The sequence below is a fragment of the Vibrio bathopelagicus genome (assembly GCF_014879975.1).
Classification (GTDB): Bacteria; Pseudomonadota; Gammaproteobacteria; order Enterobacterales; family Vibrionaceae; genus Vibrio; species Vibrio bathopelagicus.
Window position 1 is genome coordinate 807402 of sequence record NZ_CP062500.1, and the last position, 57671, is coordinate 865072.

A 57671-nucleotide genomic window follows, 5' to 3' on the forward strand; every position below is an offset into this window, starting at 1 on the left:
CGAGTTAAATCTTACTGCTTCAGCCGGTGTCGCACCGATAAAGTTCTTGGCTAAAGTGGCTTCGGATATGAATAAGCCCAATGGCCAGTTTGTGATTCCCCCTCAAGACGTGCAGGCAGTCATTGATGACCTTCCACTCGAAAAGATTCCAGGTGTGGGTAAGGTGAGTATTGAAAAACTGCATCAGGCAGGTTTTTTTACGTGTAAGGATATTAAAGCGTCTGACTATCGTGATTTACTGCTTAGGTTTGGCCGCCAAGGTGCATCGCTGTGGAAGCGAAGCCATGGTATCGATGAAAGAGAAGTGATCATAGAACGTGAGCGTAAATCCGTAGGCGTTGAGCGCACATTTACTCAAAACATTTCGACTTATACTGAATGCTGGCAGGTGATAGAAGACAAGCTGTTTCCTGAGCTTGAAACTCGCCTAGAAAAAGCCAGCCCAAGTAAAGCGATCATCAAGCAGGGCATTAAGCTCAAGTTTGCCGATTTCCAACAAACCACCATCGAGCATATACATGCTTCATTGGATCGTGAACACTTCAAAGAACTATTAAGTGAGATCTTAAAAAGGCAACAAGGGCGAGAGATACGCTTACTTGGTTTGAGTGTGATGTTACAACCCAAAGAACAAGTGAAGCAGTTAAATTTAGCGTTATAAGACTACTTAAGCTGTGATCTTCAACCAATTGACACTAGGGTTGAAATTGACAGCGCTCTTTACTAGAGCGCCATCAGAAAGCTTTATTGGTTGTAGGTATGGAGAGATTCGGATGATAAGTTAAATCGTCTAGATATCTATCGTTTGTTAGTTTGGCCTATGTTGAAAAAAGCCAAGACTTCTTTTAAATCAGAAGTTCTTTGTGATATGACGATATTGGCTTCTTGGGTGTGCTGTGCACTAGTCACGCTATTTTTTACGGTGGTATTGATTCCTTCAATACGTTCGGTGATATCTTGAGTTACAATTCTTTGCTCCTCTGATGCTGAAGATACCATTGTGTTCATTTCCGAAATCTCCATTACTTGCTGCCTAATATCAGTAAATGCTTGTGATAGCTCAAGCATCATCTCTTGTGAGCGCTGAACTAGAACTGTGTTGGACGACATGTATTCATCAGCTTTTCTTGATTGGGATTGCAGTTGAGTAATGATATTTTTGATATCAACAGTAGAAACTTGAGTTCTTTTTGCTAAAGATCTGACTTCATCAGCAACCACAGAAAAGCCTCTTCCATGCTCTCCTGCTCGAGCTGCTTCAATAGCCGCATTGAGGGCGAGTAAGTTAGTTTGTTCCGATATTGAATTTATAACTTCCACTACGGAGTTTATATGCTCAGAGTGTTCTCTTAACTCATTGACGATTATGGCTGATTCAGCCATAGCCGAACTCACATCATTATTTATATTGTCGGCTTCGTTGATGACCTGCGCGCTGTTTTCTATAACTTGCATTGTTGCTTTTGCCATCCTATCTGCATGTGCAGCATTATCAGATACGCTAGAAGCTGCGGCAGAAAGTTCTGTCGCGGCGGTTGCGACTTGCTCTACATTATTGAAACCAGAACTAGCGTTGTTGTTGGTGTCATCGATTAACTGCTCAATTCTAGTTTGTTGTACAGCCAAGTCGGACATCTTTACGCTAGATTGATTAACAATATGAGAGATACTTTCTTGTAAACTTTGTAACGATGCCTGTACTTGGTCTAGCTCGTTGTTACTGTTGTTAGCTTTTAGTGGGGTAAACTGACCAATAGACATTTGTTCAAGTGTAGATACCATGATTGGCAGATTACGAAGTTGCCTTCTAATAGCCACATAAACGGTGATCATTAACAAAATGCCAATACAAATAAATAACCCTATGATTCCTGTCATTAGGCTCTTGTTCATAGAGTCTTCATGGCTTTGATTTGTCCATGCAAAAAGGTCGTAACTTTCGGTAAGAGGTTGTTTTGATACTGTGTAAGGTTCGTTAGATCCATCCGCAGTGTATAGATATGGATCTTCAGTTAATGTTTTGAAGTTCGGTCTTAATTCATAGATGTTTTTGTTTACCCAGCCAGTTTCTCTGGTTGAAGCGTCAGCCATCACGATCTCACCATCCTTTGTGGTAATAGCAAATTCGACACCAAACTCCGGCATTAACTCAGATAACGTTATATCCACACCAAATACTCCCACTAACTGCCCATTTCGTTTAATCGGAGCCGATACTGAAATAACTCGCTCTCCTGTGTTACTAACATATGGAGCGGATATATAGCTTGGGTTGCCTTTAGCTGATATGGCGAGGAACCACTCTCTCTGCATTTCGATAACATTGAAATCTTTAACCCAGCCTTTAGATAGTGCACTAAATGGAGTGCCATTGATGTCTGCAAAATAGACATCAATAAATGCAGGATTTGCGGAATGAACTCTATCTAATACACGGAGCATTCGAGATTCATCGAACGGGGCATCAGCTCCATAATATGGAAGTAAAAAGGCAAATTGCTGAATCATAGATTTCGCATCATCTAGGTTTGACTCAAATGTTTGAGAAACGACACTGACCACTTCGTCGTTATTCTCCTGAATGTTTTCCCACTTCCAGTTATTGAGGTAGTAATTTGCAGATGTTAACGCGATCAAAAACAAACCGAGCATAACTAACAGAAAAGATAGGGATATCTTCTTGACCATTCTAAGGATCCTTTAATACGAAGTAGGGGGATGAATCAAATTTGGTAAGTCGGGCGATTGTTAACGAATTTGACGTTTCGTATAGTTTTTAAAGGTTATTGATTGTTATTGAGGTTCTAAGTGGCAGTAATGATTGAATTGACAGCTTAAGTAGATAAAGGAACCGTTGATGGGAATAGAGAATATATGTCAGCTAAAGACTACCGACTAAGCGTTGTCGCCTAGTCGGTTTTTTCTATGTAGGGGCTTACCTCGGGAGTTGCTTTACTCGTGCTAAGGTGTCACTGAACGGTTGTTGATCTAGCTTGCCGTAACCAACCATTTTACTGGCTTTAAGCTTGGTTGAAAGCGGGGTGGCGATTCCGCATAAGAAGCGAGTAATCGCTTCGTCTGTAATCAGCTGTTGGCTGGCGGAAATAAACTCGTGAACCCATGTCATCACTGTCTCATCATCAACAGGTTCAACATCTACGGTTGGTAAGATTGCCACTTCCCCTCGACATACTGAGCAGTGACCACAGTTTTTGGGTGCTTTATCATCGGCGAAGTAACTCGCAAGGCGTGAGCTTAGGCAGGTATCAGCCTCAAAGAAGCTCAGCATTTGGTTAAGACGGTTTATCTCACTGCTCTCTTTTGCCTTAAACAACTCAGTTAAACGTTCTGATAATTGCATCATATTTTCAGACGTATTGTGGATCGCGTAAACATCCGTGATCTGCTTACTTTCCAGTTCAATCCAGCCTTGTTCATTGAAGTAGTCGATAGCGGTAACAACACGTTGACGATCAGCCTGGAAGTGTGTCCAAAGCGCATCGAAATCAACTTGGCACCAAACTCTTGCTTGTGGTGAGCATTGGAAAATAGCCTCTACGAAGTGTCGGCGCTCTCCTTGGAATTGTTCCGTGATCTGTTGCTTAGGACGAATGAACTTAAATTTGTAGTCAGCGAAGTAGCTGTATTTAGGCTCAATCACGCCTTCAATTTCGAGATAGACCAACAGTGTTTTTAGCGGAAGTTGACGAATGTTAGATTCACGCGATAGTTGGTTGAGCATGATCTCCCATTGGTTTGCACCAGAAGCCCCAATGTTTTGGTTTTCGTAGATCTCTTTCAAGACAGTTTGGATCGAGATGTTGTCTGGCGTATCACCAAATACGAAGTTCTCTAGCGTACTGAGGCCATACTTGTTGGCGAGAAGAATACATGTTGAAGGTTGACCATCTCGGCCTGCTCTGCCGATTTCTTGCGAGTAGTTCTCTATCGATTTGGGTAAGTCGAAGTGAATCACACGGCGAATGTTTGACTTGTCGACGCCCATCCCGAAAGCAATCGTCGCCACAATACAATGCACGTCATCATTCATGAATTGATGTTGAATAGCATCTCTATTTTCTGGTTTAAGCCCCGCATGGTAAGCGACTGCGTTGATTCCTGCATTGCGTAGTTGTTGAGCCACCATCTCTGCCGTTTGCTGAAGGGTGACATAAACGATGGTTGGAGCTTGAGGCGCTTGATTTGCGACAGAGCACAGAGTCTCTAGCTTACTAGCTTGTTCACAAGGCTGAATCGACAGATCGAGATTTTGACGATAGAAACCCGTAACAACAACGCGTTCCTCATCGATATCAAACTTAGACTTCATGTCTTGGATAACTGAGGTTGTTGCGGTTGCAGTCAGTAGTAATACCTGCGGGATATTCAGTTGTTTTTGGTATTGAGGTAACTTGAGATAATCGGGTCTAAAGTTGTGTCCCCACTCTGAAATACAGTGCGCCTCGTCGACCACAAGTAGAGAGATTGGAACCTGAGAAATGAACTGGCGAAAGCGTTCATTCTTCAAACGCTCGACGGAGATCATCAGGATCTTAGTTTCTCCGTTACGCACAGATTGCATCACTTGCTGAGTGGTTTGTCTGTCTTGACTTGATTCTATCGCAGCGGCGCTGATCCCTTTACTGTGTAAGAAGCTTAACTGGTCTTTCATTAAGGCTAACAGTGGAGAGATAACCAGGGTTAAATGAGGGAGTTCTAACGCGGGTAATTGGTAGCACAGCGATTTACCTGAGCCCGTCGGGAATATAGCCGCGGTAGAGTGACCGGATAGAACATTATCAATGACTTGCTTTTGCCCATGACGCAGTGAATCGAATCCGAATACTTGTTTTAGCTTCTGCTCAATCATTTGTGTTCTACCTGAGTTATTAAGTGTCGTATTGATGCTAAAGCGTTCGCCTTTCTATGATCGCGTCGCTTGATGAATCAAATGTCTTGCACCTGATTGTACCTAATTCTATTCTGTAGCTCCTATAGAAAAGCACTCCAAAAGTATGAATAAGTCTGAGCTTCGACAAATAATTTTAGAGCAACTCGAATCACGGTTACGCATCGCACAATCTGCGACTCAGCGAGCTATTGATGCTGCCACCGATGAAGAGACCGTGCCAGAGCACAAATACGATACATTGGCGTTAGAAGCCTCGTATCTTGCGCATGGACAAGCGATGCGAGTTCAAGAGTGTGAAGAGGATATCCAGTGTTACCGAAATCTCGTATTACGAGACAGTGAAAGAATCACCGTCAGCAGCTATGTTGTGGTCATTGACGAACATGATGAACATAAGCACTTTTTCCTGGGGCCAAGAGTAGGGGGGCTTTCTATTACGTGGCACGAAAATGAGATTGCGATAGTGACAGCAAATGCACCATTTGGTCAGGCTCTAATGGGTAAAGAAGTCGGTGATGAGGTTGAGTTTAGGGTCGCTGATAAACAGTTCTGCTATGAAGTGGTATCGATTGACTGAATGACAAGCTTAGAAATATAAACGTTTTTCTGACAAAGAAGCATAAACTAGCGGTATAGTCATTGGGCAGATTGATGAGAGGGTGTTATGAAAAAAAGCGTATTAATTGCATCATTAACAGTGGCTACCGCTGTTGTGAGCCTGCCAACTTTTGCAGCTCAGTGTCGAGTTGATTTGAAAAATGAACTACGAATTGATGAGCAGAAAGTAGAAATCCATCAAGTAAACGGTGATACAGCGATTCTTGATGGCAACAATGATCTTTATATTCATGGTGAAAAGGTCGCACTTGATGCCGACCAACAAGCGGCAATTGAAAAATACCGCGACAGCATGAATGAGTATTTACCACGCGCAAAACAAATGGCGAATGACAGCTTGGCTTTGGCGAATGATGTTATTGATGACATCGCGGCCAGCCTAGATTCTCCAGAGTCGTTTGATAATGTAAAAGAATCAATGAAAACGTACTTTGCTGAATTAGAGGCTCGATATTATAAAGATGGCGAGTTAATCTTACCGGCTGATAGTTTCGATTCGATGGCGAGTGGTTGGTCTGAAGATTTCGAAAAGGCTAAGGAGATCTTTAACCAAGAGTTTATCTCGAGTGCCTTTAATGCGATGTCGGAAAAGATGAAGCAAGACGGCGGACTAAATCTGACCGAAATGGCTGATAGCATGGCTGAATTAAAGCTTAAAGTTGAAGAGCGAATGAAAGAGCACTCTCAACAAGTACAAGAGGAAGCGAATGAGTTCTGTGATTCTCTAGATGAGATGGCAGAGCAAGAGCAAGAGCTGCATAAAATCATTCCGAACCTAAAAGACTACCAAGTATTTACTATCTAGTCTGAGTTTCAAATTCGTCAGAAGAGCACCGATTGGTGCTCTTTTTTTATGGGTTAAATAAGCTAACGATTAATTTAGGAATGCCTCTCAATAGGCTAATCAATCGTTGTTTTGATTTTGTGTGGTCAGTTAGTCTGAATGATTGTTAATAACTTGGTCTTAAATACTAAATGGATTGTAAAAATAAGATAATTGTACATTTATTGGTTGTGCCTATCATTGCTTTTGATTACTGTACTTCTCAACTAGTTCACTGATTTTTTATGCGGGCAATATGAACCAACAATCTTCCTCTTCAAGAGAGCACTTTAGTTCTCGTTTGGGTTTTATTTTAGCAGCAGCAGGTGCGGCTGTTGGCTTAGGTAATATTTGGGGTTTCCCAACCCAAGTTGCTAGTAACGGCGGTGGCGCTTTTCTGCTTGTTTACCTAATTATGATCTTCGTGGTTGCTTTCCCAATGCTGGTGGTTGAGATGGCGATTGGCCGTCATGGTCAAGCGAATCCTGTCGATAGTATGCGCTCGTTGACGACAAATCCGTTAGGCAAGAAGGTCGGTGAATTTGTCGGTTGGATTGGATTAAGTGTTCCAAGCGCTGTGTTGGCCTTTTATAGCATTGTCGGCGGTTGGTTGATTTGCTTCCTTTTTGGCGCGGTTGCTGACCTGATTGGCTTAGAGTCTATCGCTGATTGGTTCAAAGGCTTCAGTGTTGAACGAAACGTGTTTGGTACCGTGATCTTCTATGTACTGACTATTCTGATTGTTCAAGGTGGTGTGAAGCAGGGCATCGAGAAGTGGTCGACTCGCTTAATGCCAGCGTTGTTCATTTTGTTTGGCTTACTGTTTGTTTACATCATGACGCAATCAGGCGCGATAGAAGGCCTGAAACATTACTTGGTTCCAGACTTTGAGAAAGTGTGGGATAGAAAACTCATTCTAGCGGCAATGGGACAAGGCTTCTTCTCGCTAACCATTGGTGGTTGCTCTATGTTGGTTTACGGTTCTTACTTAAGCAAGAAAGAGAACCTACCAAAAATGGCGATGAACGTGACCTTGGTTGATACCGCTGTCGCTTTTATTGCTGGCTTAGTGGTTATGCCCGCAATGTTTGTTGCGATGCAGAAGGGCGTACAAATCTACGCTGAAGATGGCTCACTATTGAGCTCTGACACGCTCGTATTTACGGTTCTGCCTTTGATGTTTGATAGCTTAGGCGTACTTGGTCAGATCTTCGCAATTGTCTTCTTCTTGTTGCTAACGATTGCTGCTCTTACTTCTTCGATTTCGATGTTGGAAGGGCCTGTAGCGCTAGTGAGTGAGCGTTTCAATACTAGACGAACACCAACAAGCTGGGTGATTGGTGGCGCTATCGCATTGTTCAGTGTAGTGATTGTTTACAACTTTGCCGCGATGTTTGGTATGGTTGCGATGATAGCGACTCAGTACCTTCAACCGGTCGCTGCACTGATGTTCTGCCTGTTTGGTGGTTGGGTATGGAGCCGAGCTTCAAAAGTGAAAGAGCTTGAACATGGTTGTCCTGATTTTCAACTTGGCTGGTTTGGTAAAGTGTGGCCAATGTATGTGAAGTTCGTGTGCCCAATATTGGTGGCGACGGTTATCTGGGCTTCATTTGGATAGTCGACCATTTAGCATCTAGATTATTAGACTTGCAGTTCAAGGCCACTCTCAATGAGTGGTTTTGTTGTTTTAGTATCGAACAAGCTTGTTTTACTCGATAGAAAAAAGGCGCTGAACATACAGTTCAGCGCCTTTTCAATTTTGGTTTAAGCAATGTGATTACTTAATTTCCATACCTTGAGCTTGCAAGTCGGCATGGTAAGAAGAACGTACAAACGGGCCACAAGCTGCGTGAGTGAAGCCTAGTTCAAGAGCAATCTCTTTCAGCTCATCAAACTCTGAAGGCGGCACGTAGCGTTCTACTGGTAAGTGGTGACGGCTTGGTGCTAGGTATTGGCCTAGTGTCAGCATAGTCACGCCATGTTCACGAAGATCTTTCAGTACTTGAACGATCTCTTCTTTCGTTTCACCAAGACCCATCATCACACCAGACTTAGTTGGGATGTCTGGGTGTTGCTCTTTGAATTTTCTTAATAGATCAAGAGACCATTTGTAGTTCGCGCCTGGACGCGCTTTGCGGTATAGGCGTGGCGCTGTCTCTAGGTTGTGGTTGAAAACATCTGGCGGGTTGTCTTTCATTAGATCAAGTGCAACGTCCATACGACCACGGAAGTCTGGAACCAGTGTTTCAATGCGAATGTTTGGATTTTGTTCGCGAATTTCACGGTTACAGTCAGCAAAGTGCTGAGCACCACCATCACGCAGGTCATCGCGGTCAACTGAAGTGATTACAACGTACTTCAGTTTCATGTCTTTAATCGTCTTAGCCAGTTTCTTCGGCTCTTCTGCTTCAGGAGCAACAGGACGACCATGGGCAACATCACAGAACGGGCAGCGACGAGTACAGATAGCGCCAAGAATCATAAACGTTGCCGTGCCGTGGTTAAAACACTCGGCTAGGTTAGGGCAAGACGCTTCTTCACAAACTGAGTGCAGGTTGTTTTTACGCATTGCTGATTTGATTTCTTGAATACGATGGCTGTCTGAAGGAAGTTTAATCTTCATCCATGCAGGCTTACGTAGAACTTCTTTCTGTTCAGCAGGCATATTCTTTACGGGAATTAATGCCATTTTGTCAGCGTCACGATATTTAACGCCTTTTTCCATTTGGATTGGTTTGCTCATGATTTTATGCTTCTGCTGTAATGTTACTGGTGGCTTGAATGTCTACTTGGTCATAGCCGAGTAGTTCTACTAGCTCTTGTATTAACTGTTGCTCAACGTTTTCTAATTCACTTGGTCCGCCTAACTGGCTTACCTGAACCATTTCCATACCTTGGTAACCACATGGGTTAATGCGTAGAAACGGAGAGAGGTCCATATCGACGTTGAGTGCAAGCCCATGAAATGAGCAGCCGCGTCGAATACGTAATCCGAGTGAACAGATTTTCTTGCCATCGACATAGACACCGGGGGCGTCAGGTCGGGCAGTTGAATTTATATTGTAAGCTTTCAGAGTGTTGATTACGAGGTTCTCTATATGAGTCACCAAATCACGTACACCGAATTTTTTGCGGCGGATGTTAATCAAAAAGTAAGCAACTAACTGACCTGGGCCGTGATAAGTCACTTGGCCACCGCGATCGCTTTGTATTACAGGGATATCGCCAGCATTTAATACATGCTCGGCTTTGCCTGCTTGTCCTTGAGTGAAGACAGGGTTGTGTTCAACCAACCAAACTTGGTCTACGTCTTCTTCTGTGCGTTCGTCTGTGAACTTATGCATGGCTTTCCACACAGGTTCGTAATCCTGACGGCCTAATTTTTTTACGATTAGCTTATTTTGCAAAGCAGCACTCCCCCAAGGATTAATAAAGTGAACGCATTATAAACGCGAAACATGATTCTAACTACAGACGGACTGCAAGGTTTTTCAACTTTCTTTGTATTTATTGAAAATTAAGTTGAATGATTTTGAGTCCGGTAGGGTGCCTCAAACAAAAACAGCGGCAATAAGCCGCTGTTTTTCATGTGTAATCGTCTATTACAGAACCATACGAACGATTTCAATGTCGCCCAGTTCTTTGTATAGCGTTTCTACTTGTTCAATTGAAGTCGCTGTAATATTGATTGAAACAGAGTGGTAGTTGCCTTTCGCACTCGGTTTTAGTGTTGGGCTGTAGTCACCAGGAGCATGACGCTGGATCACTTCTAGCACTAGCTCTGTAAGCTCTGGCTTAGCGTAGCCCATTACTTTGTAAGTGAATGAACAAGGGAACTCTAAGAGATCTTTTAGTTTTGCATCAGAATTGATGTTCATGATTAGCTCCAAAAGGCTAGACTCTCGCAAATTGGCGAAATGTCGATAAAAAGCGTGTTCGGTCAACAGACACGAGTAATAAGGCGGAATATTACGTGTAAATATCACCGAACTCAAGATCAACAAAAGCCGCACATGGCGGCTTTTGTTTCGTTAATGAGTAAATAAGTAATTTACTCATTAGGTTAGCTAGACAAGAAGTTTGTGTATTGCTTAGAACAAACCTTTAACTCGTTTAGAATAAACCTTTGAACAGCAGTACTAGGTAGTCCCATAGACGGCTAAATAGGCTGCCTTGGTCTACATCTTCAAGTGCAAGTAGCGGGTATTCAGCAACGTCTTCACCATCAACTTGGTAGAATAGTTTACCTACAACATCGCCTTTACTAATTGGTGCTTCCAGTTCTTTTTCAAGAACGAAGCTAGCCTTTAGGTTCTTCGCTTGGCCACGAGGTAGAGTAACGAAAGTATCTTCGTCGACACCTAGAGCAACCGTGTCCTTGCTACCCATCCAGATTTTTTCTTCAACGAATGTCTCACCAGCAGTATGTGGTGCCACTGTTTCGAAGAAACGGAAACCGTAGCTCAGTAGCTTTTTGCTTTCTGTTTTACGAGCGTTCGCATTTTTCGTGCCCATCACAACCGCAACTAGACGCATTTTGCCTTCTGTTGCTGAGCTTACTAGACTGTAACCTGCGTTGCTTGTATGGCCAGTTTTAATGCCATCAACGTTCATACTCTTATCCCATAACAGACCGTTACGGTTGTACTGGGTGATGCCGTTGTAAGTGAATTTTTTCTCTGAGTAGATACGGTACTCATCAGGAACGTCACGAATCAGAGCCTGACCAAGTAGAGCCATATCATAAGGCGTTGAGTATAGGTTTGGATTGTCTAGACCGTGCACGTTAGCGAAGTGCGTGTCTTTCATACCAATAGAGCTTGCCCAAGCGTTCATTAGGTCAACGAATGCGTCTTCAGAGCCAGCAATATGCTCAGCCATTGCGACACAAGCATCGTTACCTGATTGAATGATGATGCCACGGTTCAGTTCTTCAACTTTAACCGTTGTACCCACTTCAACGAACATCTTAGATGAGTCTGGGAAGTTTTTAGCCCAAGCGTTTTCGCTAATGACAACGTCGTCGTTTAAGTTGATGTTACCACGATCAAGCTCTTGGCCAATCACGTAGCTCGTCATCATCTTGGTTAAACTTGCTGGAGAAAGCTGAGTGTTCATTTCTTTCTCTGCTAGTACTTTGCCTGAATGGTAATCCATCAGAACAAAACCTTTAGCGGCGATTTGAGGTGCATCAGGTACAACAATAGGAGCGGCGAATGACGATGTAGCTATCGTTGCAGAAAGAGCAACAGAAGTAGCAAAAATCGATTTAACAAGTTTATTAGATTTAATCATTTTGAATGCAATTATTTGGTGAACTATTCATATATTAACAGAATCACTCTGTCACACCAGAGCGCTGATTACCAGAAGTAACTGTTAGATTAATTAGCGAGTTAGCGTGTGCTTTTTTATATAAGCTGACGGGTAACCCAGTAGCTTAACTTGTTCTAATTTCTCTTGAGTCAGAGCATAGTCATGAAATGGTCCAAGCATCAGACGGTAGTTGTCGTTATTTGGCTGCAAGAACGTTGCTACAGCTAGCTTTTCGCCTAGATCTTTGGCTAACTTCTCTGTTCTATCTTCATGCGGAGATGTAGCTACCTGAATAATAAATTGAGGCAAAGCAGCCTTTTTATTCGCGTCGGTTGGCATAGCCACAGTGATGACTTCTATCTCAACATTTGCTGTGCCAGTTCTCAAGACATCGAGCTTGTAAGCTGCCGCATAACTAAGGTCAATGATTCGGCCTTCGTGGAATGGACCTCGGTCATTGATACGAACAATCGTCGTTTTGTTGTTATCGGTATTTGTCACTTTTACATAGCTTGGAATAGGCAATGTTTTGTGCGCTGCTGACATGGAATACATGTCGTAGATCTCGCCATTTGAGGTTAAATGGCCATGAAATTTCTTACCGTACCAAGAGGCTTTTCCTTTCTCGGTAAACCCTTCGGTTTTTTTTACGATTTTGTAGTCTTCGCCACGCAGAGTGTAGTTAGTGTTGCCGCCTAAGCTGTAAGGTTCATACTGCGGGTGAGCGTCTTCTAAGTGCTCGACTGATATTGGCGCACCTGGCGCAATATCAGAATCAATGTCGTAACGACCTTTTTGCTCTTGGGAAGAACAACCGTTAATCAAAACCGCCAAGCCGACGATAGACAGCATTTTTTTGATTGGCAGTTCATTGACCAAAGATGTTGTTAGGGGGAATGCTTTAATAGACATCAATTAGGTCGCCTTTGAGAATGCTTTTCTGTGTGTATGGATCGACATTAAAATACCAAATCCAGCCATGAGGGTAACCATTGAGGTGCCGCCGTAACTGACTAGCGGAAGAGGGACTCCAACAACGGGTAGAATGCCACTTACCATGCCGATGTTTACAAAAATATAAACGAAGAAGCTCAGTACAATACTGCCAGCCATCATTCGACCAAATGCTGTTTGTGCTTGGCTCGCCAGAAATAAACCACGACCAATAATGAAGAGGTAGATAGCGAGTAAAAACAAAATACCGATCATGCCCCATTCTTCGGCTATTACGGCAAAAATGAAGTCGGTGTGTCTCTCTGGAATAAACTCCAGTTGAGATTGCGTGCCTTGTAGCCAACCTTTTCCGGATACCCCACCAGAACCTATCGCAATTTTACTCTGAATGATGTGGTAGCCCGCACCTAATGGATCTGATTCAGGATCAAAAAGGGTTCTTACACGAACTTTCTGATATTCACGCATCAAGAAGAACCATAGGATCGGGATGAATCCACCCAGTGCAATCGCAGCGCTCATAATTATTTTCCAGCTGATACCAGCAAGGAAGATAACGAAGATACCAGAGGCCGCAATCAGGATAGAGGTACCTAGGTCGGGCTGTTTAGCGATGAGAATAGTCGGTACAAACACCATCACCAACGAGATCGCTAAGGTTTGGAAAGTCGGTGGTAGTGAGCGTTTACCGATAAACCTAGCCAACATTAAAGGAACTGCAAGCTTTAGTAGCTCAGAGGGTTGGAATCGAACAAATCCGAAGTTCAGCCAACGCTGCGCACCTTTTGATGCTTCACCAAAGAACAACACGCCGAGTAGCAGAATAACGCCGCCTGCAAATAGTAAGGGAGCTAAGCCCTCGTAAGTGCGTGGTGAGATTTGAGCCAAGAAGATCATTACACCTAAAGATAGAGCCATACGCATTGCTTGGCGATCCATCATCGCAAGGCTCTGGCCGCTTGCGCTGTACATGATCAACAAGGCAAAGCCCATTAAAACTAGAATGCCGAGCAGTAGCGGCAGGTCGATATGTAGCCGTTCGAATAAGGCTCTATTTCGTCCAGTTGAAGGATCAAGTTTCATTATTTTATTGCCTTACTTTCATAATCTTCTGCAAGGATAATATGGTCTAAAATCCTTCTTACTACTGGGCCACCATTGGATGAACCGCCACCTGCATTTTCTAAAACAATGGTGACCACTGCTTCAGGGTTTTCAAAAGGAGCGTAACCAGTAAAGAGGGCGTGATCGCGTAAATGCTCGGCAATCTCGTCCGCGTTATACTCTTCATCTTCCTTCAGACCGAATACCTGTGCAGTACCGGACTTACCCGCAGAGACGTAAGACATCTTCTGGAATGAGCGTCTGGCCGTACCTTTTTTACCGTGGTTTACCAGTTTCATGCCTTCTTGGGCAATATCCCAGTATTTCTGTTTTACACCCGTTACAGGTGGATAGGTTTCGATTTCCGAAAGAACTTGTTCATCGAATGGACGACCGTTCTCGATAGTTGAGCGTAATAGATGAGGTGCTGTTACTTCGCCCTCATTAACCAATACCGATGTCGCTTTTGCTATCTGCATGGGTGTCGCAGTCCAATAACCTTGTCCAATACCAACGGGAATGGTGTCGCCTTGGTACCAAGGCACACGGTGTCGCGCCATTTTCCATTCGCGGGTTGGCATGTTGGCTTTACTTTCTTCGTAGATATCAATACCGGTGTAATCACCGAAACCGAACATCATCATCCATTTAGATAAGCGGTCGATGCCTAGATCAAAGGAGATTTGATAAAAGAAGGTATCAACAGATTCTTCAATCGCTTTGACGATATCAACTTTGCCGTGTCCCCAGCGAAGCCAGTCACGAAACGGTTTTGTTTTTGAATTGGGTATTTTCCAATAACCAGGGTCATTTCGTGTCGTGTTAGGCGTAATCACACCTTCTTGCAATGCTGCAACGGCAATGAAAGGTTTGATGGTTGAAGCTGGTGGGTAAATACCTAATGTGGCTCGGTTAACCAAAGGTCGATCTTTATCCTGCAATAGAGCGTTGTAACCCTTAGATGAAATACCGTGAACGAAGGCATTTGGGTCATAGCTTGGGCTTGATACCATCGCTAATACACCATTGTCTTTTGGATCGAGAACGATTGCTGAGCCTCTGCGTCCGTCGAGTAGTTTGTGTACGTATGTCTGCAGCTTGATATCGAGATTGAGCACGATATCTTTACCCGGTACCGAAGGGACAAATTTTAGAGTTCGAATTACGCGCCCGCGGCTGTTGACTTCAACTTCTTGATAGCCGGCCGTTCCGTGTAGCATATCTTCGTAATAGCGCTCAATACCGAGTTTCCCGATATCACGAGTGGCTTGGTAATTGGCGTCTTTTTCTTCTCGAACTAAGCGCTGCATATCGCGATCGTTAATTCGTGAGACATAGCCAATCACGTGGGTGAGAACATCACCATAAGGGTAGAAACGTTTTAAAGTTCCTGTGACTTCAACGCCTGGAAACTTATGTTGGTTAACTGAGAAAACAGCCACTTGCTCTTCAGTGAGCTGATTTAGAATCGGTACCGACTTAAAGCGTCGTGAATTACGACGATCACGATTAAAGCGTTCGATACGTTCAGGTGGGATCTCAATTAAGGTTTGCAAACGGATGAGCGTGTCATCCATATCTTTAATTTTTTCAGGGATGATCTCGAGGTTGAAAACCGGGCGGTTTTCAGCAAGGAGTACTCCGTTTCGATCGTAAATTAGACCGCGATTGGGCGCGATAGGCACAACCTTAATTCGGTTGTCGTTCGATCGAGTTTTATAGTCCTGATACTGGTTGACCTGAATGTTATACAGATTAACAACCAACATAGTCATCATGACTATGATCCCTATAAACGCAACAAAAGCACGGCTAGTGAATAGTCGTGCTTCTGCTTTGTAGTCACGGATTTGGCTACGTTTACGTAACATTAACGCTTATTCTCGGTGGTACGGATGGTTAGCAGTGATGCTCCAAGCTCGATACAAGCTTTCAGCCATGATAACGCGTACTAATGGGTGAGGTAAGGTCAGTGCTGACAAAGACCAGCTTTGATCCGCTGCTGCTTTACATGCAGGGGCTAATCCTTCAGGCCCTCCAATAAGGATGGAAACATCGCGCCCATCCAATTTCCAACTTTCTAATTGCTCAGCAAGCTGTGGTGTATCCCATTTTTTACCTGGGATATCAAGCGTGACAATTCGGTTGCCTTTTGGAACCGCTGCCAACATCGCTTCACCTTCTTTTTGAAGGATACGTGCAATATCAGCATTTTTGCCACGTTTACCTGCAGTGATCTCAATGAGCTCTAATGGCATGTCGTGAGGGAAGCGACGGCGATACTCTTGAAAGCCTTCTTCTACCCACTTTGGCATTTTAGTGCCAACAGCAATCAGTTGGATTTTCAACGCTTAGCTCCAAAGTTTTTCTAGTTGGTACAACTCACGATGCTCTTCTTGCATAACGTGAAGCATGCTAGTACCCATATCTAGGACAACCCATTCACCTTCTTTTTGACCGTCCATACCTAGCGGTTGTAGACCTACTTTTCTTACTTCATCTGCGACATGTTGTGCAATAGAGGCAACGTGGCGCTTAGAAGTGCCAGTACAAACAATCATGAAATCAGTCACACTTGATTTGCCTTCTACATCGATAGTTACAATCGATTCTGCTTTCATGTCGTCGGCTTTGTCTGCAAGAAAGTCTTTTAGTTCTTCACGTAACACTGGGTGTTCCTTTAATCTGAATTTAGCTTTGTTTAGGGTCTGTTGACCCTAGAATATAACACGCTTTTATGCGTGAAACGGTATTGAAGCGGAAGGGATACAAAACTCTACGCTTAACTGATGAATTAGTGGCCAAGGCGACTGCTCATATTGGGTTTTTGTCATCAATTCAGCTTGAGTGAGCAACGCAAACAGGGAGTGTAATTGAGAAATCGGAACTCTTGTTAGCGCTGCGTTATAAAGAGGTTTCTTAGATTGCCATATACGGTGCTTGTCAAAAACCTGCCCGATTGGCATCTGTTTCATTTGTTGTTGCATTTGTAATAACAGAACAAGCTCACGTTGTATGCTACGCAGTAAGATGACGGGTTCGACACCTTCGGCTTCTAACTGACGCAGAATTCTTTGTGCACGGTTGCCTTTGCCTGCCAATAACGCATCACTCCAATGGAATGGCGTAAAGTGGTTGTGTCGGCTCAATGACTCTTCGAGTCGGACTAATGTGAGCTTTCCATCAGGGTACTGAAGAGCGAGCTTTTCAAGGCTTTGAGTTAGGGCGAAGAGGTTGCCCTCGTGCCATTGAGCTAGCATTTGAATCGCTTCAGGGTCGGGCAGTAGGCCAACCTGACGACAACGTGCTTGGACAAACTGAGGTAAGCGGCTGACATCTGGAGTTAAACAGCTTACCCAATGCCCTTGGTTCGCGAGTGCTTTGAACCATTTTGCATTTTCTTGGGCTTTCGTCAGCTTAGTTCCAACCAATATCAATAAGATGTCGTTGTGAATATGCTCAGAAATTGCGAGTAACTCTTTCGCTATCGCAGCATTAACCCCAGACTCAGGCAGTTCAAGTTCGATGATCTGGCGACTTGAAAATAGGCTTAATGCTTGAGTGCAGTCATAGACTTGATTCCAATCGAGGCTATTATCAATCGCAAAACGGTGACGTTCTTTGAAGCCTTGCTCTTTGGCTGTCTTTTGAATCGCTTCTCGGCTTTCCTGTAGTAGCAAAGGTTCGTTACCAAAAATTAGGTAAACGTTACTTAACTGCTTGGCAAGTTGCTCATATAAACGATCAGCAAAAATACGCATTAAATAAACCTATTGCTCAACAGTTACGCTAGGTTCAGCATCAGCGTCGATCTCAACGTCGTCAATTTCGATGTTCTTGATATTGTACTGTTTTTCTAGCTCTTTTACTTGAACGTTCTCTAGAGCTTGTAGATCCATACTGCCGGCAGCAATGTTTGCTTTCAATCGAGCCATCTGACGAAGGATCTGGCTTGTCGCCAGCTTACGCATTTCATCTTCAATCATATCACGTTCAACCGATTTTGCGAGAGCCGTTAGCGGGTTATCTAGGTAGCTGCGAGTTACGCTTGTTGAGAATGTTTTTGAACCAATCTCAGGGATGGTTACTCGGTAAGATGCATAGAACGTCAGCTCTTTTTCTGCTGCTCGAGTGTTTTGGTAAAGAGATAGAGTACGCTCACCAACACTCTCACTAATAATGTGCAAGTTAGGTATGTTCTCAGCCGGTGGCACAATTTCTACATCATTCATACGCAGCTGGCTTTTCATCATACGTGTGAACGTACTGTATTGGTCGTAACTGGTCACAGAGATCTTGTTGAGTTCTTCCGGCACGGAGTAATCACCACGTAGGTGAAAACCACAGGCACTTAAAAGGCTAACGGTTAAAACAACAATAGTAACTTTCAATGAAGATAGGGAAATCAGGCGCATTATTTGATGGCTCTCATGAAGGTAGAATACTTATTTAAAGGCTTTAGTTCGTTCGAATTGCAGGGCTATGAATCTAAAGCGCTTAAATAAGTAGACAGGGCGGTGTCGCACCCTGTCTAAAGACTGCTGAAAACAAAATAAGTTCGCTTCAGTAGTTATATGTGCAGACTAAAGCTGGTTCGCTTTAATCTGCAACTGTTAGTTAGCCGATGTTAGTTAGCTACGATGTTTAGAAGCTTACCAGGTACGAAGATAACTTTACGGATAGTTAAGCCATCTAGGAACTTCTTAGCGTTCTCATCGTTTAGACCAAGCTCACGAACTTGCTCTTCTGTTGCGTCAGCTGCAACTGTTAGCTTCGCACGTAGCTTACCGTTGATCATTACAACGATAGTCTTCTCGTCTTCAACTAGCGCTTTCTCATCGAAAGTTGGCCATGTTGCTGAGTCTACGTTTGATTCACCAAGTGCAATCCACATTTCGTAAGAGATGTGTGGAGTCATTGGGTAAAGCATGCGAACAACTGCTTTTAGCGCTTCATCAAGAATTGCGCGATCTTGTACAGATTCTTGTGGCGCTTTCGCTAGCTTGTTCATCAGTTCCATGATCGCAGCGATGGCAGTGTTGAATGTTTGGCGACGGCCGATATCGTCCGTTACTTTCGCAATCGTCTTGTGGATATCACGACGAAGTGCTTTCTGGTCACCAGATAGCGCAGAAGCGTCAATAGATTCAGCTGCACCTTTAGCAGAGTGAGCGTGAACCAATTTCCAAACACGCTTAAGGAAGCGGTTTGCGCCTTCAACACCAGACTCTTGCCACTCAAGCGTCATGTCTGCAGGCGATGCAAACATCATGAATAGACGTACTGTATCAGCACCGTATTTGTCTACCATCTCTTGTGGGTCGATACCGTTGTTCTTAGACTTAGACATTTTGATCATGCCTGAATGCTCAACGTCGCGGCCTTGGTTGTCGACTGCCTTTTCAATGCGACCTTTTGCGTCACGGTCGATAGTCACGTCAGTTGGAGCAATCCATTCCTTCGTGCCTTTCTCGTTCGTGTGGTAGAACGCGTCAGCGAGAACCATACCTTGACATAGAAGTTGCTTGAATGGTTCATCAGACGTTACGTAACCCGCATCACGAAGAAGTTTGTGGAAGAAACGAGAGTAAAGCAGGTGCATACATGCGTGCTCGATACCACCAACGTATTGGTCAACTGGCAACCAGTAGTTTGCTTTCTCTGGATCTAGAATGTCGTCAGCTTGTGGTGAACAGTAACGTGCGTAGTACCATGAAGATTCCATGAACGTATCGAACGTATCAGTTTCACGTAGCGCAGGTTCGCCGTTGAATGTTGTTTCAGCCCAAGATTTGTCAGCTTTGATTGGGCTAGTAACGCCATCCATTACTACGTCTTCTGGAAGAATAACTGGCAGTTGGTCTGCTGGTACTGGGTGAACTTCACCGTCTTCAGTGGTTACCATTGGGATTGGAGCACCCCAGTAACGCTGACGAGAAACACCCCAGTCACGTAGGCGGAAGTTTACTGTTTTCTTGCCTTTGCCTTCAGCTTCTAGCTTGGCAGCAATTGCATCGAATGCTTCTTGGAACGCAAGACCATCGAATTCACCAGAATCGAACAGTACACCTTTCTCAGTGTAAGCCGCTTCAGAAACGTCTAGCTCAGAACCATCTTCAGGTTTGATTACTGGGATGATATCGATGCCATACTTAGTTGCGAATTCGTAGTCACGTTGATCGTGAGCAGGAACCGCCATTACAGCACCTGTGCCGTAATCCATAAGAACGAAATTCGCTACGTAAACAGGAACAACACGACCGTTAAGAGGGTGGATAGCCGTTAGGCCAGTATCCATACCCTTCTTTTCCATCGTTGCTAGTTCAGCTTCAGCCACTTTGGTGTTACGACATTCTTCAACGAATGCTGCAAGCTCAGGATTGTTCTGTGATGCTTTCTCTGCCAGAGGGTGACCCGCAGCGATACCCACGTAAGAAACACCCATTAGTGTGTCTGGACGAGTTGTGTACACTTCTAGTGGCGCTTCTTCACCGTTAACAGCGAAAGATAGCTCAACACCTTCAGAGCGACCGATCCAGTTGCGCTGCATGGTTTTAACCATTTCAGGCCAACCTTCAAGGTTGTCTAGATCGTCGAGTAGCTCTTGAGCGTACTCAGTGATCTTAATGAACCACTGTGGAATCTTCTTTTGTTCTACTGGAGTATCACAACGCCAGCAGCAACCGTCTTCTACTTGCTCGTTTGCAAGTACAGTTTGGTCGTTTGGACACCAGTTAACAGAAGAGGTCTTCTTGTAAACTAGGCCTTGTTCGTAAAGTTTAGTGAAGAACTCTTGTTCCCAACGGTAGTACTCAGGTGTACACGTTGCGAATTCACGTTTCCAGTCGTAACCAAAGCCTAAAAGTTTAAGCTGGTTTTTCATGTATTCGATGTTTTCGTAAGTCCACGGAGCAGGCGCTGTGTTATTTTTTACAGCTGCGTTTTCTGCAGGTAGGCCGAATGCATCCCAACCGATTGGCTGCATTACGTTTTTGCCTTGTAGACGTTGGAAACGAGATACCACATCACCGATGGTGTAGTTACGCACGTGACCCATATGCAGTCGGCCACTTGGGTACGGGAACATAGAAAGACAGTAGAATTTTTCTTTATTTGGGTCTTCACTTACAACGAAAGTCTCGCTGTCATCCCAGTGTTGTTGAACCTTTTGTTCAATCTCTTGCGGGTTATATTGTTCTTGCATCGATGGTATCCGGTTATCTTGGAATTTGTGAGTTCGGTTAGAACAGAATCTTACAGATCGTCATAGAATACCTAAAGGAGCTTAGTACAACAATAGTTATACCCTTCATACTTGCAGTTGCAGCGTGGTTGATTGCGTAAATTTAACCGAATTACTTAGGACAGCTATACTTAAGGGTATGAATTGCATTTGTTTGTTAGGAACTGGTCGCTTAACCGCAGCCCCGTTCACTAAGATAAAGCTTGGTCATCTTAAGGAGGTCGTTATGCCGAAGAAAAAAGCACTCTATGAAGAAGTCGTCGAAGAGGTGATAGAAACGCTGAAGCATAGTCCTGAAGAGCTTAACAACAAAATAGAAACGTCAGGTAAATATGCGAAAGCAGCCAATGACATGACCAAAGACGAACTGTCACTGATTTCGGCCTACGTGAAGTCGGACTTAAAAGAGTTCTCCGAAAGCTATGAAGAGAGTAAAGGTGGTCCATTTTATTTGATGATCACAGATTCTATTTGGCAAGGACTTTTGGATATCACTGATCGTACTAAGGTGGAATGGGTTGAACTGTTTCAAGACTTAGAACATCAAGGCTTGTATCAAGCGGAAGAGGTTATCGGGCTCGGGACACTCGTCTGTGATGAATGTGGACATCAAACCGAATATAACCACCCAACGACGATTATCCCTTGTATTAAATGTGGCTCTACAGGATTTAGCCGTAAAGCGCTTAAGCCGTAGACACTGGAATCATTGTGTCTTCAACTTTAAAGCGTAGTAATAAAAAAGGGTTGACTGAATCAGCCAACCCTAAACAACTTTTCGTCGAATCTCGAATCTCGAATCTCGAATCTCGAATCTCGAATCTCGAATCTCGAATCTAGTCTTTTCTTCTCATAAACCAGCCAGCCACCAAACTCAGCAACGCCCAGATATACAGTGGCCAAGTACCGACCACGTGATAAGGGGTTTGACCATCCGTTGAAACGAGCTCAGCTTTCAACACAGCGGTTTCAAACTGCGGTATTTGCTTGATGATTTTACCTTTGTGATCCGTTACCGCCGTTACGCCATTGTTGGTTGAACGAATCAGTGGTTTACCCAGCTCTAGAGCACGCATTTGTGCGATTTCCATATGTTGCAATGGTCCAATCGAACGGCCGAACCAAGCATCGTTAGAGAGCGTTAGAATAAAGTCAGTTTCATCCGTTACGTTTTGTCTAACTTGATCATTAAAGATGATCTCATAACACAATGCAGGTGCGAGGTGACGACCATTTGCCACGATGTTTGGCTGAACGAAATCGCCACGGCTGAATGATGACATTGGCAAATTAAAGAACGGTGCTAACGGGCGTAGGATATCCTCAAACGGCACAAATTCACCAAATGGTAGAAGATGATGCTTGTGATAGCGTTCGTTTGGATCGTAGCTGTATTCGCCATATGGATTCACACCAAGCGAGAGAACACTGTTGTAGTACTTCTTATCTTCAGATTGATTCAGCACGCCAGTAATGATTGAGCTGTTGTTCATCTTCGCTGCGCTATCTAAGTTACGTAGGAAGGATGGGATTTCAACCTCGAATGCTGGAATAGCCGCTTCAGGCCAGATGATGATATCGGCGTCCCAGTTTTCTCTGCTTAGGTCTGTGTACTTCATCATGGTTGGCCAGCGATGACTAGGCAGCCATTTGCTGTCTTGGTCGATGTTGCCTTGAATCAATACCACTGACGTTGTTTTGTCAGGGTTTGGAGTTACCCAATCGACATTGCGAAGACCAAAACCCATGCTAAATACAACAGCAGGAATGACGGCGACACTCCATGCTTTGTTGATGATCGTATAAGCGAGTGCAGAAGCCGACACAATAATCGCTAGAGTCACAAGCTCGACACCACCAATCGGTGCGAATGAACCTAGTGGAGAGTCGATTTGGCTGTAACCTAGCCATAACCACGGGAAGCCAGTCATTACCCAGCCGCGTAGCCAATCACAGATTAACCATAGTGCAGGTGCAGCAAGAAAAAATCGGCTTAGGTTATTACTCGGAAAGAATTTGTTTAAACTCCAAGTAAATAGACCGGAGTAGACTGCAAGGTAACCAACAAGCAATGCCATTAAGAATAAATTGGCAGCCAGAGGCATTCCGCCAAAGCCATCAATACTGACGTATACCCAACTAATACCAGTTGTGAATTGGCCTAAGCCCCATGCGTAACCAATCCAAAGCGCACTTTTAGGAGAGCGATTGTTGATCAGTAGCAGTAATAACGCTGGGCTGAGAATAGCAAGAGGCCATATTGAATACGGAGCGAATGAAAGGGTTGTTATAGCGCCAACAAAAACGGCCGCAAGCGGCCGTAATAGGCGATGATTAAATAGTTTAGTCATCTAATTTCTGTCATCTCTTTAGAGAGAAGTTGTTATTCTTCGATAGTTGGAAGAGGTTGCTCGTCAGGTATTGTTACCTGCAACTGAATCACACGACGGTTATCAGCTGATGTCACTTTGAAATGGTAGTTTTCGATTTCTACAATTTCGCCACGAACCGGTAAGTGACCTAATGCTGTCATTACCATACCACCAACTGTATCCACTTCGTCATCACTGAAAGAGGTCTCAAACGTATCGTTGAAATCTTCAATAGTGGTTAAAGCTTTAACAGCGAAGGTATGCTTACTCAGCTTACGAATATCTACTTCTTCTTCATCGTCGAATTCGTCTTCAATTTCACCAACGATTTCTTCGAGGATATCTTCAATGGTTACTAGGCCAGAAACACCGCCAAACTCATCGACAACGATAGACATGTGGTAACGCTCTTCTTGGAATTCCTTGAGCAGGCGATCAACTCGCTTACTTTCAGGAACAACCACCACAGGGCGAATCACTTGTTCGATATCAAATGGAGCACTGTCTGAACCTAGGTACTTAAGTAGGTCCTTCGCTAATAGAATGCCTTCAACATGGTCTTTATCTTCACTGATCACTGGGTAGCGAGAGTGTTGAGCATCAGTAATAAGCGCAATCAACGTATCTAAATCATCGGTGCGTTCAACTGTAACCATTTGAGAGCGAGGCAGCATAATATCGCGGACTCGCATCTCTGAAATTTCCATAACACCTTCGAGCATGTCGCGAGTGTCGTGGTCAATTAGGTCATTAATTTCAGAACCGCGGATTACATCCACAAGTTCTTGGCGATCTTTAACTTCGCCTTGAAATATTTGGCCTAGACGTTCAAAGAAGGACTTTCTACTCGGACCTTCAGATTTTTTACTTCCCTCAGAAGTGGGGGGGTTACCTTCGTTCATGATTTCTCAAAAAATAACGCTATCAGAAGTGTGATAGCACACATTAAAACTCAGATTCCTGTGAAAATAACAGGTTCGATGAGTTCTTGTTTCTCTGCAATCTACGTTACTAGAGTCAATTTACTTTTCTAGAATGTAAGGGTCTTCAAAGCCCATAGTTTGCATGATTTCTGTCTCGAGTGACTCCATCTCTTCAGCTTCATCATCTTCGATATGATCATAACCTAGCAGATGCAGACTGCCATGTACAACCATATGAGCCCAGTGTGCTAGCAGAGGCTTATTTTGCTCTTCTGCTTCTTTTTCGACAACTTGGCGGCAGATAATAAGGTCACCCAGTAGATCTAATTCCATTCCTGGTGGTGCTTCAAATGGGAAAGACAGCACGTTAGTTGGCTTATCTTTTCCACGATAGTCATGGTTGAGCTGGTGGCTCTCTTCTGTATCAACAATACGAACTGTGAGCTCGGCATTCTCTTGAAACTGAGGAATTGTCTTATCCAACCAAAGCTGAATATCTTGCTCGGTTGGAAGGCCTTGCTCATTTTCGACCGCTATTTGCAGGTCTAGTTCAATAGACATCTATTTATCACCTTGTTCTGCAATTACAGAGCTATTTTGTGTTGCTAATTGTGTCGTAACGGCTTGTTGAGCCTCAAGAAGCTTGGCTTCGCGTTCTTCACGTTTACGTTGTTCAAACTCTTTGCGCTCTTTCTGGTCTTTTGCTTCCCACTTCTCGTACGCATTGACGATACGAGCAACTACAGGGTGACGAACTACGTCTTCAGACATGAAGAAGTTAAAGCTAATGTCATCAACCTCACTGAGCACTTCAGTCGCGTGGCGTAGGCCTGACTTCGCACCGCGAGGTAAATCGATTTGAGTTATATCACCTGTGATCACAGCGCGAGAGTTAAAACCGATACGGGTTAAGAACATTTTCATCTGCTCTACCGTGGTGTTTTGGCTCTCATCTAGAATGATAAATGCATCATTCAGTGTTCGACCACGCATGTAAGCCAGAGGTGCAACTTCAATTACGTTACGCTCAATCAGTTTCTCTACGCGCTCAAAGCCAAGCATCTCAAAGAGTGCATCGTAAAGTGGACGCAAATATGGATCGACTTTCTGGCTTAGATCACCAGGAAGGAAACCAAGCTTCTCACCTGCTTCAACGGCAGGGCGAGTTAGTAGGATTCGGCGAACTTCTTGGCGTTCGAGAGCATCGACCGCCGCCGCGACTGCTAAATACGTTTTACCTGTACCAGCAGGGCCAATACCAAAGGTGATGTCATGAGTGACCATGTTCATCAAGTATTGAGCTTGGTTTGGCGTACGTGGCTTGATGACGCCTTTTTTAGTCTTTATGGTTACTTCTTTGCCGTAGTCAATGTCAGACTCGACATGCTGCTCCAAAATACCTGACTCGGTGACCGCGAGGTGAACTTGTTCAGGTTCAATATCGGACACGTTGCCTTTGACAGGAGCCGTTTCTACATAGAGGTGCTTGATGATATCTAAAGCGGCCGCTGTGGTGTGAGGCTTGCCTACTATGGTGAAAAAGTTACTACGGTAATTAATTTCAACGCCAAGACGGCGTTCAAGGTGTTTGATATTGTCGTCGAATGGACCACATAAGCTTGCCAAACGTAGGTTGTCGGCCGGTTCTAGATTGATCTCTAAAGTAACGATTTTATTGCTCAAATTAGCCTCTCATTTTGTGCCACTCACTCTTAAATAAAAAAAGAGCAAGAAGCCCGATTTAGACCGGGCTTCTGATGGTGATATCCCTATTTCTAAGATGGTCACTTAGTTAGGTAATTTCAAGCTTTTCGTTTGAGCTTTGTTCTCAAACGTTATCTGACTATGGCGTAAATGTCGCTACACCTAGCTCATCTTCGCGTTTTGTTTTTTCCATCATTTCTGCTGGAGTCATTGCCACGCGTAGACCCATGTCTTTTTCTGTACGAACCAGTTCACCACGTAGTGAGTTGGTGTACACCTCAGTGATCTTCACGTCTACGAATTGACCGATAAGATCAGCAGAACCTTCAAAGTTCACAACACGACTGTTTTCAGTACGGCCACGAAGCTCCATTAGGTTCTTTCTTGAAGGACCTTCTACAAGAATACGCTGCTCTGTGCCTAGCATTAGGCGAGAGAAACGCATAGCTTGAGTATTCACCGTTTGTTGCAGCTCGTATAGACGATCTTTCTTCTCTTGTGCTGGTACATCACACGGGTAATCTGCAGCTGGCGTACCTGGACGAGGAGAGAAAACAAAGCTGAAGCTCATATCGAAATCAACTTCTTTGATCAGTTTCATCGTATCTTGGAAGTCTTGCTTAGACTCACCAGGGAAACCAACGATAAAGTCTGAGCTGATTTGAATATCAGGGCGAGCTTTACGCAGTTTACGGATGATAGATTTGTATTCGATTGCAGTATGTGGACGCTTCATCATCGTTAGAATACGGTCACTACCACTTTGTACTGGTAAGTGAAGGAAGCTCACAAGCTCAGGTGTGTCTTTGTAAACTTCAATGATGTCGTCGCCGAACTCAAGCGGGTGGCTTGTTGTGAAACGAATACGGTCGATACCATCAATAGACGCAACTAGGCGAAGTAGTTCTGCAAATGTGCAGATGTCGCCTTCGTGAGTTGGGCCTCTGAATGCGTTTACGTTTTGGCCAAGTAGGTTTACTTCACGTACACCTTGTTCTGCAAGTTGTGCAACTTCGTAAAGTACATCATCCATTGGACGGCTAACTTCTTCGCCACGGGTATATGGCACAACACAGTAAGTACAGTACTTAGAACAACCTTCCATGATAGAGACGTACGCCGTTGCGCCGTCTGCTTTTGGCTCTGGAAGATTATCGAATTTTTCGATTTCAGGGAATGAGATGTCCATTACAGGTTTTTCGTTAGACAGAGATGACTTAATCATTTCTGGCAGACGGTGTAATGTTTGAGGGCCAAAGATAACGTCAACATAAGGTGCGCGTTGACGGATATGGTCGCCTTCTTGAGTCGCTACACAGCCACCCACACCGATCACCACACCTTCTTTTTTATCTTTAAGCGTTTTCCAACGACCAAGCTGGTGGAATACCTTTTCTTGCGCTTTTTCACGAATAGAACAAGTATTCAGGAGTAGTACGTCTGCTTCCTCAGGTACTTCAGTTAGCTCATAGCCATTTGCAGCGTTAAGCAGGTCAGCCATTTTTGATGAATCATATTCATTCATCTGACAGCCCCAAGTTTTAATTAGCAGTTTCTTACTCATTTTTTGTTCGCTCGATCGTTAGTTTAATTTAAGGGAGCAAATCGCCCAGTATTCATCTGCAAGTGCCGTTTGTCATATTAACTCATTCAGCTTTTATGACTGGCTCTGGCAGCAAGCCGCGTATTGTACTGGTTTCAAAACCGACTGACTAGTAGTCTGATAAAATCTCTTCGGTAGTGGTTTTTATTATCGTTAACGCTAGGTACAGCAAGGGGTAACCCTTTTTTCGAATAAGGTTTTTGGTTACAAATTAGTTGTGAAAACGTACAATTGAAAACAGTCAAAGAATCAAAATGATAAGTACAAAATATGAACAGTTACGACATTGTAGTAGTGGGTGGTGGCATGGTTGGTGCTGCGACTGCAATCGGCTTTGCTAAACAAGGGCTGAGTGTTGCCGTGATCGAAGGCTTTGCTCCAAAAGCTTATGATGACTCACAAGCGATGGATATCCGTGTATCAGCAATTTCTCAGGCTTCAGTTGATTTGCTTGAAGAGCTGGGTGCATGGCAAAGCATCGCTGCAATGCGCGTCTGTTCTTACAAACGTTTGGAAACTTGGGAGCACCCAGAATGTCGTACTCGGTTTGATGCCGTATCTCTTGATTTACCTCGTTTAGGTTACATCGTTGAGAATCGATTAATCCAATTGGGTTTATGGGCCCAGTTTGAATCATACGATAATTTAACGATCTTATGCCCAGAGAAATTGGACACTATTGAATTTGGCGAAAACAATATCGTTAAGCTTCAGTCGGGTACTCAGTTATCAGCGAAGTGGGTGATTGGCGCTGATGGCGCAAATTCAGCCGTTCGTCAGCAAGCTGGAATTGGTATTACGGCTTGGGATTACCGACAGCACTGCATGCTTATCAATGTAGAAACAGAACTTCCTCAGCAAGATATTACTTGGCAACACTTTTTACCGAGTGGACCCCGTTCATTCCTTCCATTGTGTTCGCTAATGTCTGAAGGTAAAGAGGTGGGGCAGGGGTCTTTAGTATGGTATGACTCGCCTTCTCGTATTAAGCAACTTTCTGCGATGAGCCCAGAAAAATTACGTAATGAAGTTATTTCTAGCTTCCCTGCAGAATTGGGTGATGTAAAAGTGTTGAACTCGGGCTCATTTCCTCTGACTCGACGTCATGCTCAATCATACTCGAAGAATAATTGTATTCTTGTCGGGGACTCTGCACATACGATTAACCCTCTAGCTGGTCAAGGTGTTAACTTGGGCTTTAAAGATGTGGCTGCACTATTGGATATCACGAAAGAGAAAGGTGAATTGAATCAATCTGTGGCGAGGCGCTATGAAGTCATAAGAAGAGGTGACAATCTAATGATGCAAAGTGGCATGGACTTTTTCTACAAAACGTTCAGTAATGATATTGGCCCGTTAAAGTTTGTCCGCAATGCTGCACTAAAGTTAGCAGAAAACTCAGGTCCGATTAAATCACAGGTGCTTAAATACGCTTTAGGGTTATGATTCGTTAGTCCAAATTATCTAGTTATAAAAAGAAGGAGAGCTGATGCTCTCCTTTTTTGAGCTCGTGATAATACTTATTGCTGCTGAGTAACACAAACAGGCGCATTAATAGCTAAAGAGCATCCAGTATAGATGAGAGAGCCATCTTCAACATTTCGTTTGAATGACGTGATGTTGTTGGAGTGCTGGTTTGCGGCGATAAGCCATTGTCCGTCATTAGTGATATGAAAGTCGCGAGGGAACTTACCTTCCACATCGTAACTATCCACAAAAACGAGTTTCTGAGTGGTTGAATCGATTCTAAAACAACTGATTCTTGATTGATGTCGGCAAGACACATAAAGGAATTGCTCATCGGGCGATAGCTTAATTGCAGCCGCTGCTTCTCCTTTCTCCATGTTAGGAAGTACATCAACCTCTTCCACTACATTCCACACCCCTAAAGACTTTTCCAAAATCAATATCGTTTCAGAGAGTTCACACACTACATAGGCTCGATCTTCAGCTTGGTTAAATATTAGGTGACGAGGTCCATTCCCTGCTGGCACTTTGATAGATTGCATTGGCTCATCAAGGAACTCTTCTTGCTCTTCGTCAAAGCAATAAAAGTTGATTCGATCGGCTCCGAGATCGACGGTGACAAACTGAGGAGAATTCTTCAGAAAAAGACTTTGATGAGCATGTGGGCCAGTTTGTCTTTCTGCATTAGGTCCAGAACCAACCATTTTTAGTGTTTTGAGCCGTTTATCGATATTGCCATTGATACTTAAACTAAAAATATCAAATGTCCCTGATGAGTATTGCGATGTAATTGCAAACTTATTGTGGGGATCTATCGAGATATGACAAGGATGATTTCCTGAAATTAGCCCGGTATTTGACGCTATTTTTGAATCAACATTCGGTATATGAATTAGCTGTGGTTTTATCTTTTGGTCAACTTCAGACGCAGTGTAGACCCCCAGCTTTGTCGTGGTGACGAACGAGGGGTTAGTGCAGGCCGCTATAAGCTCCAAAGACAACAGCGTTCCCGTTTCTAGATCTAACTGAGTTTGATATACACCTTGGCTTTTACTTGGAGAGTCTGTGTAGCAACCGATCGTTAAAGGGAGGGATTTCATAGGTAGTCATACTCAGTTAGAAAGTGGAGCTGACATTGTCTAATAAAATCGCAGTAAAAGTGAGGTTATAGAAGAGAATACTTGGTGACTTGGCTAGCAGATTTACATATTCCAGATAAAACAAAACCCAGCTAAAAAGCTGGGTTCTATTCAATAATGGTGCGGTCGGAGAGACTTGAACTCTCACACCTCTCGGCGCCAGAACCTAAATCTGGTGCGTCTACCAATTCCGCCACGACCGCAGCAAATCTTTATAGTTATATCGACATTGGTGATTCAATATAACGTTGTTTGTTCTTCTTCTTTCATAAAGAAAGAATGGTGGCTACTGCGGGATTCGAACCTGCGACCCCATCATTATGAGTGATGTGCTCTAACCAACTGAGCTAAGTAGCCAATAATGAATTTTATGTATTCACTATTTTATCTCTAATTAAAGAGAAATAATGGTGCGGTCGGAGAGATTTGAACTCTCACACCTCTCGGCGCCAGAACCTAAATCTGGTGCGTCTACCAATTCCGCCACGACCGCAGCAAAGCTTTTACTCTAGCGAAGAGTATAGTTAAGAAGACTTATGGTTTGTCTAAGTAACGTTGTAATGGCTGGGCTACCTGGATTCGAACCAGGAATGCTGGCATCAAAAGCCAGTGCCTTACCGCTTGGCGATAGCCCAACAGGATATCAATTAAGATATCTAAATAATGGTGCGGTCGGAGAGACTTGAACTCTCACACCTCTCGGCGCCAGAACCTAAATCTGGTGCGTCTACCAATTCCGCCACGACCGCAGCAAATCTTTATAGTTATATCGACATTGGTGATTCAATATAACGTTGTGCTCTTGGTTGTTTACCTAAATAAGAAACAAAGAGTTTTAATAGTGGCTGGGCTACCTGGATTCGAACCAGGAATGCTGGCATCAAAAGCCAGTGCCTTACCGCTTGGCGATAGCCCAACAATGATATCAATTAAGATATCTAAATAATGGTGCGGTCGGAGAGACTTGAACTCTCACACCTCTCGGCGCCAGAACCTAAATCTGGTGCGTCTACCAATTCCGCCACGACCGCAGCAAATCTTTATAGTTATATCGACATTGGTGATTCAATATAACGTTGTGCTCTTGGTTGTTTACCTAAATAAGAAACAAAGAGTTTTAATAGTGGCTGGGCTACCTGGATTCGAACCAGGGAATGCTGGCATCAAAAGCCAGTGCCTTACCGCTTGGCGATAGCCCAACAATGATATCAATTAAGATATCTAAATAATGGTGCGGTCGGAGAGACTTGAACTCTCACACCTCTCGGCGCCAGAACCTAAATCTGGTGCGTCTACCAATTCCGCCACGACCGCAGCAAATCTTTATAGTTATATCGACATTGGTGATTCAATATAACGTTGTTTGTTCTTCTTCTTTCATAAAGAAAGAATGGTGGCTACTGCGGGATTCGAACCTGCGACCCCATCATTATGAGTGATGTGCTCTAACCAACTGAGCTAAGTAGCCAATAATGAATTTTATGTATTCACTATTTTATCTCTAATTAAAGAGAAATAATGGTGCGGTCGGAGAGACTTGAACTCTCACACCTCTCGGCGCCAGAACCTAAATCTGGTGCGTCTACCAATTCCGCCACGACCGCAGCAAATCTTTATAGTTATATCGACATTGGTGATTCAATATAACGTTGTGCTCTTGGTTGTTTACCTAAATAAGAAACAAAGAGTTTTAATAGTGGCTGGGCTACCTGGATTCGAACCAGGGAATGCTGGCATCAAAAGCCAGTGCCTTACCGCTTGGCGATAGCCCAACAATGATATCAATTAAGATATCTAAATAATGGTGCGGTCGGAGAGACTTGAACTCTCACACCTCTCGGCGCCAGAACCTAAATCTGGTGCGTCTACCAATTCCGCCACGACCGCAGCAAAGCTTTTACTCTAGCGAAGAGTATAGTTAAGAAGACTTATGGTTTGTCTAAGTAACGTTGTAATGGCTGGGCTACCTGGATTCGAACCAGGGAATGCTGGCATCAAAAGCCAGTGCCTTACCGCTTGGCGATAGCCCAACAGGATATCAATTAAGATATCTAAATAATGGTGCGGTCGGAGAGACTTGAACTCTCACACCTCTCGGCGCCAGAACCTAAATCTGGTGCGTCTACCAATTCCGCCACGACCGCAGCAAATCTTTATAGTTATATCGACATTGGTGATTCAATATAACGTTGTTTGTTCTTCTTCTTTCATAAAGAAAGAATGGTGGCTACTGCGGGATTCGAACCTGCGACCCCATCATTATGAGTGATGTGCTCTAACCAACTGAGCTAAGTAGCCATCTGAGAGCGAAGTAATATAATATAATCTCGCTTTCAATGCCATTATCTTTTTAAAGATAATCACACTTTAAATTGTGGCTGGGCTACCTGGATTCGAACCAGGGAATGCTGGCATCAAAAGCCAGTGCCTTACCGCTTGGCGATAGCCCAACAATGATGTCAATTAAGACATCTCAATATGGTGCGGTCGGAGAGACTTGAACTCTCACACCTCTCGGCGCCAGAACCTAAATCTGGTGCGTCTACCAATTCCGCCACGACCGCTTTATTTCCTAAAAACTCTTTGTTGTCAAAAGACATACGTTATTAACAAACAGAGTGCTTAGGGAATGGTGGCTACTGCGGGATTCGAACCTGCGACCCCATCATTATGAGTGATGTGCTCTAACCAACTGAGCTAAGTAGCCATTTCCAAATTGTCGTTCATTTTGAAACGTTGCCGCTTCGTTGTGAACGGGGCGCATTATGCGGAGTTGAGTGAAACCCGTCAACTTTTTTTTTGAATAAATCACGAATAAACATCTGTTCGGTTTCTTTTTAGTCAAAGAGGCGTATTTGTCAGCAAAAAATAGGTTCAAATGCCGATATATATAGGAAGTTAAGTTTTGGATACGAAGCTCTTTAGAAAGAGCGAAAACGAAAAAGGCCAGTGAATTCACTGGCCTTTTATTAGATGTTTATCGGTAATTAAACGTTGAAACGGAAGTGAACAACATCGCCATCTTTAACGATGTATTCTTTGCCTTCAAGACGCCATTTACCTGCATCTTTTGCTCCGCTTTCACCGCCAAATTCGATGAAATGTTCGTAACCAACCACTTCTGCACGGATGAAACCTTTCTCGAAGTCGGTGTGGATCTTACCGGCTGCTTGCGGTGCTGTCGCACCGATAGGAATAGTCCAAGCACGAACTTCTTTAACACCTGCTGTGAAGTAGGTTTGAAGAGTTAGTAGCTCGTAACCAGAGCGGATCACTCGGTTAAGGCCTGGTTCTTCGATACCCATGTCTGCTAGGAACTCTTCACGATCTTCATCGTCAAGCTCAGAAAGCTCAGATTCGATTGCAGCACACACAGCAACAACAACGTTGTTCTCTTTTTCTGCATACTCGCGAACGGCGTCTAGGTAAGGGTTGTTTTCGAAACCATCTTCAGCAACGTTTGCGATGTACATTGTCGGCTTAAGTGTTAGGAAGTTAAGGTAGTCGATTGCTGCGACTTCTTCTTTGCCCAGTTCAACAGTACGAGCCATACCACCTTCAGTCAGGATCGGTAGTAGCTTTTCAAGAACTGTAGTTTCAAACTTAGCGTCTTTATCTCCGCCTTTTGCTTTTTTAGCATTGCGGAAGATCGCACGTTCACAGCTATCTAGATCGGCAAGAGCAAGCTCAAGGTTGATCACTTCGATATCTTCGATAGGAGATACTTTGCCAGAAACGTGAACGATGTTTTCGTTTTCAAAGCAGCGTACAACGTGACCGATAGCGTCAGTTTCGCGGATGTTAGCTAGGAATTTGTTACCTAGACCTTCACCTTTAGATGCGCCAGCAACTAGGCCTGCGATGTCTACGAATTCCATTGTCGTTGGAAGGATCTTCTGTGGATTAACAATTTTTGCTAATGCATCTAAGCGTAGATCTGGAACCGGAACGATACCTGTGTTTGGTTCGATCGTACAAAATGGAAAGTTTGCTGCTTCGATGCCTGCTTTAGTCAGTGCGTTAAACAGAGTTGACTTACCAACGTTTGGTAGACCAACGATGCCACATTTAAAACCCATGATATAAACCTTATTCTGCTTTGAACGTATGTAAGCGATTTTGTGCTTTTGGTAGGCCATCTTTTAATAAGATGTCTAGGCTGCGAACCGATTCGTCAACGACAGCCTCGATACACTCTTGCTCTTTAGCTGGAGCTTTGCCTAATACATAACCTGCAACTTTATCTTTGTGTCCCGGATGGCCAATGCCTAACCTAAGACGATAGAATTCTTTATTGTTACCCTGCTTGCTGATGATGTCTTTTAGGCCATTGTGCCCGCCATGACCACCACCTTTTTTAAACTTACCAATACCAGGAGGGAGGTCTAACTCATCGTGAGCCACCATGATCTCTTCGGGTTTAATTTGGTAGAACTTTGCCAGTGCTGCAACAGCTTTCCCGGATAAGTTCATAAAAGTCGTTGGGATCAGCAAACGAAGATCTTCACCATGAACCATAATACGACCCGTTAGGCCAAAGAACTTTGGTTCGTTCTTCAGTGTCACGTTGTGTACACGTGCTAATTCTTCAACTACCCAAGCACCCGCATTGTGGCGAGTCTTGGCGTATTCTGGACCTGGATTAGCCAGTCCAACGAGAAGTTTTATTTGTTGGCTCAAGGTATGGATCTCTCTTGGGATTTCAAAAAGCGCCGTATGATATCACAGTTTATGAAAAAGGTGCGAGCTAGCTGATAGCAACTCAATGATTCGAAACTGTGGTCAAATTAACTTTGTGGTCGTTAGATATAAAAAAAGCACTTCATCGAATGAAGTGCTTAATATCTTTTTCAGATTGTTCTGCTAAAGCAAAGCTATAGAGCTTTGATTAGTTGAACATCGCAGAGATAGACTCTTCGTTGCTGATACGACGAATCGCTTCAGCAAGCATGCGAGAAAGGCTTAGCTCAGTCACTTTACCTGTCGCGGCCATCTCTGGAGAAAGCTTGATTGAATCAGTAACAATAACTTGGTCTAGAACTGAATTGCGGATGTTTTCTGCAGCAGTACCAGAGAATACAGCGTGAGTAGCGTAAGCGAATACACGCTTAGCACCGCGCTCTTTAAGCGCTTCAGCTGCTTTACATAGTGTGCCACCAGTATCGATCATGTCATCAACGATCACACAGTCGCGACCTTCAACATCACCGATTAGGTTCATAACTTCAGAAACGTTAGCACGTGGACGACGCTTATCAACGATAGCGATGTCAACATCACCTAGCGCTTTAGCCGTTGCACGAGCACGTACAACACCACCAAGGTCTGGAGAAACCACAACTGGGTTTTCTAGGCCACGGTTTGCCATGTCTTCTAGAAGAACTGGAGTGCCGAAAATATTATCAACAGGTACATCGAAGAAGCCTTGGATTTGCTCTGCGTGTAGGTCGATAGTCAAAACGCGGTCAACGCCAACGTTAGAAAGGAAATCTGCAACAACTTTTGCAGTAATAGGCACACGAGCAGAACGTACACGACGATCTTGACGGGCATAACCGAAGTAAGGGATTACAGCAGTAATACGGCCAGCTGAAGCACGGCGCATTGCGTCAATCATTACCACCAATTCCATTAGGTTGTCATTGGTTGGTGCACAAGTTGATTGAATCAGGAATACATCGCTACCACGAACGTTTTCATTGATTTGAACAGCGACTTCGCCATCAGAAAAACGGTCTACAGTAGCATCTCCAAGAGAGATGTATAGACGATCAGCAATACGTTGGGCTAGTTCAGGTGTTGCGTTACCAGCAAATAGCTTCATATCAGGCACGGTGGAAACCTCGGGTTGCGTCCAGTTTTAAATAGATTGTGGGTGGGCTGATTGGTATTCAGCCAACGTTTCTTTTAAAGGCGAAACATTTCGTCCTTCAGCAATAAATGCAGAAACAGTGTCAGGCAGTTGTTCTAGAACCAATTCAGCTTCTTTTTTGCTGCTAAATTCAGCAAAAATGCACGAACCAGTGCCAGTCAATCTCGACGGCGCGTATTGTAGCAGCCATGAAAGTTGCTTATCAACCTCTGGGTACAGCATTCGCACAATTTTTTCGCAATCGTTTACGTATTCTTGCTCTAGAAGCGTTGCTAGTGCTCGCTTTGGCGTATTTCGAGTTAATTCTGAATGTGTGAATATGTCGACAGTTGCTATGCTCACTTGAGGCTTAACGACGAGATACCATTTTTCATCCGGATTAGCGGGTTGTAATTGTTCACCAACACCTTCAGCAAAGGCGGCGTGTCCACGTACAAATACAGGAACGTCTGCACCAAGCTTTAAGCCAATCTCTGCTAATTGGTCATCACACAGGTTGAGTTGCCATAAATGGTTGAGAGCGACCAACACGGTTGCGGCATTTGAAGAACCTCCGCCAATGCCACCTCCCATAGGAAGCACTTTCTTTAACTCAATATCCGCACCGAAAGTCGTCGACGTATATTGTTGAAGAGCAGTAGCGGCTTTCCAAATTAGGTTATCTTCTGTCGCAACGCCTGGAATTTCAGGCGTTATTGTAATTGAATTCGACTCTTGATTTGCGGTAACCGTAAGTTCATCGCCAAAGTCAACAAACTGAAATAGGGTCTGAAGTTCGTGATAGCCATTGTCGCGTCGGCCAGTAATATAGAGAAATAAATTCAGCTTAGCTGGCGAAGGCCAGTGCGTTGGCGTTGTTATCATTTTTTCAGTGTCCACTTCGAAACTACAATGTTGATTTTGTTCTCGTCTTGCTTGAATGACAATCGAGTAGGTAGTGGGATTGTCTCTACCTTTGTGTTGTCTTCATCAGATAGTTGCTTAGTCGGTATCTCTGTATTTCGGTAATTGTCAAAATTCAGTGTCCATAATTGACTGCTGACTTGTTTAGACAGAGATTCAAGAGTGTTGGTGGCGCTTAATTGGTAGCTGTCTGCTTGGTCGGGAATACCAAGGAACCATTGTGGCAGGTGATCAATAGGGATCTGCAATCCAGTAAGTTGTTCTACCAATACAGATGCACTTGCGTCAGTGAATACCTGATCATCATAAGTGACAACCTTGGCACCCGAACTATCAATTGTGAGATTCAAGGCGGTTTGACCAAGGAAAGTGGTCAGCCTTAATTGGCTTTGATTTGGAGAATGCTTCCAAATGAAGTTAAGGCTTTGGCGTTGCTCTGGAGAAATGTAAGCGAGCTTGCCTGAGGCTTGGTAGTTTTCTATCTGTAGAAGCCGTTTTTGGTGACTTTGCCACTCAACGCTGGTCGGTTGTTCTGGTATAGACGAGCAACCCACCATAATAATGGTCATAAAAATAAGAGACGTGATTTTACGAAGCTTGCTCATATTTGCTCACAACTTGTTCAAATTTATCTAAAAAACGCTTCAACTATAGCATTGAATTCACGAACTCAGGAAAACAAATCCCGCTTGCTCTTTAAATAGAGCCATGCATCAAGTAAAATTCGCCCCTTGTTTCCATTCCCTGATCGAGAACTTCTGATACATGTCTTTGCTTGCCGTAGGTATCAATCACAATACAGCGTCGGTTGAATTGCGAGAAAAAGTCGCTTTTGGTCCAGATAAATTATCTGAGGCTCTTAAGCAACTTAACGCAAATGCACACGTAAATGGAAGTGTCATACTTTCTACCTGTAATCGAACTGAAGTGTATTGTGACGTCAAAGGCGTGGCAAAAAACAAGTTGATCGATTGGCTGTCTGTATTTCATCAAGTTAGCCCTGAAGAATTAAAACCGAGTATCTACATCCATGAAGAGCAAGCTGCGATTAAGCACTTAATGCGTGTTGCCTGTGGTTTGGACTCTCTGGTTCTGGGCGAGCCGCAAATTCTTGGTCAGGTAAAACAGGCTTACACCGATTCGCGAGAGAACAAATCTGTTGATGCTTCAATGGAGAAACTGTTCCAGAAATCATTTTCTGTTGCGAAGCGAGTTCGAACTGAGACCGAAATTGGTGGCAGTGCTGTTTCTGTTGCCTACGCAGCCTGTACGTTAGCTAAACACATCTTTGAATCGATTGCTGAATCAACGGTGTTACTGGTGGGTGCGGGAGAAACCATTGAACTGGTGGCTAAACACTTGTCAGCCAATGGTTGTACCAAGATGATTGTGGCTAACCGAACTCGTGAGCGTGCTTTAGGGCTAGCTGAAGAATTTGGTGCTGAAGTTATCAGCTTAAACGAGATACCTGATCATCTGCATCGAGCGGATATTGTGATCAGCTCAACCGCAAGTCCGTTACCTATTATTGGTAAGGGTATGGTAGAGACCGCGCTCAAGACAAGAAAACATCAGCCGATGTTGTTGGTTGATATAGCTGTACCTCGTGATGTTGAATCTCAGGTCGGCGAACTGAGTGATGCTTACCTGTACTCAGTTGATGATCTTCAGTCGATCGTTGATGGTAATATTGAGCAACGTAAAGTTGAAGCAATTCAGGCTGAAGCAATAGTCAGTGAAGAAAGCGCCGCGTTCATGAGTTGGATGCGTTCACTGCAAGCGGTAGACAGTATTCGTGACTATCGTAAATCGGCAAATGAAATCCGAGAAGAATTATTAAGTAAGAGTTTACAATCACTTGCTGCTGGCGGTGACCCTGAGAAAGTCTTACTTGAGCTAAGTAATAAGCTCACAAACAAATTGATCCATGCTCCAACGCGTGCACTTCAAAGTGCAGCTGAGCAAGGAGAACCTGCAAAATTAATGGTCATTAGACAGAGTTTGGGTCTAGAAAACCCTCAATAATATTCGACCTCCAACAGAATAAGACATTATGAAAGCCTCGATTCTAATAAAGCTTGAAACACTTGTTGAACGCTATGAAGACGTTCAACATCTACTTGGTGATCCCGATGTACTTGGGAATCAAGATAAATTCCGTGCCTTGTCAAAAGAGTATTCTCAATTAGAAGAGGTGACGGGGTGCTTTAAATCATACCAGCAAGCTCAAGAAGATTTAGAAGCTGCTGAAGAGATGGCAAATGAAGACGACGCAGAAATGCGTGAAATGGCTCAAGAAGAAATCAAAGATGCGAAAGCGAACATTGAACGTCTGACTGATGAGCTACAAATTCTTCTTATTCCAAAAGATCCAAACGATGAGCGTAACTGCTTCTTAGAAATTCGTGCTGGCGCAGGTGGTGATGAAGCGGGTATCTTTGCGGGTAACCTTTTCCGTATGTACTCTAAATTTGCCGAGAAAAAAGGCTGGCGCGTTGAAGTGATGAGCAGCAATGTTTCAGAGCAGGGCGGCTTTAAAGAGATGATCGCTAAAATCAGTGGCGACGCTGTTTACGGCACAATGAAGTTCGAGTCTGGCGGTCACCGTGTACAACGTGTACCTGAGACTGAATCTCAAGGTCGTGTTCATACATCAGCGTGTACTGTTGCGGTAATGCCTGAGATCCCAGAAGCGGATCTTCCTGAAATCAAAGCTGGCGATCTTAAGATTGATACTTTCCGTGCATCTGGCGCGGGTGGTCAGCACGTTAACACCACGGATTCAGCAATCCGTATTACTCACTTACCAACAGGTACAGTAGTAGAGTGTCAAGACGAGCGTTCTCAGCATAAAAACAAAGCGAAAGCGATGGCTGTTCTAGCAGCTCGTATCGTTCAAGCTGAAGAAGAGCGTCGTGCTGCTGCGATTTCAGATACACGTCGTAACCTATTAGGTTCTGGTGACCGTAGTGACCGTATTCGTACCTACAACTACCCTCAAGGCCGTGTTTCTGATCACCGCATCAACTTAACGATCTACCGCCTGAATGAAGTTCTGGAAGGTGATATGCAAAGCCTGCTTGATCCTGTTCTACAAGAGCACCAAGCCGATCAACTAGCAGCACTTGCTGAGCACAACTAATTACTATGCAGTCAGCATATACGGTTGAAAGTGCTTTAAAGTCAGCAATCGTACAGCTTCAAGAGGGCGATAACACATCGCCCTCGATTGATGCTGCGGTACTGCTTTGTCACGCCTTAGATAAACCTAGATCTTACCTACTGACTTGGCCTGAGAAGCATCTCACTTCAGAACAAGAATCCGAATTCCATACCCTTCTAAAACGTCGCTTAACCGGTGAGCCCGTGGCTTATATTGTTGGCGAGCGTGAGTTTTGGTCGCTGCCGTTAAAAGTCTCTCCTTCTACATTAATCCCGCGTCCAGATACAGAACGTTTGGTTGAAGTGGCGTTAGACAAAACATATGGCAAGCAAGGTGCGATTCTCGATTTAGGGACAGGTACTGGTGCGATTGCCTTGGCATTAGCGTCTGAGATGCCGAATCGACCAGTGACGGGTATTGATCTTCGTCCTGAAGCGCAACAACTTGCGACAGAAAACGCTCAGCGATTAAATATCACTAACGCCACTTTTTTACATGGCAGTTGGTTTGAGCCTTTGAACTCTGCGAGTTCTGAAGAAGAAGCTGTAAAGTTCTCTTTGATTGTCTCGAACCCGCCTTACATTGAGAAGAATGACCCTCATTTATCTCAAGGTGATGTACGTTTTGAACCGATCACAGCGTTAGTTGCGGAAGAGAAAGGTTTAGCTGATATTCGATACATTTCTGAAAACGCACGACGCTTTTTAGAAAACGAGGGTTGGTTGGCATTTGAACACGGTTATGACCAAGGCTTGGCGGTACGTGAGATAATGCAACAACTGGGTTATTTCGATGTCGTTACAGAAAAAGATTACGGCGGTAATGACCGAGTGACATTGGGTCGTTATTGTTCATAGGCTGCTGTTAATCATCTTGTGAACAATAGATGATGAACTTGCTAAATTGATACCTTTAACTCGATAATACATTTAGCTCGATAATGCATTTAACGCAGAAATACAGGGCATTAACGGGTATTGTGTGGCTCGTGTTAACGAAAGCACATATAAAAATATAAAGGAATACCATGTACGAAGGTTTAAAACATTTTCACCTACTAACGATTGCGATAAGCGCGCTACTTCTTTCGATTCGTTTCGCTCTTATGATGGCTAACTCACCGAAGCTTAAACATCCTTTCTTGCAGCGTTTCCCTCATATCAATGACTCGTTGCTGTTGCTATCGGGTATTGGTTTGATTTTTATTACTGGCTTTATTCCATTTACACCAGCGGCACCATGGTTAACTGAAAAACTAACCTGTGTGATGGCTTACATCGCATTAGGCTTCTTTGCACTTAAGCTAGGTAAAAACAAGTTATTGAGAGTTTTCTCATTCTTTGGCGCTCTAGGCTGGCTAGCAATGGCAGGCAAAATCGCAATGACAAAGACTCCAACATTTTTCGGTTAATGACGTATGTACGAATTTTTTGATGAAGACTTTGATCAGCTAGAACTTGCTGAAGGCGCATTGATCTTAAATAAGGCCATTGACCCTGAAACTCAAGATAGTTGGGCAGAGCAAGAACTCGCAAGATTATTAAAAGACGCCGAGTTTGCGTTAGTTAATGAAACCGACGAGCAACAGAAGTTTGAATCTTTTATTCGACTATTCTTTTACGAGTGGGGCTTTGCTGGCGATAAAGACGCCTACTTCTCATCGGAAAACGCGTTTATCGATAAAGTACTTGAGAGAAAGAAAGGGATCCCAGTCAGTCTTGGTGCGATCTTCCTTTTTCTAGGGCGCAAGCTAGGCTTTCCTGTAGAGGGTGTCTCTTTTCCGACTCAGTTTCTGCTTAAAGTCAGTTGGCATGGCCAAACTCCGGTCTATATTAATCCTTACAATGGCGAGTATGTTGGTCAGCAAACATTGCGAGCATGGTTAATTGGCCATGATGGCCCATTGGCTAAACTGAAAAGTGAGCATTTGAAAGTCGCAGACCACCCAACAATTATTGGTAAGTGGTTGGCTTTATTGAAAAGTGCCTTACTGAGAGAAGAGCGTTATACGCTTGCATTGAAGTGTACTGATCTTGCGTTAACGTTTGTACCGGATGATCCGTATGAAATCCGTGACCGTGGTTTCATCTATCAACAATTGGATTGCCACCAGATTGCCGCCACCGATTATCAGTACTTTATTGATCAATGCCCAGATGACCCTGCATCTGAGTTACTTAAATCTCAAGTGAATGTCATGACGGAAAAAACTGTCGTCGTTCACTAATTAATTATTATTTAGAGAGAATATGATGGAACAGAAAATAGTTCATATTGGCGATATGCCAATTGCTAACGATAAGCCATTTACGTTATTTGCGGGCATGAACGTTCTTGAATCTCGCGATCTAGCGATGCAGATCTGTGAGCACTACGTGAAAGTAACAGAGAAGCTGGGCATCCCTTATGTATTTAAGGCGTCTTTTGATAAAGCGAACCGCAGTTCTGTTCACTCATACCGTGGTCCTGGTATGGAAGAAGGTCTTAAAATCTTCCAAGAGCTGAAAGATACCTTTGGCGTGAAGATCATCACGGATATTCACACTGAAGCACAAGCTCAGCCTGTTGCAGATGTTGTTGATGTAATCCAGCTTCCAGCGTTCCTTGCTCGTCAAACTGACCTTGTTGAAGCAATGGCTAAGACTGGTGCGGTTATCAATGTGAAGAAGCCTCAGTTCATGAGCCCGGATCAAGTGGGTAACATCGTTGATAAGTTCGCAGAGTGCGGCAACGAAAATATCATTCTTTGTGAACGTGGTTCTTGCATGGGTTACGACAACTTAGTTGTTGATATGCTTGGTTTTGGTGTAATGAAAAAATCATCAAACGGCAGCCCAATCATCTTTGACGTGACTCACGCGCTTCAAATGCGTGACCCATCAGGTGCTGCATCTGGTGGTCGTCGTGAGCAAACTGTTGAGCTTGCTAAAGCGGGTCTTGCTACTGGTGTTGCTGGTCTGTTCCTTGAGGCACACCCGAACCCAGATCAAGCGCGTTGTGATGGCCCATCAGCTTTACCCCTAGATAAACTAGAGCCGTTCTTGAAGCAGATGAAAGCACTTGATGACCTGATCAAAGGCTTTGAGCATATTGATATTAAATAATTGAGATGGATGTGAAGTAACGGAAACGTTATTTCACAAAAGTTGAACTAAGAAAGCCCAGTTCTTTGAATTGGGCTTTTTTTATCTCGTAAAAGCAGCCGAACACAAAGCGTTCATTTAAAGAGTTGTTAACGAGGTGGGTTATTACCTAAGAAACTCGTATGTGAGTGCGAGGTCAGTCCTGTTTATAGTAAATTACTGATGTTCATCACACTTTGTAAGTAAACGATTGCTTGTGATGCAGGGGAAGTTTGAGTGCAATCTCATAATTTTGTTACACTTAACTGCTGAACTATGCGTGACCAATTCGACATAAATATGAAATCATCATGTTACATCTGAAATGTTAATTTAAGATAAGTGATGTGAAGTCTTATTGTTCGAACTCCAAATAAGGGGTCGCAATAGATCATAAAAAGCAGTGGATTCCCCTAAAAAGTTCAAAGGTATGACAATGAAGCAACGCCTTATTCTAAAGACAGCACTAAGTGCTGCAATCCTAGCTACTCTAGCTGGGTGTGCGTCTCAATCAACTCAAGATTGGAACCAAGACGAAACATACAAGCTAACGGTTCTACACACTAACGACAACCATGGTCGTTTTTGGCAGAACAAATACGGTGAATACGGCATGTCTGCGCGTAAAACGCTTGTTGATCAACTTCGTGCTGAAGTTGAAGCAGAAGGCGGTAGCGTGTTGCTTCTATCTGGTGGTGACATCAACACTGGTGTGCCAGAGTCAGATCTTCAGGATGCAGAACCTGATTTCAAAGGCATGAATAAAATTGGTTACGATGCAATGGCATTGGGTAACCACGAGTTCGATAACTCATTAGACGTACTACAAAAGCAGATCGACTGGGCTAACTTCCCAATGCTATCTGCAAACATCTACGACAAAGCAACAGGCGAACGCAAGTTCCAAGCTTACGAGATGTTTGAAAAGCAAGGTATCAAGATTGCGGTTATCGGTCTAACAACTGAAGATACGGCAAAAATCGGTAACCCTGAGTTCATTGCAAGCATTGACTTCCGCGACCCTAAAGAAGAAGCGAAGAAGCTGATCGCTGAACTTAAAGAAACAGAGAAGCCAGACCTAATCTTCGCTGTGACTCACATGGGTCACTACGAAAACGGCCAACGTGGTGTTAACGCACCGGGTGATGTAGCACTTGCTCGTTACCTAAACGAAGGCGACCTAGACATGATTGTTGGTGGTCACTCTCAAGAGCCTGTATGTATGGAAGGCCCTAACGTTGCGAAGAAAAACTTCAAGCCGGGTGATGAGTGTAAACCAGACGTACAGAACGGTACTTACATCGTTCAAGCTCACGAGTGGGGCAAGTACGTAGGTCGTGCTGATTACGAATTCCGTAACGGTCAACTAGAGATGGTGAGCTACGATCTGGTTCCAGTTAACCTTAAGAAGAAAGTGAAGATTGACGGTAAGAAGCAACGTGTTCTTATTCAAGATGAAATCGCACAAGATCCAGAGCTACTTGAATTCCTACGTCCTTTCCAAGAGCAAGGTCAGGCACAGCTAGAAGTTCAAATTGCTGAGACAAATGGCAAGCTTGAGGGCGATCGTAACGTGGTTCGTTTCCAACAAACTAACCTAGGCCGTTTGATTGCGACTTCTCACATGGAGCGTGCACAAGCCGACTTCGCTGTGATGAACTCTGGTGGTGTTCGTGACTCAATTGAAGCGGGCAATGTCACTTACAAAGATGTATTGAAGGTACAACCTTTTGCAAACATCCTGACTTACACTGACATGACAGGTAAAGAAGTTCTAGATTACCTAAACGTTGTGGCGACGAAACCAATCGACTCTGGTGCTTACGCGCAATTCGCTGGCATTTCAATGACAGTGACGAACGGTGAAGTATCGAACGTATTCATCGGTGGCAAACAGCTTCGTTTAGACGAAACATACCGCTTCACAGTGCCAAGCTTCAACGCGGCTGGTGGTGACGGTTACCCTAAACTTTCTGACCACCCTGGTTACGTGAACACAGGTTTTGTTGATGCTGAAGTACTGAAAGAGTACCTAGAAGCGAACAGCCCAGTTGACGTGAACAAGTACGCACCGTCTGGTCAAATGGTTTACAAGTAATTGAACCCAGTTAATTGAATCACTAGGTGCTAAATTAGATTGACTCTAGCACCATGATAAATTTAACTAAAGCGACGCCTCGGCGTCGCTTTTTGTTTATCTATCGTTTGGATTTGTTATGACCCCTGCAATCAACCTTGCCAAGAAAAAGAAAATCGCTCATACCGTACATCAGTATCATCACGATGCAAACAACACCAACTATGGATTAGAGGCGGTTGAAGCTCTGGGGCAGGATCCCAAACGCGTGTTCAAAACGCTTTTATTTTGTCTGAACGGCGTCGCTAAAGATTTGGCTGTGGCTGTTATTCCTGTCGACCAGAAGCTAAATCTTAAGCTTGCGGCTAAAGCGGCGAAAGGTAAAAAAGCCGAGATGGCTAATCCTGATATTGCGCAGAAAACCACAGGTTATGTAGTGGGTGGAATCAGTCCGCTCGGTCAGAAAAAAGCATTACCTACCTTTGTTCATTCCAGCGCGACAGAATTAGAAACGATATGCGTAAGTGCAGGGAAGCGAGGCCTGGAAATTGAGCTGACACCTAGGGACTTAGCTTTGCTTACTCGAGCTCAATTTACTGATTTGTGCTTGTAGCAGACGAACGATCATGAAAGCCATTAATCTGACGAGGTAAATACCGATCTTCGTACTCAGCTTTGACTTAACCAACAACAAAAAACGCCCACTAAGATAACCTAGTGGGCGTTTCTGTATTAAAGAGTAGAATATTACTTCTTAAGACCTAAGGTACCACCAACGCGCTTAGGTGCTGGTTTGTTTGGTCTGTTTGAGTCTTGGCTACGGTTTGTTGGCTTGCCGCTTCTACGATCGTTATTGTCGCGGTCTGTGCGACTGCGATCTGAGCTGTTTCGATCTGAGTTTGAACGCTCTGAACGAGAGTTCGATTTCCAGTTCTCGGTGTTGCCGCCGCTTTCACTATTCGACGAATTACGACCACGCTTCGAGTTCGGCGCATGACGGAATTCATCCGCGTTATTACCGCGGTAGGTGCGAGTACGATTCTCGTTTTGATTACGTCGTGCTGTTGAGGTTTGATTTTCCTCACGGCTATCAAATAGCTTAGCATCGGTTGCCTTGCGAATTCGCTGACCTTTTGCGTTTATTTTTGATGCATCTTCAGTGCTCACTGAACCTTCGCACATCGCTAATATCTCTGCGATTTCTTCTTCGCTCAGGTAGCGCCACTTTCCGTTTGGAATGCCATCAAGTGAGATGTTCATAATACGAACACGACGTAGTTTGAAGACTTCATAGCCTAACGCTTCACACATACGACGGATCTGACGGTTAAGGCCTTGAGTTAGCGTAATTCGGAATGAGAACTTTGTCTCTTTCTCGACATTACAAGGCAGGGTAACGGTATCCAAAATAGGGACACCAGAAGCCATTTTCTTCAAGAATTCCGTCGTAATCGGCTTATCTACACGAACCACGTATTCTTTTTCGTGATTGTTACCCGCACGCAAGATCTTATTGACGATGTCGCCATCGTTGGTCAAGAAGATAAGGCCATCAGAGGGCTTATCTAGGCGACCAATAGGGAAGATACGTTTGTGGTGGCCAATGAAGTCGACGATGTTGCCTGGAATATCACGCTCAGTTGTACAGGTAATGCCAGTCGGTTTATTGAGAGCAATGTAGATAGGCTTTTCTTTTGAACGCACTGGCTTGTTGTCGATCTCAACATCATCACCTGGCAATACTTTCGTTCCCATCTCAGGGATCTTGCCATTAATAGTAACTCGGCCTGCATCGATCAGTTTGTCTGCTTCACGACGTGAACAAAAACCAGTTTCACTGATGTATTTATTAAGGCGTTTAGCTTGGGATTCTTGTGACATGATATTCTCTTAGCGTTTCACAACGGAAATATAGATAAACAAAAAGCAACTATGGACAGTTGCTTTTACGTTTTAATTCGTTAACTGAGGCAATTTTAACACCTAGTGTGGGCTTCGGCACTAAATATCTATTTTCGGCACTAAATATCAATTGTGGTATTCGATGTGCTTAGCTGAATGTTCGAAGACGATGGCCTTTTTTCATTAAGCTTCTGATGATTTAGCGAGTCCGTTTTTGGTGACGCTCTCTATTCTCAAGTTTTTTGTCATTACTCTTTCTGAGCATGACGTAAACGGCTCCAGTACCACCATGAAATTGCTGCGCTGAGTGAACACATTGAACATCATTAATTTGCGATAACCAATTGGCTACATAGCTTTTCATCATGGCTGGTGGATTCGAGCGTTCACCCTTACCGTGAACAATAATGACGGTGCGCACATCCATTCTTAAACATTGGCGTAAAAATGAAAGCACTTCGTTGCGAGCATCTTTCAATGTTTTCCTGTGGAGATCGAGCTTAGCTTGAACTGGATATTTACCTAAGCGCAGTTTTTTGTATACGCCTTCTTGAACGCCATCTTTTTTATACGCAATAACGTCATCAGGTTTCAGCATTGGAGAATAGTCGAGAGAGAGGTAATCTTTTTCGTCCTCAGACAGCCACATAGCCGCCTCACGCTTTGCAAGTTGAGACTCGGTAACTCGATGCACTTTTTGGTGCTCAGCGGTGTCATGGTCGATACGTTTCACATCGCCCATCATTTCTTGGAATAGATCTAAGTCGTCATCATGAGACATGGTGTTCATCTCAAGTTGTAGAAGGATAGGGTCAGTATACCTAAGTTGTGGCTGGGTTTAAAAATGAAAAAACCGGAGGAGACAAGAGGAGTCAACTCCGGTGCAAAGCGTTTTAACATTTATTTATCAAGGAAATGATACTTAAAGTAAATGATGTAGGCTGAGCGATACTAGTGAGGAGATTTTTCAGTCATAACTTTGTATATGAAGAACCCTCCATAAAACATCATGAGACCCAGAGCCCCGAATATTACTATCATTGAAGATAGCCCCACTGCATTACCAAATAGGAGTTCTAGCCAAAAGTCCATGTGTATACCTCAAAGTTATATGACATGGCTTAGTGTATTAAGTAGCATTATCAATTCACTGATCTGGATCAATCCTGTTTCATAAGTTAAATACTTGTTGGTGAGTGTGTGTTTTTCGTCACATTAGTCGTTAGGTTGTACGTCTTTTGTTCGAACGATTCGATAATGTAAAAAAGAGTGAAAAAAGCCCTTGCGGATAAATTCAGAACCCGTATTATACGCTCCATCGACAGGCAATCAGCCAGTTAGATATCTCGGTGAATAGCGCAGCTTGGTAGCGCATCTGGTTTGGGACCAGAGGGTCGGGGGTTCGAATCCCTCTTCACCGACCACATTTAGAAAGCCTGCTCAATGAGCAGGCTTTCGTCGTTTTGGAGTGTAGGAAATAGGATTAGAACCTAAGTGGGGTTCGCTAGATGTTCAAAATAAGCTCTTCACTGACCACATTAAAGAAAGCCGTAGCACTATTTTGTAATAGAAAAGGCTGCGGCTTTTTTGCATTCTCAAATTGTGAACATCGGCAGAAAGTGATTTTGCCTGAGTTTAATGCGGCTAGTTAAGCTGTCTTGGTGAGTCGCCAGCCTTAAGGTGTTGTTAAAAGCATGGGCTATTGAACGAACTCACTGGTAGCGACATTGTTCTTTACCCAAATCAGAGCCTGCAGTCGATTCTTCACTTTGATTTTTTTAAATGTATTGTGAAGGTGTGCTTTGACTGTATTCTCACTGACGTAGAGTGTGTCGGCGATCTGAGTGTTGGACGCGCCCTCACCGAGTAGCTTGATGATTTGTTGCTCGCGTTTAGTGAGTTTTAAATAGTACGGGCTCGTTTTTGCGCATTGCCTTTCACGATAAAAGCGAATGTACTTATAAATGAGTTTCCTGCTCATCCACATTTCGTCTTCTAAGATGCAGTTGAAACCAGTGACAAGCTTATCAAGCGTGTCTGAAACATAGAAAATACCGACGAGATATTGCCATTTGAGCATCTCAGTATGCGGGAAGTCGTTTGGAGTGTTTAACAATACTTCATGGGTATCACATATTACATCGTCTCTAAGCTCTTGGTATTTAGATATAAAATCTTTGGTCATTATTGGATAGTCAATAATAATGATATTCAAATTGTCGGCTTGCAATGAGTTGATACTCAGTTTTTCAGGAGATATAAGCCTAATACTAAGGTTCACCTTTTGCTCTAATGACTCTTTGAGCAGCGTAGACTGTAAATTATTTTCGGCTATTAAAATGGCTTGATGAACTTTCGACTTAGCCATGTGTACACTCCTTTATTAACCCACTGCCCTTGTATCAGACTTGATAGTCTATAGCACACATAGTTATTCTACCAATAAGTTGGCTAGTTATTTTATAAATATGGTGAATGTAATTAATAGTACAGGTGAAGGTATATAACAGAATCAAGTGGAAGCATCTGTTTCCTTTAGTTTTATTAATTAACGTCTAGTTCTGTCATCGTACAATCTCGAAATATTCTCCAACTCTTATTTTCTGGTTTAATCTCTAAAGTAAGAGGAAATTGGTTGGAATTAAAAATAAATTTTGTTTTACCACTACTTATATATTGGTTGAGTTGAGAGTGTGTGTTTGTTTTTAGAGTGACTGAAGATGCTGTACTGTTATCAAACACAAGCACGTTATGTTTGTTTTTAATAAAACACTGTGCTGACTTTGAAATTTCTTCAGATGCACTTAAACATAAAGGGAAAAATAAAACGGCGATCAACGCCGTTTTAATATATGCACTTTTTATCATATTAGTTCTGATAAATTATACCGACATTACCACTTGCGCCATTACCTGAAACGAGAGCAGTATCATAAGAGGTTTGTTCAATCATAAATTGGTTTGAACTGCTGTTTGTTAAGCTAACAATGGCATCTGAATGAGAGCCTGTTTGTAACGTGAATACGCGGTTATCGCTACTGCTCACGAGATCGATATCGACATAGTTATCATCGCCACCACCAACATCGGTGTTGACTATCGTTTGAACATAGTTATTATCGCCGCTGATATCGATGTCTACGTCATTATTATCAACACTCGCGTTACTAAACTCGGTATAGGTTGTATTGGAGTTACCAGAGACATTCACATCAGCTTCATTGTAGTCAGCACCACCTAAAGCATTGACGACAGAGATGTTCTCATTACCCACTTGTGTAACACGTAAATCATTGCTTCGACCATAAGGTTGAACTGTGATTTGGGCTTGGTTACTAACACCATCTTGATCAACCCAAGCGTTGTTGTTTACATAGCGTAACTTAACGTGAGCTTCATTGAGATTGCCATCTTGTTGAACCACTACGTCAGAGTTATAGCTAGCATGTGTGTCTACTAGTGCAACATGTCCATTAGTAACACCAGACGTATTCTGGCTAATCGTGACATTGGCATTATCGCCATTGCCCATTTGCCAAACGGCAGTATTATCCATCGCTAAGGGTTGAATACCGGCTACTGTCGATGATATCCCAAGATCGGTTGTTCCTTCTATTGCACCCAACGCTGGTTCAGAGGCTGGAAAAGGAGCTGGTAAATTATCTGCGTATGCTGCATTAAAGCCCAGAATAGCACCGACTATAATTCCAATTTGTGTAACTTTCATAAGTTGTATCCTTATACATTTCCATGTCGACTATGTTGTTACTTCATCGAGAAGCAACGGTGAATCAAGCTTTCCATACTGCGCGCTAATTGGCTTGATTGATGTGAATTCTCATTGAGCTAGACGCGTTGATTACTGCAAAGTCATTGCCGTTCTGAGAAATTCCTAAATTGTCTCCTCCAGACCCAACCATATAAGCCGTATTGCCATGACCTTTCTGAGCAATACTTAATTGGCTGTTTTGTCCTGAGTAATTAGCTTGTCCTATCACCGCCAAGTTGTTATCTCCATCTTGGGAGATCAGAGCGTCGGAATTGGCTCCGAGCTGACCAATAGCGGCTTTGTTGTTTGCTCCATCCTGATCAATAAGAGCAATATTATTCTTTCCTATTTGTCCTATATAAGCTGAATTAGAGCTTCCGTTTTGTTTGATCTTGGCTTTATTATTTGCGCTGGTTCCTAGACTATGTTGTTGAATAATCGCAATGGAACCTGAAGAGTCGGATATATCTATTTCTGAGTAGTTATCCAAATCCCGTGACGAAATAAGATCTAAGTCATTAAACTCGTTTACGACGTCATGGTTTACGTTGTGTAGAAAGCTTCCCTCCAAATCAGAAGCGATAGCACTATTAAAACTACCTATTGATAAATATAAACAAGTTAAGCCGATAAGTGACGCGTCCCTAGTTATCATTACCTTTACCTTAAAGTGTTTGTGGTTTTTACCTCAATCAAGAACCGAAACATAAATTCCTGCACTGAGAGCTGTGTAAGCCAATGTAATGAGGAGATTCTAGGTAGCCAAATGACGAACATCTATAAACTAAAATCTAAAAATAACGTAATTGCATATATTAAAAATACTTAGTTTTTTGAATTTTTATTAACCTTAGTTAGTGAATTGAAATTGGAATTTAATTATAAAGTTTATATGTGACAAAGTGCATTGCACCTACTCTTTATCTTGTTCAAAGAATCACCTCCTCATCTTGTAAATGGACTTCGAATGGGAGCCAATATGAAACTCAAGCTGCTTACAATTACTTTTATCTCTTTTGTTGTTCATGCCGGAGATGAAAGTCATGGTCTTGAAAATGGTGCCCCGTTAGAAAATGGAAAGAAACTTGAGGAGTCGACGAACAGTCTTAAGGAAAAATTTAATGATTTTAGTGAAGTTGATGGAATCATCGTGGATAGAACCATTACGCGTCTCGGAGAGGATTTCTATTTTTTCTTTTCGCAATCGCTTAATGATAGTTATCCTGACCTTAAGGAAAATTTGACGGTAAAAGAAAGGCCAACGGCGTTATCTGGAAGCATCATAGAGGTTCAACATTCTAGGAAACCGATCTTTCGTACGGCGTTGTCCCCCGGTCGTAGACAAGCAAAAGAACGCGCTGCCGATGCAACACGAGTGGTTGGAAATTACATCATCCGATGGCAAGCAGAACGACTGTTTCAAGATACCTACGATCTAGACCATGATGAATTTTGAGGAGGCAGGGATGTCTATATCATTAAAAAAATTGGCACTTATAGTGTTGTTCGTGTCGCCTTCGATTTGTTCGAGCGAATTGGTTTATACGCCCGTAAATCCTAGTTTTGGAGGAAACGCACTAAACAGTTCTCACCTTTTTAATCATGCCAATGCCATTAACGATTATGACGACCCTAGTGCAAGGGATATCTTTGGTGAGCAAGAGTCCGCTCTAGATAGGTTGGCTTCAAGCTTGGAATCACGCTTGATCAGCCAGCTACTTGCTGATGTAGGGAGTGGTAATACTGGGCAACTTGAGACCGATGATTTCTTTCTGAACATAGTGGACGATTCTGGGACATTGTTGGTTCAAATTGTCGATAAAAAGACTGGAGAGTCGACAGAAATCAGCGTTGCTGGGCTGAACCCAGACCTCTAATCACAAGGATTGTGTTATGAAATCGATGTTCACCATCTTCTTGATGCTGGTGTTAGGGGGGTGCAGCTATTCTATGCAGATCCCAGAAACATCTGAGATCCCTAAGCTGATGCCTAGAGGCGCGACTTATACTGACCTCATATCATTACCAAGGCCTCGAGGGAAGATACTTGTTTCGGTTTACGATTTTAGAGATCAAACGGGACAGTATAAACCTCAGCCAAACAGTAATTTTTCAACCGCTGTACCACAAGGGGGCACGTCGTTATTGACGACATCGTTGATCGATTCGCAATGGTTTGTGCCTTTAGAGCGTGAAGGCCTGCAAAATCTATTGACGGAACGTAAGATCATTCGAGCAGCCCAGAAAAAAGATAAGGTCGTGAATAATCACGGTGCGGACTTGTCATCGCTGAGTTCAGCCAACATTGTTATCGAAGGTGGGATTGTGGCCTATGATTCGAACATTGTTACCGGGGGGGCAGGCGCTAAGTATTTGGGTATTGGTGGCTCTGGGCAATATAGAACGGATCAAGTGACCGTGAATTTAAGGGCTGTTGATGTTCGAACTGGGCAGGTTTTATTGAGTGTCACTACATCAAAAACTATTTCTTCACATGAGATTGGTTTCGGCGCATTTCGTTTTGTGGACTACAAAGAGTTGCTAGAGGTTGAGATGGGCTATAGCCAAAACGAACCAGTGAATATAGCTGTAATGTCAGCAATAGATGCCGCTGTGATTCATTTAATCGTTAAAGGAATGAAGCGTGGCATGTGGTCGCCTGGTGACCCTAACGCAATGAAAAATCCAATCATCGCTCGTTATTCTGAAGAGAGTACTGACATACTTTAAGTAACCGAGTAAGCAGCAAAATAGGGCTATGTGGAAAATGGACCTTTCCCGTAGCCCTGTTTTTATCTGTTACTTAGGTGATTTATTTGACGTCACAAGTGATGTCTTTGATCGGTGTTTCCGATGTAACAAAACAAATATAGGCTTCAGCTGGGTTATTTGGACCAATTCGAATGTAACCTGCCTTCACTTCATCTTCATTGAACGAAGCTAAACTAGAGTTACCCGTTTGGCCATCGTAGAAACTTGCTTCAAAATTACTATTCATTTGGCTTGCGATACGGTTGCGTGTTGTAGACGTCGTGAACGTAATATTCGCGCATCGCATTGGTGGCTTCTCAGTAATCAGAAACTGTCCGCTTTCTTTATCTAGCACGCCGCCTTTTGTATCAGGCTGAATGTCTATTGGTTGGAATTGTTCGATCGTGCAAGTTTCTTTGGCAGACGCTGCCGTGGGCATCAGGATCGCTAGGGCTAAAGGTAAAGCGAAGAGTACTGGTTTCATGAGAACAACACCGTATATAAAAAGAGCGAAAGATAATAGCACCGTTATGGTGCTATTAAATGTAATGATTCTGTTATTAGGTAATGGTTACATTATGAGAAAGTCATGGTATCGAATTTAGCTAGCTGTCGTCACTAACCTCAAATTGACACTGAGCTTGTTGGCTTTGTGATTGTTGAGTGACATTGAAACCTTTCTCTTTTAATAGCTGCAAAAGGTTACCTTCGCCAATCAGGTGTAAAGTGCCGACGACCACCAAATAGTGTCCCTTTAAGTCGAGTTTCCAATCATTGGCGGATAGCTTGTTTGCCCAATCGATATTGCGATCGGTAAAAAATGCTTTCTCTAGTTCAGATGGCATTTCAGACAACTTCGCAAACTCCTCAAGCTTCGCTACATCACCGGCTTTCCAACTTTCAATTAAGCAGTGAATCACACCATCAGTTTGGTCAAATTCTTCAAGGCTACTGACTAGCCACTCTTTACCGGAATCTTTTTGTCCTGCGATGAGGTCTATTTGAAATTGTAGAGCCTCTAAGCTGACGACCGGAACATCCGCGATTGTTGCTTTATAGGCGAGTGTTGCATCAACACCGTCAGCCGAACCATAGCCAAGCTTCTTCAACTGTTGCATTTGTATCGACAGAGACGTTGCCCAAGGGGGCGAGCTAAGTAGTTTCTGAGTTGGCATATCCAATGATTTTGAGATGCTCGTTAATAATTGTTTTTGTTCTTTGTTTAATACATCACCTGTGGTCACTGTGGTCGTGGGATACACCACGCCTTCTGTCTTTCTTATATCCGTCTCGACAATTAATCCGTCGCTCTCTTTTAACGTGTCAGTGATCTGTGCGGGAAGCGGGTACATGCTCTCGTCCCCAACGTGGACGGAACCCAAGATAGTGAGGGTCAAATCATCTTTTTTTGCTTGCCAATAAAGGGGTTCGGCGGCCGCTTGCTTTGCTGAAAAGGCGAGAGTGAGTAACGTAAGGTACAAGAATGTGCGCAAAGAGAGCTCCTTTAGAAAGAAATAAACTCGTTAAAAAGGTTTTTGACGGAGTTTTTTAACGGTTTTTTTTGAGAACGATGTCACGTTGTTTGTACGAAAAGTATAACAACCCGAACAAACTCTTAAACCTTTCTCTCTATCAACGACACGATTTTATGAAATTCATTAAAAAGATTGTGATTTAATTCTCAATTATTACGTCAAAATAAAACTGACGGAAGTGCCGTCGATACTAACTTAATGATTTTATTGATATTAAATTTGTTACTGTTTTTGAGATTTGAAGCTGATCACTGAATTAGCCTGATTTAATTCACGGCAAAAAATAAGGCCATATAGTTTATCTAACTTTCGAAGCGCTCCAATTTGCTTCTTACTCAATTTTTTAATTTATGGGTGAATACGATGTTGAAGAGAAACTTACTATCTGTAGCGGTATTAGCTGGCCTGACGGGTTGTGCAGTAACACAAGCACCAGAACAACAGGTTGTTAATGCACTGGCTGATAACCTTGATGTGCAATATGAAATTCTAACTAATCACGGTGCGAATGAAGGTATGGCTTGTCAGGACTTAGGTGCTGAATGGGCGTCATGTAATAAAGTGAACATGACCCTGACCAATGACGGTGAAGCGATTGATTCGAAAGATTGGACTATCTACTTCCACAGTATTCGTCTTATTTTAGATGTTGATAATGAGCAATTTAAGATTACTCGTGTAACTGGCGATCTTCATAAACTAGAACCTACTGAAAAATTTGATGGCTTTGCGGCGGGTGAAGAGGTGGTTCTTCCGTTGACGAGTGAATACTGGCAACTGTTTGAAACCGACTTCATGCCGGGTGCATTCGTTACTGCGCCAAACGCAGAACCTAAGATGATTGCTTCATTGAATACGGAAGATGTTGCGTCATTCGTAACGGGTCTAGAAGGTAACAACCTTAAGCGTACACCTGATGATAACAATGTCATGGCAACCGCCGTTACGCGTTTCGAAAAGAATGCTGATCTAGCAACGCAAGATGTATCAACAACTCTATTACCAACGCCAATGTCGGTAGAAGCGGGTGAAGGTTCAGTCAGCATTGCTGGTGGTATTGCCCTACCAAAAGAGGTATTCGATGCTGAGCAGTTCGCTGCAATTGAAGAACGTGCAGATGTGGTAAACGTAGATGTGAGTGGTGACCTACCTGTTAGTGTTGCCGTTGTTCCTACTCAGTTTACGGGTGATTTGGCGAAATCTGGCGCTTATGAATTAAGCATCTCGGAAGAGGGGATTGCGATCAAAGCGTTTGATAAAACAGGTGCTTTCTACGCAGTTCAGTCTATTTTTGGCCTAATAGACAGTCAGAACGCTGAATCATTACCACAACTGTCGATCAAAGATGCACCGCGCTTTGATTACCGTGGTGTGATGGTGGATGTTGCTCGAAACTTCCACTCAAAAGATGCCATCCTAGCAACGTTAGACCAAATGGCGGCATACAAGATGAATAAGCTGCACCTTCACTTAACAGATGATGAAGGCTGGCGTTTAGAAATCCCAGGTTTACCAGAGCTAACGGATGTAGGGTCTAATCGTTGTTTTGATTTGGATGAGCAAAGCTGTTTATTGCCTCAGCTAGGTTCAGGTCCAACAACAGACAACTTTGGCTCTGGTTTCTTTAGTAAAGCGGATTACATCGAGATCTTAAGCTACGCAAAAGCGCGCAGCATCGAAGTAATTCCAGAAATTGATATGCCAGCACACGCTCGTTCTGCTGTGGTCTCAATGGAAGCACGTTACACTCGTCTAATGGCGGAAGGTAAAGAAGCAGAAGCGAATGAATACCGCTTGATGGATCCACAAGATACATCGAACGTAACGACGGTTCAGTTCTACGATAAGCAAAGCTTCATTAATCCATGTATGGAATCTTCTACTCACTTTGTAGATAAAGTGATCTCTGAAGTGGCGGAAATGCACCAAGAAGCAGGCGTTCCACTAACGACTTGGCACTTTGGCGGCGATGAAGCGAAAAACATCAAGTTAGGCGCTGGCTTACAAGATATTAATGCAGAAGATAAAGTGGCTTGGAAAGGCAATATCGACTTGTCTAAGCAAGATAAGCCATTCCAACAGTCTCCACAGTGTCAGTCTTTGATCGCTGATGGAACTGTAAGCGACTACGCTCATTTGCCAAGTCACTTTGCTGAGCAGGTATCTAAGATTGTTGCTGACAAAGGCATTCCTCATTTTCAAGCGTGGCAAGATGGCCTGAAATACAGCGAAGGTGAGAAAGCATTTGCAACAGAAAGCACTCGCGTGAACTTCTGGGACGTTCTTTACTGGGGCGGCACTTCATCAGTATACGACTGGTCAGCAAAAGGGTATGACGTAATCGTCTCTAACCCAGACTACGTATACATGGATATGCCATACGAAGTAGATGCAGCAGA

General features: G+C 43.4%; 51 protein-coding genes and 20 tRNA genes (2 of these 71 cut by a window edge). 19 read left to right on the forward strand and 52 right to left on the reverse strand.

What is annotated here, in order from left to right:
* On the forward strand, positions 1-661 hold the 3' portion of the coding sequence (gene dinB / locus IHV80_RS03580; RefSeq protein WP_192890084.1) for a DNA polymerase IV. Its footprint begins 419 nt before the window's first position; the window shows 661 of its 1080 coding nt (coding positions 420-1080); its start codon lies beyond the left edge, outside the window; the stop codon is at positions 659-661.
* Between the two features lie 137 nt (positions 662-798).
* Here the strand turns inward: dinB and IHV80_RS03585 are convergent, their stop codons facing one another.
* A complete protein-coding gene (locus tag IHV80_RS03585) occupies positions 799-2688 on the reverse strand; it encodes a methyl-accepting chemotaxis protein (protein WP_192890085.1) in 1890 nt (629 codons plus the stop codon).
* A gap of 247 nt (positions 2689-2935) precedes the next feature.
* Positions 2936-4870, reverse strand: coding sequence for a RecQ family ATP-dependent DNA helicase (locus tag IHV80_RS03590; RefSeq protein ID WP_192890086.1), 1935 nt, complete (start codon positions 4868-4870; stop codon positions 2936-2938).
* A 145-nt stretch (positions 4871-5015) separates the two neighbouring features.
* Here IHV80_RS03590 and IHV80_RS03595 point away from each other — a divergent pair, with 145 nt between their 5' ends.
* The 3 genes from IHV80_RS03595 to IHV80_RS03605 all read left to right on the forward strand — a co-directional run bounded on the left by IHV80_RS03595 (position 5016) and on the right by IHV80_RS03605 (position 7971).
* Positions 5016-5489 (forward strand): GreA/GreB family elongation factor, encoded by a 474-nt coding sequence (locus IHV80_RS03595; protein WP_192890087.1) that lies wholly within the window; start codon positions 5016-5018, stop codon positions 5487-5489.
* A gap of 87 nt (positions 5490-5576) precedes the next feature.
* Positions 5577-6335: a YggN family protein gene (locus IHV80_RS03600; RefSeq protein WP_192890088.1), complete on the forward strand. Its 759-nt coding sequence runs from the start codon at positions 5577-5579 to the stop codon at positions 6333-6335.
* A 274-nt stretch (positions 6336-6609) separates the two neighbouring features.
* On the forward strand, positions 6610-7971 hold the full coding sequence (locus IHV80_RS03605; RefSeq protein ID WP_192890089.1) for a sodium-dependent transporter: 1362 nt from the start codon (positions 6610-6612) through the stop codon (positions 7969-7971).
* 159 nt (positions 7972-8130) lie between these two features.
* Here the strand turns inward: IHV80_RS03605 and lipA are convergent, their stop codons facing one another.
* The 12 genes from lipA to leuS form a co-directional block, all read right to left on the reverse strand.
* Positions 8131-9096, reverse strand: coding sequence for a lipoyl synthase (lipA, locus tag IHV80_RS03610; protein ID WP_017110197.1), 966 nt, complete (start codon positions 9094-9096; stop codon positions 8131-8133).
* A gap of 4 nt (positions 9097-9100) precedes the next feature.
* Positions 9101-9760: a lipoyl(octanoyl) transferase LipB gene (gene lipB / locus IHV80_RS03615; RefSeq protein WP_192890090.1), complete on the reverse strand. Its 660-nt coding sequence runs from the start codon at positions 9758-9760 to the stop codon at positions 9101-9103.
* 195 nt (positions 9761-9955) lie between these two features.
* Positions 9956-10234 carry a DUF493 family protein YbeD gene (gene ybeD, locus IHV80_RS03620; protein ID WP_029223455.1) on the reverse strand — a complete coding sequence of 93 codons (279 nt, stop codon included), beginning with the start codon at positions 10232-10234 and terminating at the stop codon, positions 9956-9958.
* A 232-nt stretch (positions 10235-10466) separates the two neighbouring features.
* Positions 10467-11648: a serine hydrolase gene (locus tag IHV80_RS03625; RefSeq protein ID WP_017068508.1), complete on the reverse strand. Its 1182-nt coding sequence runs from the start codon at positions 11646-11648 to the stop codon at positions 10467-10469.
* A gap of 93 nt (positions 11649-11741) precedes the next feature.
* Positions 11742-12581 carry a septal ring lytic transglycosylase RlpA family protein gene (locus IHV80_RS03630; protein WP_192890091.1) on the reverse strand — a complete coding sequence of 280 codons (840 nt, stop codon included), beginning with the start codon at positions 12579-12581 and terminating at the stop codon, positions 11742-11744.
* 3 nt (positions 12582-12584) lie between these two features.
* Positions 12585-13706, reverse strand: a complete 1122-nt coding sequence (gene rodA, locus IHV80_RS03635; RefSeq protein ID WP_192890092.1) for a rod shape-determining protein RodA — start codon at positions 13704-13706, stop codon at positions 12585-12587.
* Positions 13706-15598 (reverse strand): penicillin-binding protein 2, encoded by a 1893-nt coding sequence (gene mrdA / locus IHV80_RS03640; protein ID WP_192890093.1) that lies wholly within the window; start codon positions 15596-15598, stop codon positions 13706-13708. Before mrdA ends, rodA begins: the two co-directional genes overlap by 1 nt.
* 6 nt (positions 15599-15604) lie before the next feature.
* Positions 15605-16075 (reverse strand): 23S rRNA (pseudouridine(1915)-N(3))-methyltransferase RlmH, encoded by a 471-nt coding sequence (gene rlmH / locus IHV80_RS03645; RefSeq protein WP_065104956.1) that lies wholly within the window; start codon positions 16073-16075, stop codon positions 15605-15607.
* A gap of 3 nt (positions 16076-16078) precedes the next feature.
* The gene (rsfS, locus tag IHV80_RS03650) at positions 16079-16396 is read right to left on the reverse strand and encodes a ribosome silencing factor (protein ID WP_017104431.1); all 318 of its coding nucleotides are present in this window, start codon (positions 16394-16396) and stop codon (positions 16079-16081) included.
* A 66-nt stretch (positions 16397-16462) separates the two neighbouring features.
* Positions 16463-17488, reverse strand: coding sequence for a DNA polymerase III subunit delta (holA, locus tag IHV80_RS03655; RefSeq protein WP_192890094.1), 1026 nt, complete (start codon positions 17486-17488; stop codon positions 16463-16465).
* Positions 17489-17497: 9 nt separating this feature from the next.
* The gene (locus IHV80_RS03660; protein WP_192890095.1) at positions 17498-18142 is read right to left on the reverse strand and encodes an LPS-assembly lipoprotein LptE; all 645 of its coding nucleotides are present in this window, start codon (positions 18140-18142) and stop codon (positions 17498-17500) included.
* Between the two features lie 212 nt (positions 18143-18354).
* A complete protein-coding gene (gene leuS / locus IHV80_RS03665; protein ID WP_192890096.1) occupies positions 18355-20931 on the reverse strand; it encodes a leucine--tRNA ligase in 2577 nt (858 codons plus the stop codon).
* Positions 20932-21196: 265 nt separating this feature from the next.
* On the opposite strand from leuS, the gene IHV80_RS03670 reads away from it, so the two are divergent.
* A complete protein-coding gene (locus IHV80_RS03670) occupies positions 21197-21667 on the forward strand; it encodes a zinc ribbon-containing protein (protein WP_099167163.1) in 471 nt (156 codons plus the stop codon).
* Positions 21668-21806: 139 nt separating this feature from the next.
* Here the strand turns inward: IHV80_RS03670 and lnt are convergent, their stop codons facing one another.
* The 5 genes from lnt to miaB all read right to left on the reverse strand — a co-directional run bounded on the left by lnt (position 21807) and on the right by miaB (position 27533).
* Complete coding sequence (lnt, locus tag IHV80_RS03675; RefSeq protein ID WP_192890097.1) at positions 21807-23321, reverse strand: apolipoprotein N-acyltransferase; 1515 nt, start codon at positions 23319-23321, stop codon at positions 21807-21809.
* A gap of 32 nt (positions 23322-23353) precedes the next feature.
* On the reverse strand, positions 23354-24244 hold the full coding sequence (gene corC / locus IHV80_RS03680) for a CNNM family magnesium/cobalt transport protein CorC (protein ID WP_192890098.1): 891 nt from the start codon (positions 24242-24244) through the stop codon (positions 23354-23356).
* A gap of 120 nt (positions 24245-24364) precedes the next feature.
* Complete coding sequence (ybeY, locus tag IHV80_RS03685) at positions 24365-24826, reverse strand: rRNA maturation RNase YbeY (RefSeq protein WP_065113503.1); 462 nt, start codon at positions 24824-24826, stop codon at positions 24365-24367.
* A complete protein-coding gene (locus tag IHV80_RS03690; RefSeq protein ID WP_192890099.1) occupies positions 24827-25948 on the reverse strand; it encodes a PhoH family protein in 1122 nt (373 codons plus the stop codon).
* A gap of 160 nt (positions 25949-26108) precedes the next feature.
* Positions 26109-27533 carry a tRNA (N6-isopentenyl adenosine(37)-C2)-methylthiotransferase MiaB gene (miaB, locus tag IHV80_RS03695; RefSeq protein WP_017104422.1) on the reverse strand — a complete coding sequence of 475 codons (1425 nt, stop codon included), beginning with the start codon at positions 27531-27533 and terminating at the stop codon, positions 26109-26111.
* Positions 27534-27842: 309 nt separating this feature from the next.
* Here miaB and IHV80_RS03700 point away from each other — a divergent pair, with 309 nt between their 5' ends.
* Positions 27843-29018, forward strand: a complete 1176-nt coding sequence (locus tag IHV80_RS03700) for a 2-octaprenyl-3-methyl-6-methoxy-1,4-benzoquinol hydroxylase (RefSeq protein ID WP_192890100.1) — start codon at positions 27843-27845, stop codon at positions 29016-29018.
* A 74-nt stretch (positions 29019-29092) separates the two neighbouring features.
* On the opposite strand, the gene IHV80_RS03705 is transcribed toward IHV80_RS03700, so the two are convergent.
* The 25 genes from IHV80_RS03705 to lolB form a co-directional block, all read right to left on the reverse strand.
* A complete protein-coding gene (locus IHV80_RS03705; RefSeq protein WP_192890101.1) occupies positions 29093-30139 on the reverse strand; it encodes a lactonase family protein in 1047 nt (348 codons plus the stop codon).
* 157 nt (positions 30140-30296) lie between these two features.
* A tRNA-Leu gene (locus tag IHV80_RS03710) sits at positions 30297-30381 on the reverse strand.
* A gap of 77 nt (positions 30382-30458) precedes the next feature.
* Positions 30459-30535: transfer RNA gene (locus IHV80_RS03715), tRNA-Met, on the reverse strand.
* A gap of 51 nt (positions 30536-30586) precedes the next feature.
* Positions 30587-30671, reverse strand: a tRNA-Leu gene (locus IHV80_RS03720).
* Between the two features lie 68 nt (positions 30672-30739).
* Positions 30740-30813: transfer RNA gene (locus IHV80_RS03725), tRNA-Gln, on the reverse strand.
* A gap of 29 nt (positions 30814-30842) precedes the next feature.
* A tRNA-Leu gene (locus IHV80_RS03730) sits at positions 30843-30927 on the reverse strand.
* A gap of 93 nt (positions 30928-31020) precedes the next feature.
* Positions 31021-31094, reverse strand: a tRNA-Gln gene (locus IHV80_RS03735).
* Between the two features lie 30 nt (positions 31095-31124).
* Positions 31125-31209: transfer RNA gene (locus IHV80_RS03740), tRNA-Leu, on the reverse strand.
* Positions 31210-31302: 93 nt separating this feature from the next.
* A tRNA-Gln gene (locus tag IHV80_RS03745) sits at positions 31303-31377 on the reverse strand.
* A gap of 30 nt (positions 31378-31407) precedes the next feature.
* Positions 31408-31492, reverse strand: a tRNA-Leu gene (locus IHV80_RS03750).
* A gap of 77 nt (positions 31493-31569) precedes the next feature.
* A tRNA-Met gene (locus IHV80_RS03755) sits at positions 31570-31646 on the reverse strand.
* A gap of 51 nt (positions 31647-31697) precedes the next feature.
* Positions 31698-31782 (reverse strand) — tRNA-Leu (locus tag IHV80_RS03760).
* 93 nt (positions 31783-31875) lie between these two features.
* Positions 31876-31950 (reverse strand) — tRNA-Gln (locus IHV80_RS03765).
* A 30-nt stretch (positions 31951-31980) separates the two neighbouring features.
* A tRNA-Leu gene (locus tag IHV80_RS03770) sits at positions 31981-32065 on the reverse strand.
* Positions 32066-32133: 68 nt separating this feature from the next.
* A tRNA-Gln gene (locus IHV80_RS03775) sits at positions 32134-32208 on the reverse strand.
* Between the two features lie 29 nt (positions 32209-32237).
* Positions 32238-32322: transfer RNA gene (locus IHV80_RS03780), tRNA-Leu, on the reverse strand.
* Between the two features lie 77 nt (positions 32323-32399).
* Positions 32400-32476: transfer RNA gene (locus IHV80_RS03785), tRNA-Met, on the reverse strand.
* 77 nt (positions 32477-32553) lie between these two features.
* A tRNA-Gln gene (locus IHV80_RS03790) sits at positions 32554-32628 on the reverse strand.
* A 29-nt stretch (positions 32629-32657) separates the two neighbouring features.
* A tRNA-Leu gene (locus tag IHV80_RS03795) sits at positions 32658-32742 on the reverse strand.
* Positions 32743-32808: 66 nt separating this feature from the next.
* Positions 32809-32885, reverse strand: a tRNA-Met gene (locus IHV80_RS03800).
* A 280-nt stretch (positions 32886-33165) separates the two neighbouring features.
* Positions 33166-34257 carry a redox-regulated ATPase YchF gene (gene ychF, locus IHV80_RS03805; RefSeq protein WP_026012356.1) on the reverse strand — a complete coding sequence of 364 codons (1092 nt, stop codon included), beginning with the start codon at positions 34255-34257 and terminating at the stop codon, positions 33166-33168.
* Between the two features lie 10 nt (positions 34258-34267).
* The gene (pth, locus tag IHV80_RS03810; RefSeq protein WP_010439162.1) at positions 34268-34858 is read right to left on the reverse strand and encodes an aminoacyl-tRNA hydrolase; all 591 of its coding nucleotides are present in this window, start codon (positions 34856-34858) and stop codon (positions 34268-34270) included.
* Between the two features lie 208 nt (positions 34859-35066).
* Entirely contained in the window at positions 35067-36011 is a 945-nt protein-coding gene (locus IHV80_RS03815; protein WP_012603389.1) for a ribose-phosphate pyrophosphokinase, read from the reverse strand.
* 27 nt (positions 36012-36038) lie between these two features.
* Positions 36039-36914: a 4-(cytidine 5'-diphospho)-2-C-methyl-D-erythritol kinase gene (ispE, locus tag IHV80_RS03820; protein WP_192890102.1), complete on the reverse strand. Its 876-nt coding sequence runs from the start codon at positions 36912-36914 to the stop codon at positions 36039-36041.
* Entirely contained in the window at positions 36911-37558 is a 648-nt protein-coding gene (gene lolB, locus IHV80_RS03825; RefSeq protein WP_192890103.1) for a lipoprotein insertase outer membrane protein LolB, read from the reverse strand. The genes ispE and lolB overlap by 4 nt, the downstream gene beginning before the upstream one ends.
* Positions 37559-37718: 160 nt before the next feature.
* On the opposite strand from lolB, the gene hemA reads away from it, so the two are divergent.
* The 8 genes from hemA (at position 37719) to ybaK (ending at position 45928) form a co-directional block, all read left to right on the forward strand.
* A complete protein-coding gene (gene hemA, locus IHV80_RS03830) occupies positions 37719-38978 on the forward strand; it encodes a glutamyl-tRNA reductase (protein ID WP_017110181.1) in 1260 nt (419 codons plus the stop codon).
* Positions 38979-39006: 28 nt separating this feature from the next.
* On the forward strand, positions 39007-40095 hold the full coding sequence (gene prfA, locus IHV80_RS03835; protein ID WP_192890104.1) for a peptide chain release factor 1: 1089 nt from the start codon (positions 39007-39009) through the stop codon (positions 40093-40095).
* 5 nt (positions 40096-40100) lie between these two features.
* Complete coding sequence (prmC, locus tag IHV80_RS03840; protein WP_192890105.1) at positions 40101-40973, forward strand: peptide chain release factor N(5)-glutamine methyltransferase; 873 nt, start codon at positions 40101-40103, stop codon at positions 40971-40973.
* A 170-nt stretch (positions 40974-41143) separates the two neighbouring features.
* Positions 41144-41527, forward strand: coding sequence for a SirB2 family protein (locus IHV80_RS03845; protein ID WP_009848726.1), 384 nt, complete (start codon positions 41144-41146; stop codon positions 41525-41527).
* Between the two features lie 6 nt (positions 41528-41533).
* The gene (locus tag IHV80_RS03850; RefSeq protein WP_192890106.1) at positions 41534-42343 is read left to right on the forward strand and encodes a SirB1 family protein; all 810 of its coding nucleotides are present in this window, start codon (positions 41534-41536) and stop codon (positions 42341-42343) included.
* A 22-nt stretch (positions 42344-42365) separates the two neighbouring features.
* The gene (gene kdsA / locus IHV80_RS03855; RefSeq protein WP_017106310.1) at positions 42366-43220 is read left to right on the forward strand and encodes a 3-deoxy-8-phosphooctulonate synthase; all 855 of its coding nucleotides are present in this window, start codon (positions 42366-42368) and stop codon (positions 43218-43220) included.
* Between the two features lie 454 nt (positions 43221-43674).
* Complete coding sequence (gene ushA, locus IHV80_RS03860; protein WP_192890107.1) at positions 43675-45336, forward strand: bifunctional UDP-sugar hydrolase/5'-nucleotidase UshA; 1662 nt, start codon at positions 43675-43677, stop codon at positions 45334-45336.
* A 118-nt stretch (positions 45337-45454) separates the two neighbouring features.
* Complete coding sequence (gene ybaK, locus IHV80_RS03865) at positions 45455-45928, forward strand: Cys-tRNA(Pro) deacylase (RefSeq protein WP_192890108.1); 474 nt, start codon at positions 45455-45457, stop codon at positions 45926-45928.
* A gap of 134 nt (positions 45929-46062) precedes the next feature.
* Here the strand turns inward: ybaK and rluF are convergent, their stop codons facing one another.
* From rluF to IHV80_RS03880, 3 genes are all read right to left on the reverse strand, one after another.
* Positions 46063-47196, reverse strand: coding sequence for a 23S rRNA pseudouridine(2604) synthase RluF (gene rluF / locus IHV80_RS03870; RefSeq protein WP_192890109.1), 1134 nt, complete (start codon positions 47194-47196; stop codon positions 46063-46065).
* Positions 47197-47416: 220 nt separating this feature from the next.
* Positions 47417-47998: a DNA endonuclease SmrA gene (smrA, locus tag IHV80_RS03875; RefSeq protein ID WP_192890110.1), complete on the reverse strand. Its 582-nt coding sequence runs from the start codon at positions 47996-47998 to the stop codon at positions 47417-47419.
* Between the two features lie 170 nt (positions 47999-48168).
* Positions 48169-48309: a DUF3149 domain-containing protein gene (locus IHV80_RS03880; RefSeq protein WP_004736246.1), complete on the reverse strand. Its 141-nt coding sequence runs from the start codon at positions 48307-48309 to the stop codon at positions 48169-48171.
* Between the two features lie 255 nt (positions 48310-48564).
* On the opposite strand from IHV80_RS03880, the gene IHV80_RS03885 reads away from it, so the two are divergent.
* Positions 48565-48641: transfer RNA gene (locus IHV80_RS03885), tRNA-Pro, on the forward strand.
* Between the two features lie 275 nt (positions 48642-48916).
* Here the strand turns inward: IHV80_RS03885 and IHV80_RS03890 are convergent.
* The 3 genes from IHV80_RS03890 to IHV80_RS03900 all read right to left on the reverse strand — a co-directional run bounded on the left by IHV80_RS03890 (position 48917) and on the right by IHV80_RS03900 (position 51641).
* Positions 48917-49585 (reverse strand): LuxR C-terminal-related transcriptional regulator, encoded by a 669-nt coding sequence (locus tag IHV80_RS03890; protein ID WP_192890111.1) that lies wholly within the window; start codon positions 49583-49585, stop codon positions 48917-48919.
* Between the two features lie 501 nt (positions 49586-50086).
* Entirely contained in the window at positions 50087-50944 is an 858-nt protein-coding gene (locus tag IHV80_RS03895; RefSeq protein ID WP_192890112.1) for a curlin, read from the reverse strand.
* Positions 50945-51029: 85 nt separating this feature from the next.
* Complete coding sequence (locus IHV80_RS03900; RefSeq protein ID WP_192890113.1) at positions 51030-51641, reverse strand: curlin subunit CsgB; 612 nt, start codon at positions 51639-51641, stop codon at positions 51030-51032.
* 324 nt (positions 51642-51965) lie between these two features.
* Here IHV80_RS03900 and IHV80_RS03905 point away from each other — a divergent pair, with 324 nt between their 5' ends.
* Genes IHV80_RS03905 through IHV80_RS03915 form a run of 3 tightly spaced genes read left to right on the forward strand, consistent with a single transcriptional unit; the run spans position 51966 to position 53716 of the window.
* A complete protein-coding gene (locus tag IHV80_RS03905; RefSeq protein ID WP_226088507.1) occupies positions 51966-52442 on the forward strand; it encodes a curli production assembly/transport protein CsgE in 477 nt (158 codons plus the stop codon).
* A 10-nt stretch (positions 52443-52452) separates the two neighbouring features.
* On the forward strand, positions 52453-52863 hold the full coding sequence (locus tag IHV80_RS03910) for a curli assembly protein CsgF (protein WP_192890115.1): 411 nt from the start codon (positions 52453-52455) through the stop codon (positions 52861-52863).
* A 16-nt stretch (positions 52864-52879) separates the two neighbouring features.
* Complete coding sequence (locus IHV80_RS03915; protein ID WP_192890116.1) at positions 52880-53716, forward strand: CsgG/HfaB family protein; 837 nt, start codon at positions 52880-52882, stop codon at positions 53714-53716.
* 82 nt (positions 53717-53798) lie between these two features.
* Here IHV80_RS03915 and IHV80_RS03920 read toward each other — a convergent pair whose 3' ends face one another.
* Entirely contained in the window at positions 53799-54221 is a 423-nt protein-coding gene (locus IHV80_RS03920; RefSeq protein ID WP_192890117.1) for a hypothetical protein, read from the reverse strand.
* A 121-nt stretch (positions 54222-54342) separates the two neighbouring features.
* Complete coding sequence (locus tag IHV80_RS03925) at positions 54343-55230, reverse strand: TraB/GumN family protein (RefSeq protein ID WP_192890118.1); 888 nt, start codon at positions 55228-55230, stop codon at positions 54343-54345.
* A gap of 405 nt (positions 55231-55635) precedes the next feature.
* Between IHV80_RS03925 and IHV80_RS03930 the strand changes: the two genes are divergently transcribed.
* Positions 55636-57671 carry the 5' portion of a beta-N-acetylhexosaminidase gene (locus IHV80_RS03930; protein WP_192890119.1) on the forward strand. It continues 616 nt past the right edge of the window, so the window shows 2036 of its 2652 coding nt (coding positions 1-2036); it begins with the start codon at positions 55636-55638; its stop codon lies beyond the right edge, outside the window.

Bases quoted from the DNA above. Each gene is read 5' to 3' on its own strand.
- holA (WP_192890094.1), bottom strand. From the start codon at position 17,488: ATGCGTATTTTTGCTGATCGTTTATATGAGCAACTTGCCAAGCAGTTA.
- IHV80_RS03605 (WP_192890089.1), top strand. From the start codon at position 6,610: ATGAACCAACAATCTTCCTCTTCAAGAGAGCACTTTAGTTCTCGTTTG.
- IHV80_RS03595 (WP_192890087.1), top strand. From the start codon at position 5,016: ATGAATAAGTCTGAGCTTCGACAAATAATTTTAGAGCAACTCGAATCA.
- miaB (WP_017104422.1), bottom strand. From the start codon at position 27,533: ATGAGTAAGAAACTGCTAATTAAAACTTGGGGCTGTCAGATGAATGAA.
- corC (WP_192890098.1), bottom strand. From the start codon at position 24,244: ATGAACGAAGGTAACCCCCCCACTTCTGAGGGAAGTAAAAAATCTGAA.
- lipA (WP_017110197.1), bottom strand. From the start codon at position 9,096: ATGAGCAAACCAATCCAAATGGAAAAAGGCGTTAAATATCGTGACGCT.
- lolB (WP_192890103.1), bottom strand. From the start codon at position 37,558: ATGAGCAAGCTTCGTAAAATCACGTCTCTTATTTTTATGACCATTATT.
- IHV80_RS03900 (WP_192890113.1), bottom strand. From the start codon at position 51,641: ATGATAACTAGGGACGCGTCACTTATCGGCTTAACTTGTTTATATTTA.
- kdsA (WP_017106310.1), top strand. From the start codon at position 42,366: ATGATGGAACAGAAAATAGTTCATATTGGCGATATGCCAATTGCTAAC.
- IHV80_RS03705 (WP_192890101.1), bottom strand. From the start codon at position 30,139: ATGAAATCCCTCCCTTTAACGATCGGTTGCTACACAGACTCTCCAAGT.
- IHV80_RS03630 (WP_192890091.1), bottom strand. From the start codon at position 12,581: ATGTCTATTAAAGCATTCCCCCTAACAACATCTTTGGTCAATGAACTG.
- IHV80_RS03920 (WP_192890117.1), bottom strand. From the start codon at position 54,221: ATGAAACCAGTACTCTTCGCTTTACCTTTAGCCCTAGCGATCCTGATG.
- IHV80_RS03850 (WP_192890106.1), top strand. From the start codon at position 41,534: ATGTACGAATTTTTTGATGAAGACTTTGATCAGCTAGAACTTGCTGAA.
- IHV80_RS03915 (WP_192890116.1), top strand. From the start codon at position 52,880: ATGAAATCGATGTTCACCATCTTCTTGATGCTGGTGTTAGGGGGGTGC.
- leuS (WP_192890096.1), bottom strand. From the start codon at position 20,931: ATGCAAGAACAATATAACCCGCAAGAGATTGAACAAAAGGTTCAACAA.
- ybaK (WP_192890108.1), top strand. From the start codon at position 45,455: ATGACCCCTGCAATCAACCTTGCCAAGAAAAAGAAAATCGCTCATACC.
- IHV80_RS03590 (WP_192890086.1), bottom strand. From the start codon at position 4,870: ATGATTGAGCAGAAGCTAAAACAAGTATTCGGATTCGATTCACTGCGT.
- IHV80_RS03905 (WP_226088507.1), top strand. From the start codon at position 51,966: ATGAAACTCAAGCTGCTTACAATTACTTTTATCTCTTTTGTTGTTCAT.
- IHV80_RS03895 (WP_192890112.1), bottom strand. From the start codon at position 50,944: ATGAAAGTTACACAAATTGGAATTATAGTCGGTGCTATTCTGGGCTTT.
- IHV80_RS03660 (WP_192890095.1), bottom strand. From the start codon at position 18,142: ATGCGCCTGATTTCCCTATCTTCATTGAAAGTTACTATTGTTGTTTTA.
- rodA (WP_192890092.1), bottom strand. From the start codon at position 13,706: ATGAAACTTGATCCTTCAACTGGACGAAATAGAGCCTTATTCGAACGG.
- IHV80_RS03845 (WP_009848726.1), top strand. From the start codon at position 41,144: ATGTACGAAGGTTTAAAACATTTTCACCTACTAACGATTGCGATAAGC.
- IHV80_RS03625 (WP_017068508.1), bottom strand. From the start codon at position 11,648: ATGATTAAATCTAATAAACTTGTTAAATCGATTTTTGCTACTTCTGTT.
- mrdA (WP_192890093.1), bottom strand. From the start codon at position 15,598: ATGTTACGTAAACGTAGCCAAATCCGTGACTACAAAGCAGAAGCACGA.
- prfA (WP_192890104.1), top strand. From the start codon at position 39,007: ATGAAAGCCTCGATTCTAATAAAGCTTGAAACACTTGTTGAACGCTAT.
- ispE (WP_192890102.1), bottom strand. From the start codon at position 36,914: ATGATAACAACGCCAACGCACTGGCCTTCGCCAGCTAAGCTGAATTTA.
- IHV80_RS03700 (WP_192890100.1), top strand. From the start codon at position 27,843: ATGAACAGTTACGACATTGTAGTAGTGGGTGGTGGCATGGTTGGTGCT.
- smrA (WP_192890110.1), bottom strand. From the start codon at position 47,998: ATGTCTCATGATGACGACTTAGATCTATTCCAAGAAATGATGGGCGAT.
- IHV80_RS03670 (WP_099167163.1), top strand. From the start codon at position 21,197: ATGCCGAAGAAAAAAGCACTCTATGAAGAAGTCGTCGAAGAGGTGATA.
- ybeY (WP_065113503.1), bottom strand. From the start codon at position 24,826: ATGTCTATTGAACTAGACCTGCAAATAGCGGTCGAAAATGAGCAAGGC.
- ychF (WP_026012356.1), bottom strand. From the start codon at position 34,257: ATGGGTTTTAAATGTGGCATCGTTGGTCTACCAAACGTTGGTAAGTCA.
- IHV80_RS03585 (WP_192890085.1), bottom strand. From the start codon at position 2,688: ATGGTCAAGAAGATATCCCTATCTTTTCTGTTAGTTATGCTCGGTTTG.
- rluF (WP_192890109.1), bottom strand. From the start codon at position 47,196: ATGTCACAAGAATCCCAAGCTAAACGCCTTAATAAATACATCAGTGAA.
- IHV80_RS03890 (WP_192890111.1), bottom strand. From the start codon at position 49,585: ATGGCTAAGTCGAAAGTTCATCAAGCCATTTTAATAGCCGAAAATAAT.
- prmC (WP_192890105.1), top strand. From the start codon at position 40,101: ATGCAGTCAGCATATACGGTTGAAAGTGCTTTAAAGTCAGCAATCGTA.
- IHV80_RS03910 (WP_192890115.1), top strand. From the start codon at position 52,453: ATGTCTATATCATTAAAAAAATTGGCACTTATAGTGTTGTTCGTGTCG.
- hemA (WP_017110181.1), top strand. From the start codon at position 37,719: ATGTCTTTGCTTGCCGTAGGTATCAATCACAATACAGCGTCGGTTGAA.
- ushA (WP_192890107.1), top strand. From the start codon at position 43,675: ATGAAGCAACGCCTTATTCTAAAGACAGCACTAAGTGCTGCAATCCTA.
- IHV80_RS03880 (WP_004736246.1), bottom strand. From the start codon at position 48,309: ATGGACTTTTGGCTAGAACTCCTATTTGGTAATGCAGTGGGGCTATCT.
- lnt (WP_192890097.1), bottom strand. From the start codon at position 23,321: ATGACTAAACTATTTAATCATCGCCTATTACGGCCGCTTGCGGCCGTT.
- IHV80_RS03600 (WP_192890088.1), top strand. From the start codon at position 5,577: ATGAAAAAAAGCGTATTAATTGCATCATTAACAGTGGCTACCGCTGTT.